The sequence below is a fragment of the Nocardia aurantia genome (assembly GCF_009604425.1).
GTDB classification, from domain to species: Bacteria; Actinomycetota; Actinomycetes; order Mycobacteriales; family Mycobacteriaceae; genus Nocardia; species Nocardia aurantia.
In genome coordinates, this window is record NZ_WEGI01000016.1 from 1 (window position 1) to 57,671 (window position 57,671).

47 protein-coding genes, 1 tRNA gene and 3 pseudogenes (1 of these 51 running past the window's edge) are annotated in these 57,671 nt (G+C 67.8%); 32 read left to right on the top strand and 19 right to left on the bottom strand.

The features are described 5' to 3' along the window. Nucleotides 1-84: 84 nt before the first annotated feature. Both NRB56_RS32580 and NRB56_RS40585 read right to left on the bottom strand, forming a co-directional pair. Nucleotides 85-441: a hypothetical protein gene (locus NRB56_RS32580; RefSeq protein ID WP_153348219.1), complete on the bottom strand. Its 357-nt coding sequence runs from the start codon at nt 439-441 to the stop codon at nt 85-87. Between the two features lie 200 nt (nt 442-641). Continuing rightward, nucleotides 642-884 carry a helix-turn-helix domain-containing protein gene (locus tag NRB56_RS40585; protein ID WP_406603558.1) on the bottom strand — a complete coding sequence of 81 codons (243 nt, stop codon included), beginning with the start codon at nt 882-884 and terminating at the stop codon, nt 642-644. A gap of 104 nt (nt 885-988) precedes the next feature. Here NRB56_RS40585 and NRB56_RS32590 point away from each other — a divergent pair, with 104 nt between their 5' ends. Further along, on the top strand, nt 989-1,621 hold the full coding sequence (locus NRB56_RS32590; protein ID WP_153348221.1) for a hypothetical protein: 633 nt from the start codon (nt 989-991) through the stop codon (nt 1,619-1,621). Between the two features lie 237 nt (nt 1,622-1,858). Here the strand turns inward: NRB56_RS32590 and NRB56_RS40590 are convergent, their stop codons facing one another. From NRB56_RS40590 to NRB56_RS32605, 3 genes and pseudogenes are all read right to left on the bottom strand, one after another. Further along, a complete protein-coding gene (locus NRB56_RS40590) occupies nt 1,859-2,137 on the bottom strand; it encodes a transposase (protein WP_194291076.1) in 279 nt (92 codons plus the stop codon). Continuing rightward, nucleotides 2,077-2,535: pseudogene (locus tag NRB56_RS32600) on the bottom strand (transposase); the annotation flags it as partial. The pseudogene NRB56_RS32600 and the gene NRB56_RS40590, both read right to left, overlap by 61 nt. Before the next feature lie 118 nt (nt 2,536-2,653). Then, nucleotides 2,654-2,806 (bottom strand): annotated as a pseudogene (locus NRB56_RS32605) (transposase); the annotation flags it as partial. Nucleotides 2,807-3,480: 674 nt separating this feature from the next. On the opposite strand from NRB56_RS32605, the gene NRB56_RS32610 reads away from it, so the two are divergent. Beyond that, nucleotides 3,481-3,729 carry a phage tail protein gene (locus NRB56_RS32610; protein ID WP_153348223.1) on the top strand — a complete coding sequence of 83 codons (249 nt, stop codon included), beginning with the start codon at nt 3,481-3,483 and terminating at the stop codon, nt 3,727-3,729. 104 nt (nt 3,730-3,833) lie between these two features. Here NRB56_RS32610 and NRB56_RS32615 read toward each other — a convergent pair. Then, a pseudogene (locus NRB56_RS32615) lies at nt 3,834-4,055 on the bottom strand (ATP-binding protein); the annotation flags it as partial. Between the two features lie 245 nt (nt 4,056-4,300). Here NRB56_RS32615 and NRB56_RS32620 point away from each other — a divergent pair. The 19 genes from NRB56_RS32620 (at nt 4,301) to NRB56_RS32710 (ending at nt 29,878) form a co-directional block, all read left to right on the top strand. Next, complete coding sequence (locus NRB56_RS32620) at nt 4,301-5,716, top strand: glycosyl hydrolase 53 family protein (protein WP_153348224.1); 1,416 nt, start codon at nt 4,301-4,303, stop codon at nt 5,714-5,716. A 116-nt stretch (nt 5,717-5,832) separates the two neighbouring features. Then, nucleotides 5,833-6,447 carry a TetR family transcriptional regulator gene (locus NRB56_RS32625; RefSeq protein ID WP_153348225.1) on the top strand — a complete coding sequence of 205 codons (615 nt, stop codon included), beginning with the start codon at nt 5,833-5,835 and terminating at the stop codon, nt 6,445-6,447. 148 nt (nt 6,448-6,595) lie between these two features. Next, nucleotides 6,596-7,402, top strand: a complete 807-nt coding sequence (locus tag NRB56_RS32630) for an SGNH/GDSL hydrolase family protein (RefSeq protein ID WP_194291078.1) — start codon at nt 6,596-6,598, stop codon at nt 7,400-7,402. A 32-nt stretch (nt 7,403-7,434) separates the two neighbouring features. Further along, entirely contained in the window at nt 7,435-9,096 is a 1,662-nt protein-coding gene (locus NRB56_RS32635) for a CocE/NonD family hydrolase (protein WP_194291079.1), read from the top strand. Between the two features lie 2 nt (nt 9,097-9,098). Then, the gene (locus NRB56_RS32640) at nt 9,099-10,376 is read left to right on the top strand and encodes an MFS transporter (protein WP_153348228.1); all 1,278 of its coding nucleotides are present in this window, start codon (nt 9,099-9,101) and stop codon (nt 10,374-10,376) included. Between the two features lie 81 nt (nt 10,377-10,457). Continuing rightward, entirely contained in the window at nt 10,458-11,639 is a 1,182-nt protein-coding gene (locus tag NRB56_RS32645; RefSeq protein WP_227838536.1) for an alpha/beta hydrolase, read from the top strand. A 209-nt stretch (nt 11,640-11,848) separates the two neighbouring features. Continuing rightward, nucleotides 11,849-12,130 (top strand): hypothetical protein, encoded by a 282-nt coding sequence (locus NRB56_RS32650; RefSeq protein ID WP_153348230.1) that lies wholly within the window; start codon nt 11,849-11,851, stop codon nt 12,128-12,130. A 70-nt stretch (nt 12,131-12,200) separates the two neighbouring features. Further along, complete coding sequence (locus NRB56_RS32655; RefSeq protein WP_227838530.1) at nt 12,201-13,112, top strand: SGNH/GDSL hydrolase family protein; 912 nt, start codon at nt 12,201-12,203, stop codon at nt 13,110-13,112. 211 nt (nt 13,113-13,323) lie between these two features. Beyond that, nucleotides 13,324-15,561, top strand: coding sequence for an alpha-L-rhamnosidase (locus NRB56_RS32660; protein ID WP_153348231.1), 2,238 nt, complete (start codon nt 13,324-13,326; stop codon nt 15,559-15,561). After that, on the top strand, nt 15,558-17,792 hold the full coding sequence (locus NRB56_RS32665) for a beta-glucosidase (protein WP_153348232.1): 2,235 nt from the start codon (nt 15,558-15,560) through the stop codon (nt 17,790-17,792). The genes NRB56_RS32660 and NRB56_RS32665 overlap by 4 nt, the downstream gene beginning before the upstream one ends. Before the next feature lie 150 nt (nt 17,793-17,942). Beyond that, nucleotides 17,943-18,653: a hypothetical protein gene (locus tag NRB56_RS32670; protein ID WP_153348233.1), complete on the top strand. Its 711-nt coding sequence runs from the start codon at nt 17,943-17,945 to the stop codon at nt 18,651-18,653. Nucleotides 18,654-18,666: 13 nt separating this feature from the next. Then, a complete protein-coding gene (locus NRB56_RS32675) occupies nt 18,667-19,404 on the top strand; it encodes a hypothetical protein (RefSeq protein WP_153348234.1) in 738 nt (245 codons plus the stop codon). A 129-nt stretch (nt 19,405-19,533) separates the two neighbouring features. Further along, complete coding sequence (locus NRB56_RS32680; protein WP_153348235.1) at nt 19,534-22,110, top strand: alpha-L-rhamnosidase; 2,577 nt, start codon at nt 19,534-19,536, stop codon at nt 22,108-22,110. Nucleotides 22,111-22,194: 84 nt separating this feature from the next. Beyond that, nucleotides 22,195-24,666 (top strand): glycoside hydrolase family 2 TIM barrel-domain containing protein, encoded by a 2,472-nt coding sequence (locus tag NRB56_RS32685; protein WP_319943865.1) that lies wholly within the window; start codon nt 22,195-22,197, stop codon nt 24,664-24,666. After that, a complete protein-coding gene (locus NRB56_RS32690) occupies nt 24,663-26,375 on the top strand; it encodes an IlvD/Edd family dehydratase (RefSeq protein WP_319943866.1) in 1,713 nt (570 codons plus the stop codon). Before NRB56_RS32685 ends, NRB56_RS32690 begins: the two co-directional genes overlap by 4 nt. A gap of 47 nt (nt 26,376-26,422) precedes the next feature. After that, complete coding sequence (locus tag NRB56_RS32695; RefSeq protein WP_319943867.1) at nt 26,423-27,328, top strand: SMP-30/gluconolactonase/LRE family protein; 906 nt, start codon at nt 26,423-26,425, stop codon at nt 27,326-27,328. Then, a complete protein-coding gene (locus NRB56_RS32700) occupies nt 27,325-28,185 on the top strand; it encodes a fumarylacetoacetate hydrolase family protein (protein ID WP_153348237.1) in 861 nt (286 codons plus the stop codon). The genes NRB56_RS32695 and NRB56_RS32700 overlap by 4 nt, the downstream gene beginning before the upstream one ends. An 8-nt stretch (nt 28,186-28,193) precedes the next feature. Then, nucleotides 28,194-29,207, top strand: a complete 1,014-nt coding sequence (locus NRB56_RS32705) for a zinc-dependent alcohol dehydrogenase (RefSeq protein WP_319943868.1) — start codon at nt 28,194-28,196, stop codon at nt 29,205-29,207. Then, nucleotides 29,204-29,878 carry an SDR family NAD(P)-dependent oxidoreductase gene (locus NRB56_RS32710; RefSeq protein ID WP_153348239.1) on the top strand — a complete coding sequence of 225 codons (675 nt, stop codon included), beginning with the start codon at nt 29,204-29,206 and terminating at the stop codon, nt 29,876-29,878. The genes NRB56_RS32705 and NRB56_RS32710 overlap by 4 nt, the downstream gene beginning before the upstream one ends. On the opposite strand, the gene NRB56_RS32715 is transcribed toward NRB56_RS32710, so the two are convergent. After that, nucleotides 29,872-30,534 (bottom strand): TetR/AcrR family transcriptional regulator, encoded by a 663-nt coding sequence (locus NRB56_RS32715; RefSeq protein WP_194291080.1) that lies wholly within the window; start codon nt 30,532-30,534, stop codon nt 29,872-29,874. The genes NRB56_RS32710 and NRB56_RS32715 overlap by 7 nt on opposite strands. Before the next feature lie 405 nt (nt 30,535-30,939). Between NRB56_RS32715 and NRB56_RS32725 the strand changes: the two genes are divergently transcribed. Then, nucleotides 30,940-32,976 carry a bifunctional aldolase/short-chain dehydrogenase gene (locus NRB56_RS32725; protein ID WP_153348241.1) on the top strand — a complete coding sequence of 679 codons (2,037 nt, stop codon included), beginning with the start codon at nt 30,940-30,942 and terminating at the stop codon, nt 32,974-32,976. A gap of 372 nt (nt 32,977-33,348) precedes the next feature. Here NRB56_RS32725 and NRB56_RS32730 read toward each other — a convergent pair whose 3' ends face one another. Next, on the bottom strand, nt 33,349-33,681 hold the full coding sequence (locus tag NRB56_RS32730; protein ID WP_153348242.1) for a hypothetical protein: 333 nt from the start codon (nt 33,679-33,681) through the stop codon (nt 33,349-33,351). Between the two features lie 18 nt (nt 33,682-33,699). Between NRB56_RS32730 and rhaI the strand changes: the two genes are divergently transcribed. From rhaI to NRB56_RS32745, 3 genes are read left to right on the top strand one after another with little or no spacing between them, the layout of a single operon-like run. Beyond that, a complete protein-coding gene (gene rhaI / locus NRB56_RS32735) occupies nt 33,700-34,866 on the top strand; it encodes an L-rhamnose isomerase (protein ID WP_153348243.1) in 1,167 nt (388 codons plus the stop codon). Nucleotide 34,867: 1 nt separating this feature from the next. Next, nucleotides 34,868-36,910 carry a bifunctional aldolase/short-chain dehydrogenase gene (locus NRB56_RS32740; protein WP_153348244.1) on the top strand — a complete coding sequence of 681 codons (2,043 nt, stop codon included), beginning with the start codon at nt 34,868-34,870 and terminating at the stop codon, nt 36,908-36,910. A gap of 7 nt (nt 36,911-36,917) precedes the next feature. Next, nucleotides 36,918-38,378, top strand: coding sequence for a rhamnulokinase (locus tag NRB56_RS32745; RefSeq protein ID WP_319943869.1), 1,461 nt, complete (start codon nt 36,918-36,920; stop codon nt 38,376-38,378). A gap of 802 nt (nt 38,379-39,180) precedes the next feature. Here NRB56_RS32745 and NRB56_RS32750 read toward each other — a convergent pair. Further along, on the bottom strand, nt 39,181-40,530 hold the full coding sequence (locus tag NRB56_RS32750; RefSeq protein WP_319943870.1) for an acetyl-CoA C-acetyltransferase: 1,350 nt from the start codon (nt 40,528-40,530) through the stop codon (nt 39,181-39,183). A 178-nt stretch (nt 40,531-40,708) separates the two neighbouring features. Here NRB56_RS32750 and NRB56_RS32755 point away from each other — a divergent pair, with 178 nt between their 5' ends. Both NRB56_RS32755 and NRB56_RS32760 read left to right on the top strand, forming a co-directional pair. Then, nucleotides 40,709-42,070: a 3-oxoacyl-ACP reductase gene (locus tag NRB56_RS32755; RefSeq protein WP_319943871.1), complete on the top strand. Its 1,362-nt coding sequence runs from the start codon at nt 40,709-40,711 to the stop codon at nt 42,068-42,070. After that, nucleotides 42,070-42,939, top strand: coding sequence for a MaoC family dehydratase (locus NRB56_RS32760; RefSeq protein WP_406603563.1), 870 nt, complete (start codon nt 42,070-42,072; stop codon nt 42,937-42,939). The genes NRB56_RS32755 and NRB56_RS32760 overlap by 1 nt, the downstream gene beginning before the upstream one ends. A gap of 121 nt (nt 42,940-43,060) precedes the next feature. Here the strand turns inward: NRB56_RS32760 and NRB56_RS32765 are convergent, their stop codons facing one another. The 6 genes from NRB56_RS32765 to NRB56_RS32790 all read right to left on the bottom strand — a co-directional run bounded on the left by NRB56_RS32765 (nt 43,061) and on the right by NRB56_RS32790 (nt 51,117). Then, the gene (locus NRB56_RS32765) at nt 43,061-43,660 is read right to left on the bottom strand and encodes a TetR/AcrR family transcriptional regulator (protein ID WP_153348247.1); all 600 of its coding nucleotides are present in this window, start codon (nt 43,658-43,660) and stop codon (nt 43,061-43,063) included. Between the two features lie 144 nt (nt 43,661-43,804). Continuing rightward, entirely contained in the window at nt 43,805-44,974 is a 1,170-nt protein-coding gene (locus tag NRB56_RS32770; RefSeq protein ID WP_153348248.1) for a glycoside hydrolase family 3 N-terminal domain-containing protein, read from the bottom strand. 113 nt (nt 44,975-45,087) lie between these two features. Then, entirely contained in the window at nt 45,088-46,284 is a 1,197-nt protein-coding gene (locus NRB56_RS32775; protein ID WP_319943872.1) for a damage-control phosphatase ARMT1 family protein, read from the bottom strand. 416 nt (nt 46,285-46,700) lie between these two features. After that, the gene (gnd, locus tag NRB56_RS32780; RefSeq protein WP_153348249.1) at nt 46,701-47,729 is read right to left on the bottom strand and encodes a phosphogluconate dehydrogenase (NAD(+)-dependent, decarboxylating); all 1,029 of its coding nucleotides are present in this window, start codon (nt 47,727-47,729) and stop codon (nt 46,701-46,703) included. A gap of 286 nt (nt 47,730-48,015) precedes the next feature. After that, nucleotides 48,016-49,098 carry a DUF4185 domain-containing protein gene (locus NRB56_RS32785; protein WP_153348250.1) on the bottom strand — a complete coding sequence of 361 codons (1,083 nt, stop codon included), beginning with the start codon at nt 49,096-49,098 and terminating at the stop codon, nt 48,016-48,018. Between the two features lie 186 nt (nt 49,099-49,284). After that, complete coding sequence (locus tag NRB56_RS32790) at nt 49,285-51,117, bottom strand: acyl-CoA dehydrogenase (protein WP_153348251.1); 1,833 nt, start codon at nt 51,115-51,117, stop codon at nt 49,285-49,287. A gap of 291 nt (nt 51,118-51,408) precedes the next feature. Between NRB56_RS32790 and NRB56_RS32795 the strand changes: the two genes are divergently transcribed. Then, entirely contained in the window at nt 51,409-52,014 is a 606-nt protein-coding gene (locus NRB56_RS32795) for an alpha/beta family hydrolase (RefSeq protein ID WP_153348252.1), read from the top strand. Nucleotides 52,015-52,833: 819 nt separating this feature from the next. Here the strand turns inward: NRB56_RS32795 and NRB56_RS32800 are convergent. The 3 genes from NRB56_RS32800 to NRB56_RS32810 form a co-directional block, all read right to left on the bottom strand. Then, nucleotides 52,834-53,478 (bottom strand): class I SAM-dependent methyltransferase, encoded by a 645-nt coding sequence (locus tag NRB56_RS32800; RefSeq protein ID WP_153348253.1) that lies wholly within the window; start codon nt 53,476-53,478, stop codon nt 52,834-52,836. Nucleotides 53,479-53,556: 78 nt separating this feature from the next. Continuing rightward, on the bottom strand, nt 53,557-54,630 hold the full coding sequence (locus NRB56_RS32805; protein WP_406603564.1) for a DUF4185 domain-containing protein: 1,074 nt from the start codon (nt 54,628-54,630) through the stop codon (nt 53,557-53,559). A 477-nt stretch (nt 54,631-55,107) separates the two neighbouring features. Continuing rightward, nucleotides 55,108-55,893, bottom strand: a complete 786-nt coding sequence (locus NRB56_RS32810; protein WP_319943874.1) for an alpha/beta fold hydrolase — start codon at nt 55,891-55,893, stop codon at nt 55,108-55,110. Between the two features lie 93 nt (nt 55,894-55,986). Between NRB56_RS32810 and NRB56_RS32815 the strand changes: the two genes are divergently transcribed. The 3 genes from NRB56_RS32815 to NRB56_RS32825 all read left to right on the top strand — a co-directional run bounded on the left by NRB56_RS32815 (nt 55,987) and on the right by NRB56_RS32825 (nt 56,963). After that, on the top strand, nt 55,987-56,226 hold the full coding sequence (locus NRB56_RS32815) for a hypothetical protein (protein WP_153348256.1): 240 nt from the start codon (nt 55,987-55,989) through the stop codon (nt 56,224-56,226). Next, nucleotides 56,213-56,509, top strand: a complete 297-nt coding sequence (locus NRB56_RS32820) for a hypothetical protein (RefSeq protein WP_319943875.1) — start codon at nt 56,213-56,215, stop codon at nt 56,507-56,509. Before NRB56_RS32815 ends, NRB56_RS32820 begins: the two co-directional genes overlap by 14 nt. A gap of 103 nt (nt 56,510-56,612) precedes the next feature. Next, nucleotides 56,613-56,963, top strand: coding sequence for a hypothetical protein (locus NRB56_RS32825; RefSeq protein WP_153348257.1), 351 nt, complete (start codon nt 56,613-56,615; stop codon nt 56,961-56,963). A 182-nt stretch (nt 56,964-57,145) separates the two neighbouring features. Here the strand turns inward: NRB56_RS32825 and NRB56_RS32830 are convergent. Next, nucleotides 57,146-57,216: transfer RNA gene (locus NRB56_RS32830), tRNA-Gly, on the bottom strand. A 133-nt stretch (nt 57,217-57,349) separates the two neighbouring features. Between NRB56_RS32830 and dcd the strand changes: the two genes are divergently transcribed. Beyond that, nucleotides 57,350-57,671, top strand: partial view of a dCTP deaminase gene (gene dcd / locus NRB56_RS32835; RefSeq protein WP_319943876.1) — the 5' portion only. The gene runs 254 nt beyond the window's last position; only the first 322 of its 576 coding nucleotides appear in the window; its start codon is at nt 57,350-57,352; its stop codon lies off the right edge, out of view.

Consider the following 57,671-nt stretch of genomic DNA (forward strand, 5'->3'; position numbering starts at 1 on the left):
CGCCCAGGGCCACAGCTCCCGGGTCGACACACGGTCAACCCCGCCGAAAGGGGTGGGGACTTTTACACGGCCACCAGCGGTGACCTACACGTGGCCACCAGCGGAGACTTTCTCATGGCCAGGGACAGCGTGGGTGTAGTTGCGGATGGTGATGCGGCGGGTGGTACGGCGGGAGGTCAGCCATTGTCGGCAGGCGTGGTCGACGGTGTCGGTGGTGAGGCGGCTGTAGCGGCCTTCGGCGATCTCGGTGGAGATGCGGCGGTATTCGCGTTGGGCGAGGGTGCGGGTGGGGTAGGTGAAGCGTTGGCGGTCACGGGTGCCATCGGGTTTGGTGCCGACATCGATCTGGAAGGTGTAGCTGACGGCACCGTTTCTCGCGGTGCGTTTGTCGATCGGCTCGGCCCGGCGGGATCTCGCCGTTTTCGACATCGACTCGGTCAACGGGCGTTCCTCCTGCTTGTGGACATCGCTTTTCTGCGTGAGCTAACGGGCACGGTGGGCGCGTACACCGGATGCTCGCCAGAAAATAGCGGTGGCTAATAGCGGTCGCTTCATCGGTGGCGAATTCGGACTACTTTTCCGGGGAATCAAGTTCCGGCCCCGGCTGGTTCAGAGATCGTCGTCGGTGCCGATATCCCTGGTTAATCTTCCCGGCCTCCGTCGGCGGAAAGAATTTGAAGTGACTGAAGCAGCCAGATCGACGGTATCCTCACGCGACCGCCGATTCTAATGGCGGGAATGTTGCCGGACTTGGCTGCTGCGTAGAGCGTGGACCGGCCGATTCCGAGTAGGTGAGCGGCCTCTGGGACCGAGACCGTGGGTTCGTTGAGGAGGCGATCCAGCGTGTTGTGGGTTGTCTTCATGAGTTCATGCTGCGCTTGCATGCACAGGTGTATCCATCGTCGCTAGTGTTGGGAAAATGGGAAGGAACGAATTCACCCCGCGTAACCCTCTGGAGGCCGTCCATCCCTCCGCAACACGAGGGGAAGTGACGTTCGTGGAGTTGTTGCCACCGGCTGTCGAGAGCGAGCTGCAACAGGATGCGAAGCGGAAAGGAGACGATTTCCTGCTGCGTCGCCTACCTGGTCATCGGGCGGTGGTGCAGCTGGCTGGGCTCCCGTTCCGGTTCGAAGTGCGTGTGATCGAAGAACCGGGCAAGCCGCCTCGGATCATGGAGCTTCGGATCTATTCTCCCCCGGGATTCGGAGATGTGGCGATTACCAACGCAGACCTGAAATCTGTCCCGCTGGCCCGCATCGCGGCGGCGGCTGGATCGGGCGTGCTGACATCGTTGAACGATGTGGCGACAATGCCGGAGCGACTCGCTGCCCCTGAACAGCACACTGCTGCAGCCAGATCGCCGCAGGCTCAGCCTCGTGGCCGAGGTCGGCCGCGCAAGTTGACTGATGAGTTCCTTCAGCGAATTGCAGAGTATGCCCGTGAGGGGCATCGGCGTGGTCAGCCGATTCCCCAGTACGTGGCAGCCTGTGTAGAGCCCGAACCGAGGCGGCAAGCCCGTCCGGACACTGTTCGCTGGTGGCTCGCGAAGGCACGTGAAGGGCGGTTTCTGACCCCGGGGGAGTTGACCCGACGACCCAGAATGGTGCTTCGGGAGCGTTGAACGCCATCGTTACCGGCGAGCACCGACATCCCGCTCTAGTCCTTCGGTGTGGTTTCTTCCTGTTAGCCTCGATTTTTCGCCGGGCTGTCGGCCCGGCCTGATCGGGTTCGGATTTGGTTTCGGTCGCTGATCAGCGACCGGTGGGCGTCGTGGGATCACCCGATCAGCGGGTGGCTGCCGGATTCCACGGGCCCGGAATGATGTTCGCTGGTTTCGGTTGGGTCGGGTTGGTGCTGGTCAGCCTGGTTGCAGGCGGTCGAGTGCGGTGAGTAGCAGGTTGGTGCCGGGGTGGTGCCGCGACAGGCGCAGGTGGGTCCGGCAGGCGTGGTGGACGATCCGGGCGGGGATCGAGAACAGGTACAGGCGTAGGGTTTTCGGTTCCCAGCGTCGTGCCCGGTCTTGGTGCAGGGCGAGGGTTTGCAGCCAGGCGGTCAGTTCCAGGGCGGTCCTCGCTGCGTGCTCGGCAGATCTATGACCAGTGGATCGGTAGCATCGATCGCGTGGTCGGGAGACCACTCGCCCGCGCGGCGCCAGGCCGCGGCCCGCGCCCTCGCGCGGGCAGATCTCAACGCCGACAACACCTTCGCGGCATCAGCGGCCAGGGTGGTGACCAGGCGTGACACCGTCGGGCCGGAGGCGACCGACCCGAACACGCCCGGTTCATTGCGCAACAGCGCGATATCGGCAGCGCAGTCACCACCGAGCGCGACCGCCATCGCCAGATCCAGCACGATCTTGCCCGGATCGTGCACGGCCAAGGGCGTGCGCCAGGGCGCCAATGCCTGCGATAACGCCTGATCGAGCCCTGTTTTCGCGGCCACCCGTGCCAGCGCGACCGCTCCGGCCTGCGCGACGACTCCCGTTCCGTTCCCGTCAACTTTCAGCGACGGGTACCACCGACTAGACTTCCTCACCTGAAAGGTGCTCCTCGATACTGCTGATTCAACCTTCGACAAGTCGAATCCTTGCAGTTCAGAGCACCTTTCGCCATTCCTGGACAGGCATCAGCTCAACCTGCATGAATGGCTGAGGTTAGTCGGGTCGGGTTGTGGCGGGGGCTGGGACGTTGAGGCCAAGGCGGTGGCGTTCGATCCATTCGCTGTGTTGTTCGGCCAGCACTGCGCCGACGAGGCGGATGATGGCTTGCCGGTCGAAGAAGATCCCGACGACGTCGGCGCGGCGCCGGGGCCACGCTCGCGGCGCTGCGCACTGAGGCTTGATCGACACCGAGACCATGCCCAGGATTCTCACCGACCCGCGCTGGCCGTACCGTTGTCTGCGCGGGCACCGGCGCAGCCACCCGCGACGAGGCCGAGCTCTGGCTCACCGAGCAGACCCGACTCCGCGGTGCAGGACGGCGGGCCGGCTTCGCCGGGTACAGGTCGACGTCCACCACCATCGTCGGTGGGCCGCTCCACGCTGGGGACTGGGCTGACCGGCAACCCCGCCTCGATCCACCTCGGCGCGGTGTTCGCCGAGCAGACCGAATGGGGTCGATTGCTGGTGTGTTCGCTAGTCACCCTCGCGATCGTCGGCGCGATGACCGTCCGCTCCACCAGCGGGCTGACCACCGGCAACCTCGGCTGGCGCGACATCGCGCTCAGGGCCCCGGTGTTCGTCGGCGCTGGGCACGCGCCTCGCCGGCCACTGACCCCCGACCCGGATAGGCACCCAGAGATTCTTCGGGGGTTGTCCGCGTGTCCGGACTTCGACGCTATCGGCCAGGTCCTCCGCCCGCGTGGAAACGCGGTGTGGACTTGCTTGCGGCCCATGGTGAAAAGGGTGCGGTAGAACGAACCTGCCGCCTGCGGCGGTAGTCCTGTTCGACAAAACCGTTGTACGAGAGGACGTATCAGGAGATGGAACCATTTCTCGGTCAGATCAGTGTGTTCCCCTATTCCTTCGCTCCGCAGGGATGGGCATGGTGTGAAGGCCAGGTCCTGCCGGTCGCTCAGAATCAAGCGCTGTTCAGTCTGCTCGGCTCCCAGTTCGGGGGTGACGGAACGAAGACGTTCGTGTTGCCGAACCTCAAGAAGCAGGACGACGCTCTCGGCGAAGGCCTGCGCTACGCGATCGCTATGGAAGGCACCTTCCCCAACCGGGACTGACCGTGCCGTCTCGTGAAGTGCTGCCACCGGGCGGCGCCATGGGGTTCCGACCTGGGATGGGTCGGTTTGCCGCGGTGGGGCTTCTGGCGTTGTCGGTTGGATTAGCCCTCGACGACGAGTCCGTAAGCCGCTGATTGCAGCCGGTCCATCGCCGATTGGGCCTGCGTCGGGTCGGCCATCCTGGTCAGGATCTCCGGGGGTTTGCGGTTGCTGGTGGTCACGGTGGAGGCTGTGCCGTGGCATTCGACGACCAGCTCGTAGAAGTCGCATGTTTCGACCGCCTCGAGCCGATGCAACGCCAGGTCATCGAGGATGAGCAGGTCGACGCCGGTCACCTCCAGGACTTCGACAACCGGACTGTGGCGGAGATGGGCTGGCACGGTGGCTCCGCCCACGAAGTGCGTACCTAGGCCGCCGACTTCGCCGCACTCGCCGCCGGCGGTGACTACCTGGTCAAAAGCCGCTTCTACGAGCCGATCCCGGCCCGGATCGCCGGTTGCGCCGTAGTGACGGCGGTGTCCGAAATGACGAGCATCGGCACTCCTGCAGGGACGCCGCTAAAATCATCCACATGGGTGTTTTTAACTTGGGTTCGCCGGCGTCGTCGCGCCGCGCGTCGTTTCCGGTGGTGCCTCGAACGCGATCGGTGGCCGACACACCGACTCACCCCGGCGGCGAAAGGCCGGCGGGCGCCGATCGCCGCAGCTTCCTGGGGATGGGGGCCGGTATCTTGCTCGCCGCCGCCGGCTCTGTCGGGTTCGGTACCACTGCCGCGCGCGCCGGTGATCCGGTGCCTGGAGGGGCGCCACCGTTCCGCCACGCCCTGTCGGTCTCACCCTTCACCGAGAAGGTGTTGTCGCAGACTGCGTTGAGCGACGCGACGATGTCCGCGCGGAGCCCATTGGACTTGCAACGCCTGTACAACGGGCACGGGGCCAATGAAGTGTATGCCCGCATCGCAACCAGAAGGTTCGTCGCGGACGGCGACACCGAATCCGGATTCGAACGCGGCCTGCAGCGTGCCGGTCTCGCGGCGCAACTGGGAATGCCGTTCAATCCGGAGCTCATGCTCAGCGCCATCTACGGCGACACCTTCACCTATCAGGTTCCCCCTGACTTCACGGACTACCCCGAGATCGCGGCCCAGCAGACCCGCCCCTGGACTTCTCTCCCACTCGAACAGATGGCCGACCTGATCGGCCAGTACGCCACCGCCGTCGCCGCGCAGATCGTCGGGACCGGCGCCCGGATCAGTTATTGGGACTTGGGTAACGAGGTCGACCACGGCATCGCGGGCGTCACCCCGCAACCGATCGTTGCTCCGGGTGGTGCCGCGCCGTACGCGCCGCCGGACGCCGTCGATCCCGAGATCGGCACGATGAGCATGGCCCGGTTGACCGCTATGCCGGAGACCGACCAGATCGCATGGTGCCAGCGGCATCTGTGGCCCTACACCGCTCGCCTCCTGGCTGCCGCGCGCGAAGGTGTCCGGAAGGTGATCCCCGACGCCCGGTTCAGTACCCATACCGCGCTGCCTCCCTCGAGCGATTTCGCGCTGGCATATTGGTCGTGTATGCGCGACAACGGCTATCTGCCCGATGTCATCGGCACGTCGTACTATCCCAACATCTTCTTTTCGGCGCCGATGGATCTGAACACCTTCCAGGAAACCTTCACGCGGGTGAGCACGGCATTCGATCGTAAGATCTTCATCGCCGAGTTCGCTGCGGCATATGGGCCCGGCTCCGCGTTTCCGACACCATCGCCGCCGTATCTCGAGACGGAAGCGGATCAGTACCGTTTCACGACCGACCTGGTCCGCTGGGGACTCGAATCCGGAGTTCTGCAAGGAATCCGCTGGTGGGCGCCCGACTATGTGACCAACCCGCAATGGGCGCCCGCATCATTGTTCCGGGCAGGTTCGAACGGCGTCGCCACCGCGACGCCCGCCATGGATGCGGTTGCGACGGCCCTCGTGGGACGGTGACACCGGGCCCGCCGATCGCCGCTGACCGGCGGGCCGCCGATTGGCGTCTCGCCGGTCGCCGCGTGCCTGCGGCCCGATGGTGAAGCCGCGCCGAACACGGACGTTAAAGTTGGCCGGTGGAAAAGAACGCTCGTGCGCGCGGTCCGCGCGGCGAATACGCCAAATCGGAGCGCCGTCGCGAGGAGATTGTGGACGCCGCGACTCAGGTGTTCTCGGAATCCGGGTTACGGGAAGGCACGCTGCGCGATATCGCCGAGCGTGTGGGCATGACCCACGCCGGAATGCGGCACCATTTTCCGACGAAGGCCGCGCTGTTGGCGGCGGTACTGCGCCGGCGCGACGAAATCTCCCTGGCGAAGGGCGCCGCCGCGCAGCCCCGGGGGGTGGAAATATTGCGGGAATGGGTGGACGCGACGCGCCGGCATGTCGCCCAACCCACCCTCATCGACCTCGAGGTGACGCTCGTGGCCGAGGCGACCGTTCCCGACCATCCCGCGTACGAATATTTCGTCGAAGCGTACGGGCGAGCGGAGGAGTTGCTGCAGCGCGCATTCGGTGAGATCCGAGCCGACGGGATCCTCGCGCCGGGGATCACCGTGACGCAGGCGGCCCGCGTCGCGTTGGCTGCCACGGTGGGGCTGCAACAGCTCTGGGTCTGGGATCGGGATCGCGACCTGGTGGGCGAACTCGAGTTCGCCATCGGTTCGCTGATCACGGTGCCGCTGGAGTAGCACACGCAGCCCGGCCGGGGTGCCCGGGGACCGCGTCGGTGGACGTGCGCGAGATGCGGCCAAAAACACCCAGCTGTGTGGTTTTGGGGATAGCATGGGCTCTCGTCGAAATGCTGTGCGTTTCACCGACGCCGACTTTGGAGCCACCATGCAACGTCGCTACCTGCGCTACCTCGTCGCCACCATCCCCCTGGTCGCGATATGCACTCTCGTCACCTGCCCCGCCGGTGCCGCGGATTCCCCCTACAACGCGCACACCGCCTACGCCGCGCTGGGTGATTCCTACTCCGCCGGGCTCGGCGGGGACGGGCCGACGGATACCAAGTGCGGCCGTAATGCCAACGGCTATCCCACTCTGTGGGCGCAAGCGCACGGCATCACGTCGTTCACCAACGCCACCTGCGGCGGAGCGGTCGGCCAGGATGTGCTGAATTCGCAGTTGTCCGGCCTCGGCCGGCTCACCGACGTCGTGACCATCACCGTCGGCGGCAACGATGTCGGTCTCGGCGATCAGGTGTCGTCCTGCCTGCAACGCAGCGACCAGGGATGCCGGGATCTCATCGACGAATTCGACACCGCCCTGCCCGGTCACATGGCCACGATCGACAAGGTTTACGCGGCGATCCGCGCAGCCGCGGGTCGGGCTGAGGTCTACGTGCTCGACTATCCCCATCTGTTCGAGCCCGACACTCCCTGTTCCGGGCCGCTGGTTCCCAGCCAGGTTCAGCGCCGGGCGCTCGCCGACGCAGTCGATGCACTCGACGACGCGATCGAGGCGCACGCGACGCGAGCCGGGTTCCATTTCGTCGAGGTTCGCGGCACCTTCGCCGGGCACGGCGTCTGTTCCGCCACGCCCTGGCTGCATCCCGCGGCGAGTCTGCCCGCGCCACTACACCCCACCACCGAGGGGTACCGCAGCGGCTACTTCGCCGCGCTCGAGGCGGTCACCGGATGATATCGACGGAGATATCGAAGCCTGTGCTGCCCATGTGGAGCCGTTTGCACGCGTGGCGTGCGGGTCTGCCGAAGCCCACGCCGTGGCGGATGCGGACCCTGCACATCCCGATGCGGGACGGCGTCCGGCTCGGCGCAGATCTGTATACCCCGGTCGCGCCGGCCAAAGGAGTGTTGCTCGTGGCCGGTCCGTACGGGCGCGGCCCCTTGTGGTCGGTCAGCCTTGCCCGCGCCTTCGCAGGTCAGAAGTACACCGTCCTGTTCGCCTCCACCCGGGGCACCGCTGACTCCGAGGGCGATCTGGATCCGATGCGGACCGACGCCCAGGACGGGCACGACATCGTGACGTGGATGCGAGAACAGCCGTGGTATCCGGGACGTTTCGGCACCATCGGAGGTTCCTACCTGGGTTATACCCAGTGGGCGCTGATGTCCGAACCACCCGCGGACCTCGCGGCCGCCGTCGTGACGATGGGCCCGCACGATTTCGTCCGCCACACGTGGGGTACAGGATCGTTCCGGTTCGACCTGGTCGGGTGGGGGGCCGACGTCGGCGTACCGGACGATCCGAATCCGGTACGCAGTATGCGGGCGCGGGCGGCGACGCGAAAGCAGGTCGATTCCGTCGTCGAAGCCGTGCCGGTCGCCCCCGCCGCCGTCGAATATTTCACCGGCCTCGGGCGCGCGTGGATGCTGCCCCGGCTGATCCACGACGACATCGACGATCCGTTCTACGCCCCGATGCGGCATGCGGACGCCCTCGAGCACAGCCGGGTACCGACGTTGCTGTTCGCAGGATGGCAGGACATTTTTCTCGCCCAGTCGATGCGCCAGTACGAACGTCTGCGGGAACGCGGCGTCGACGTCGCCCTTACTGTGGGTGACTGGGCCCATATCGACATCCTGTTGCGTGGCCAGCCAGTCATCGCGTCGGAAACGCTGGACTGGCTCGATGCGCACCTGGCGGGCCAGGGTCGGTCCAGCCGGCGTCGGCCGGTGCGAGTGGCGGTCGGCGGCAGCGGGCGTTGGCTGGAGGAGAGAGTGTGGCCCCCGGCCGGCGTGGCCACCACGACCTGGTACCTCCACGCCGACGGCGGCCTCGGTGAGCGGGTTCCGGCCCCCGATGCGGCTTCGCGGGCCTTCGTCTTCGACCCGGCACGGCCCACCCCGACGATCGGGGGCAACCTGATCAGCAAAGGCGGTCGCCGCGACGACTCCGCGTACGGCACGAGGAGAGACGTACTCGTGTACGACTCCGCCCCGCTGCGATCGGACCTGTGGCTCAGCGGTGTGCCGCGCGTATCGCTCGATCATGCCAGCGAACGCGGCGACGCCGACCTTTTCCTGCGCCTCAGCGACATCGACGAAAAAGGACGGTCACGCAATGTCACCGAGGCCTACCGGCGCGTCCGGGACGCCGGAACGGCCGACATCACGCTGAACGACATCGCGTACGTATTCCGTGCGGGGCACCGCGTTCGGCTCATCGTCGCCGGTGGCTCGTTCCCACAGTTCTCGCGCAACCCGGGCAGTGGAGAGAACCCGCTCGTGGCGGAGATTCTGCACCCGAACCGGCACGAGATCCGCCACCGCGGTGGCAGTTCGGTACTGCTGCTGCCGATCATGCCGCGTGAGCTCGTCGCCGGACTGCGCCCGTCCGCCTCTCGAGACCGCAGCCGAGAGGAACTCCGGTGACGATGTCCTCGGAAGACGTTTCGCCCAGCACGTTCATTACCGTCGCCGACGGTACCGACGATCCGCCCCCGTTGGTCCGGGGTTCGGTGAACCGGCTGCTCGTCTGGGTATTTCCCGCCAATCTTGTGCTTTTCCTGCTCTGGGGTTCGATACCCGGGCTGTTGCTCCCGCATCAGCTGGAACTGTTGGATCCGGCCCGCAAGGTCGCCGATCTCGGCATCGTGACCTCCGTCGGCGCCTTCGGCGCCATGGTGGTGGCTCCGATCATCGGCCAGATCTCGGACCGAACGCGTAGCCGGTACGGGCGCCGAGCGCCGTGGATCGTCGTCGGCGCGCTGGCGGGTACGCTGGCCGCGATCGGTCTGGCCTGCGCGCACGATCTGCTCGCGGTAGCGATCGCGTGGCCGCTGGTGCAGATCTTCTACAACATCGCGCAGGGGCCGCTGACGACGATCCTGCCCGACCGTATTCCGCGGCGCCGCCGGGGCGTGTTCGCGGCGGTCGCCGGAATCGGCGGTATGTCGGGGTCCCTGCTGGGATCGGTCGTCGGAGCGGTGATGTACGACAATCTCGCGGTCGGCTATGTCGTCTTTGCCGTCACCGCGCTGACGGTGCTGATCCTGTTCGTCGTGTTCAATCCCGACCACTCCAGCACCGATATGCGAATACAACCGTTCCGTATCGCGGATTTCCTCAATGCTTTCTGGGTGAACCCCGTCGCCCATCCCGATTTCTTCTGGGCCTTCCTCGGCCGGCTGCTGTTGTTCACCGGTTATTTCCTGATACAGGGATATCAGCTGTATCTGCTCTCCGACTATCTGCATCTGCCGAATCCCCAGAAAGCGGTCCCGGTGATCGGGTTCATCGCACTGGTCGGCATCATAATCAGCACCGTAATCTCCGGACCCGCCTCGGACCGGGTCGGCCGCCGCAAGCCGTTCGTCTTCTGTTCCTCGATTGTCATGGGCCTTGCGGCGATATTGCCCTGGGCCTGGCCGACCCTCACGTCCTGGTTCATCATGACGGGCATCCTGGGACTGGGTTTCGGCATGTACGCTGCGGTCGATCAGGCGCTCATGGCCGACGTGCTGCCCTCCGCGCAATCGTTCGGCAAGGATCTCGGCGTCATCAACATCGCGGCCACGCTGCCGCAAACCATCGCGCCCGCGATTGCCGGCGCGATCGTACTCACCTTCGGCTTCGCCGGGCTGTTTCCGTTCAGCATCGCACTGTCGTTGCTGGGCGCGGCCTCGGTCTGGGCGATCCGATCGGTCCGTTGACATGTATCGAACGATTTTCCGGGAGGTGCGGTGCTGCACACCATATCGACTGTCCTCGTAGGGATTCCGGCCGTGTTGCTGATGCTCGCGGTGGCCGGGCAGTACCTCCCCATCGTCGGTTTCTCGATCGTCGGAACCGCGATCTCCACGCGCATCTTCGGCGTGGCGCTCGTCGCGATTGCCCTGGCTGCCACGGCCACGGCGTTACTGCTCTGGTCGCCGTCGGCGGCCGGGACGACCGTCCTGGTCGCCGCGGTGGCGGCGGTGCTCGGCTCGGTGTCGAACGGTGTCCGGCAGCTGGCGACGGCCCGGCGCGCCGACGTGGCGGTGCGCATCGCACCGGCCGTCCGCAGGCCGCGGGTAGACACCACGCCGGATGCCGCCGAGGTCTATCTGCGGACGAGGGACGAAGAGCTGTCCCTGTCGATCTGGCGAGCCGTCGGCACCGGAGCACGGGCGCCGATCGTGGTGGTGGTGCACGGCGGCGGCTGGGTGAACGGCGATCGCGACAGCGGCGGGACGCCGGGGCATGCGCGCTGGCTCGCCGATCGCGGCTACCTCGTGGTGGCAGTCGACTACAGTCTGTCCAGCCCAGAGCGACATCTGTGGGACGTGCAGGAGGGCCAGATCGCCGAGGCGATCCGGTGGGTGGCCGGCTGCGCCGATCGGCTCGGCGGCGACCCGCGGCGGATAGCGCTGATCGGTGAATCCGCCGGCGGCAACCTGGTGCTCAATGTCGGATCCCGGATCGCGGCCGGACAGTGGGCGCTGTCGGTGGACGGGGAACCGGTGGTCATCAGGGCGATCAGCGCGTTGTACCCCGGTGTCGATCTGCGAACGATCTGGTACAGCCGGGACGTGGTCCTCGGCAAATGGCTACGCACGCTGCCCGAGCGGTATATCGGCGGATCACCCGACCGGTATCCCGCCCGCTACGACGCAGTCGATTCGTCGACCCACATCAGCGTCACGTCGCCGCCGACGTTGCTGGCCTTCGGAACCCTCGACCACCTCGTCGAGCCACGCACGGTGCGTACCTACGCGCGGCGACTGCGCGAGGCCGGGGTGGCGGTGCGGACATTGGAGATGCCGCACTCGGGCCACGGTTTCGACGAGGAGGGCTCGATCGGCTGTCAAATCTATCGTGAACTCACCCTGCGATGGCTTGCGGCTCATGCCGGTCCTTCCGAGCAGCCCGGTCCGCGGCACCGTACGCCCGACCTGGCCGATCCGCCGCCGGTCGACCGGGGGAGCACGTGCTGACAACGGGAATTCTCCCCGGGAGTCTGCCCGACGCCCGACAGTTGTTCGTGGCGATCTCCGGTCGCGCGACCGGCGAACCGTCCGCCCTGACGAGGCGGGCACGCGAACTCGCAGAACTGCATGCCGTACTGGTGGTATCTCGCGCGACGCCGGTGCAGTCGCGGTCGACGTCAGTTCCGCATCGCGACATCGCCACGGAGATCGGCCGGGTGGTGGACGCGATCGATGAATGGGCCGCAATCCACCTTCCGCGGGAACGGGGCGCGCCGATGCACACCCACTCGCTCGGCCAGGTATTCAGCCACGTCGCGCGGACCTATGTTCGCGCGTGGCGCACGATCTTGTACTCCGGCCGTGCCGATCTCGGTCATTCGGCATGGTCGCGGCTCGCCGAGGTGATCCAGGGCTATGCCACGCTACGCGGCGAAATACAGACCGGCCGAAGGCAATTGCCGCTGGGATGGCACGGGATACCGGATCGCGATGGCTGACGACCGCGACCAGCAGCCGATCGAGCGGCGCGCCGCGCCGCGGGAAATCCGAACAGAACAGGGTACCGTCATGATGAAAAGTGTTGCCGCACAGTGGCACAGCAGCCGAATCGGCGCCGCGCTCCTCGCCACCGGCCTGGGTGTGGGCGCGGTGTTGTCCGGCCCCGCCCCGCACTCGGCGGCGTCCGCCGATGACAAGGTGTATGTCGCCATGGGCGATTCGTTCGCGGCCGGGGCGGGTATCGCCCCGATCGTTTCCTCCGTACTGTGCAGCCGTTCCAGGATCGACTATGCCGGCCTGATCGCCCGGCAACTCGAGATCGGCACTTTCCGGGATGTGACGTGCGGCGGCGCCGAGGTCATCCATCTGACCACGCCCCAGGCCGGCCTCGGTGGCGAGACCGTGGCCCCGCAATACGACGCACTGGACGAAGCCACCACCCTGGTGACCGTCGGCATCGGGGGAAACGACATCGGATTGGAACGCCTGGCGCTCGACTGCTACAACGTCATGCGGGTGCCGGCCTATTCGTGCGCCGCCGCGAGCAGGGCCGACGGCCACGATGTCTACGCCGACAAGATCGCCGGATTCGGTGAGACGTACGCCCGGATAATCGCCGACATCCGGGAGCGATCGCCACGGGCCGAGATCGCCATGGTCGGATATCCCACCATTTTCCGTCCCGGCGGATGCCCCGACCAGGTGCCGATGCCGCCTGCCGACGCGGATTACATCGAGGCCCGCGTCGAGCAACTCGACACCGTCATGCGCGACGCGGCGAACGCCCACGGTGCCCGATATGTCGACCTCCTCGAATCGACACGGGGCCACGATATATGCGCGGCTCCGGACGACCAGTGGGTCAGCAAGCTGGTGCCCGACATAGCCGGCGAACCGCCGCTGCATCCGAACGCGGCGAGTCACGCCAATTCCGCGAAGCAGATCGTGAAAGCCCTCGCCGACATGTCCCCGCGGCAGTAGCGGGGCTCCCCGGTCCGGCTCGCATTCTCGACTCGCGAGCCATCGGGAAGAAGGCCGGCCAGGCCGACCGGCGCAATCCGCTGAAAATCATCCAATTGGGTGGTTTTGAAGTTATAGTACTGACCGGCAGCCGTGTGCCATGGCAGCCGCCGACAACAAGGACGGGAACCGATGATGTTCCGTACTGACCAGCCGCTCGCGGCCGGCGCGGATGCGTGACGGGATGCTGGACAACGCGCAGTTGCTGACCGCGGACGCCCCCGCTTTCGTCCTCAGCGCCACCATCGGAGTCGATCCCACCCGGCGCCTGGTGTCGGCGGTGCTGCGCGGTACGGCCCAGGGTGTGTTCGAGGCACGAATCGACGGACGCCCGGTCGGTGACGCGGTGCTGGCGCCGGGCTGGAGCGCCTACGAGTGGCGATTGCCCGTCGAGCACTATGATGTGCTGTCCCTCGTCCGCGACGGTGCGCATCTGGATGTGCTGGTCGGGAACGGCTGGTGGCGGGGCAAACTGGGCTTCGACGGGCTGGCGCTCGATTACGGCGACACGATCGGTTTCATCGGCGAGCTGGAACTGAGGTACGCGGACGGCCGGACCGAATACCTGGCCACCGGGCCCGAGTGGCGGGCTTGGACCGCGCAGATCTCCGACAACAGTCTCTACGATGGCGTGCGCATCGACGCCTCGGCGGTGTCCCGGCCACTGGCCGTCGCCGTCGGGCGAATCGACCGATCCGTACTCGTACCTCAGACCAAACCGCCCATCGAACGCCAGGAGGTCATCGCGCCGGTCGCCATCTGGGCCTCGCCGTCCGGCAAAACCCTGGTCGATTTCGGTCAGAATCTGGTCGGCTGGACCCGGCTGCGGGTAACCGGGGCCGCCGGCTGCGAGGTGGTGCTGCGGCACGCGGAGGTTCTCGAAGACGGCGAACTCGCGCTGCGCCCGTTGCGTGGTGCCCGAGCGACGGACAGCTACGTGCTCTCCGGTGGTCACGACATGTTCGAACCGACCTTCACCTTCCACGGTTTCCGCTACGTGGAGGTCGCCGGATTCCCCGGTGATCTCGGCCCGGATGCCATCGAGGCCGTCGTCGTTCATTCCCGGATGACGCGAACCGGTTTCTTCACCTGTTCGGACGAACGGGTGAATCGCCTCGTGGAGAATTCGGTGTGGGGTCAGAAGGGCAACTTCCTCGATGTGCCGACCGACTGCCCGCAACGCGACGAACGGCTGGGCTGGACAGGAGATATCGCCGTCTATGCGCCCAGCGCGTGTTTCCAGTTCGATTGCGCCGATCTGCTGCACAATTGGCTGCTCGACCTGCGCGCGGAAACGGCACACAGCGGCTATGTGCCGTTCGTGGTTCCCAATGTGCTGAAACTCGCCCCGCGCGAGGCCTTGGGGGCGCACGCCGCCATATTCGGCCCCACGGCCATCTGGGGAGACGCCGCCGTCTGGGTGCCCGAAGCGCTCTGGCGGGCCTACGGCGATCGACACCGGCTCGCCGCACACTATCCGGGCATCGTCGCGCACCTGGAGTCGATCCTGCCCCGGCTGTCGGAAACCGGTCTGTGGGACACCGGATTCCAATTCGGCGACTGGCTCGATCCCACCGCGCCACCCGAGCGTCCCCTCGCTGCCGCGGCCGACCCGGCGGTCATCGCCACCGCCTGCCTGTATCGCAGTGCGCGCTTCGCCGCGACCGCCGCCGGCGAATTGGGGCTCGAGCAGGATCAGCGCCGTTGGTCGGATCTGTCCACCCGGACTCGCGACGCCTTCCGCGACGCGTATGTCGGCGCGGACGGCCGGATCCGTTCCGACGCGCAGGCCGTTTACGCCCTCGCCATCCACTTCGGGTTGCTGGAGCCCGGGGAACGAAGGCTGGCCGGCGCCCGGCTCGCGCACCTGGTCGAGGAGGGGAACTTCCGGGTGGCCACCGGATTCGCGGGAACGCCGTACGTCGCCTGGGCCCTCACCGAAACCGGCCACACCGACACGGCGTATCGGCTGCTGCTCGAGGACGGCTTGCCGTCCTGGCTCTACCCGATCGGCATGGGCGCGACGACGATCTGGGAACGCTGGGACTCGCTGCTGCCCGACGGCCGGGTCAACCCGGGTGAGATGACCAGCTTCAACCACTACGCCCTGGGCGCGGTCGTCGACTGGCTTTACCAGTGTGTCGCGGGCATCCGGCCCGTCGCACCGGGTTACGCGCAGGTTCGGCTGGAGCCGGTGCCCGGACCCGGCCTCGACTGGGCGCGGGGCACGCTGCACACGCCGCACGGTGTCGTCGAATGCGGGTGGCGTCGCGGTGCCGGCGCCGGAATAACCGTGGAGTGCGTCGTGCCCGATGGCGTCGAGGCCGAGCTGGTCCTGCCGGACGGCGGACGGCACCGATTGCCGCCGGGCGCGCACACCCTGTCCGTCGAGAAGGAGTTCGCACGATGAGCGAGAATGGAAACCGGCCCGACACTATGTTCCCGCTGACGGTGGAGCAGAAGGCGGTGCTGCTGTCCGGCCGGGACGTGTGGTCGACGCATGCCATCGAGGATGCCGGGATCCGGGCGGTCCGGCTCTCGGACGGCCCGCACGGTCTGCGCATGCAGGAGGCGGGCGACAACTTCGGTTTGCTGCCGAGCCTGCCCTCGACCTGCTTTCCGCCAGCGGTCGCGCTGGGCGCGAGCTGGGATCCGGACATAGTCGCGACGGTGGGTGCGGCACTCGGACTCGAGGCCCGCGCGGCGGGCGTGGACATCGTCCTGGGCCCCGGTGTGAACATCAAGCGTTCGCCGCTGTGCGGACGCAACTTCGAATACCTGTCTGAGGACCCGCTCCTGTCGGGACGCCTCGGTGCGGCGTACGTGGACGGTCTGCAGAGCACCGGTGTCGGCGCCGCGGTGAAACATTTCGCGGCCAACAACCAGGAGACCGATCGCATGCGTGTCAGTGCCGACGTCGACGAGCGCACGCTACGCGAAATATATTTGCCCGCTTTCGAATACGTGGTGTCCCACGCGCGGCCGGCCATGGTCATGTGCGCCTACAACAAGATCAACGGCACGTACGCCTCCGAACACCGCCGGCTGCTCACCGATGTGCTGCGCGGCGACTGGGATTTCGGCGGCGCGGTCGTGTCCGATTGGGGAGCCGTGCACGATCCGGTCGCCGCGGTTCGGGCAGGCCTGGACCTGGAAATGCCGTCCACCAGCGGACGCAGCGCCCTGGCGCTGGTGGCGGCGGTGCAGGCCGGGCAACTCGACGAGGTGGAGTTGGACCGCGCCGTCGCGCGCGTGCTGGCCCTGGCACAATACGGCGGTCCGCCCGTTCCGGTGGACCACGACGCCCACCATCTGCTCGCCAGACGAGCTGCGGCGGCGTGTGTCGTGCTGCTGAAGAACGATGGCGTGTTGCCCCTGCCGCGTGCAGGGGAGGTCGTCGTCCTCGGCGAGTTCGCGCGGACCCCCCGATTCCAGGGTGGTGGCAGTTCCCACGTCAACGCCACGCGGGCGGAATCCTTCCTGGCGGCGGCAGCGGACTACGCGGCGGGCGCAGTTCCGTTCGCGCCCGGCTTCACCGTGGACGGCACCGGCGACGAGGTGGCGTTGCGCGACGAGGCCGTGGCACTCGCTCGCGAATGCGGGATCGCTGTCGTCTTCGCCGGTCTCGGCGAAGCGGAGGAATCCGAAGGATTCGACCGCGACACCCTCGACCTGCCGCCCGCCCAAGTCCGGCTGATCCGGGCGGTGAGCGCGGTTGCGCCGAAGACCGTGGTGGTGCTGTCGCACGGCGGTACGGTGTCGCTGGAAGGCTGGCACGACCAGGTGGACGCGATCGTCGACGGATTCCTCCTCGGACAGGGCGGGGGCGGCGCGCTGGCCGACGTCCTCTACGGAGCGGTCAATCCCTCCGGCAAATTGGCGGAATCCATTCCGCTGCGGATCGAGGACACTCCCGCCTTCGGGAACTTTCCCGGCGAGCTGGGGCATGTCGGCTACGGTGAGCGCCTGCTCGTCGGCTATCGCTCCTATGCGACCAAGGGTGTCGCGGTCCGATACCCGTTCGGGCACGGGCTCAGCTATACCCGCTTCGGCGTGCGCGAGCTGGACGTGACGGTCGTCGAGCAGGACCGGGTCCGCGTCCGGCTGACGGTCGACAACCTCGGCGATCGCGCCGGCGACCATGTGGTGCAGATCTATGTGGACGCGACCGGCCGCGGTCCGGTGCTGCGTCCCGCCCGTGAGCTCCGTGCTTTCACGAAAGTCCATGTGCCCGTGGGCGGTTCGGTACCGGTCGAGCTCACCTTGGATCGCCGGGCGTTCGCGTTCTGGGACATCGGCGTGGCCGACTGGGTCGTCACGCCCGGTGAGTACCGGGTGATCATCGGCCGCGACAGCCTGACCACGGAGCTCGAGCACGCCGTGACGCTTGCCGGTGACGCGTTGGTTCGCGCGCTCACGCTGAATTCCACGCTGCAGGAATGGGTCGACCACCCGGTCGTCGGGCCGGTGCTGGTGGACACCCTCGGGTCCGAGCTGCTCGCCGCGGCCGTACAGCCGGACAAGCTCCGCGTGATCGGTTCGGTGCCCATGCAGAAGGTCGTGAACATCATCGCCGGTGACGTGCCGGCAGGAGCGGTCGACTCGCTGATGGCGATGACGGTATCCCGATCCGCCGCCTGAACACGGCAGCGGCCATCACCCCGCCGCCGCTGCACCTACTTCGAAAGAAAGAGCTCGATGAGACAGCGTGACGCAGGACCGGACGGAATCGGTCCGATTCTTTTGAAGAACCGACCAGGCAACTCTTCGCACGAACTCGAGAAGAACGACATGAATATCTACCGATCAGCACTCGTCGCTGCGGCCACCTCGGCCATGATCGCGGCCGGAAGTCTTTCCGCGGCCGCGGCTCCCGCCGCCGAGCCCGTTTCCTACGATATGACGCTGGCCGACGGCTCGGTGGTGACCAGCCTGCAGCACGGCGTATTCGGCCCGGCCGACGCGACCGACGGTGTGCCGGTACGCGACAGCGCGGGGCAGGTTCTCACCACGCTGCCGACCACGGCCACCTTGGATGGACAGCGACTGCCGTTGCGGCCGCGAGTCTCCGCCGATAACCGGACCCTCACCTTGACACCGGACCTGAGCGCCTTCGACCGGAACGCCGCACAGCCGATCGCCTCGCCGGTGGAAAATCAGCTGGCCCTCAACGATCTGATCAACGCTGTCAACGTCTCGACCGCACTCGGCAGCCTGGTCGGCACCGCGGTGGGCGCCGTGGCCGGGCTCGGCATCGGATTCGTCGTCGCCGGGGCGAGTTGCGTGGTCATCAGTCTCGGCTGCGCCGTGGCCATCATGCCCACCATGGCCCTGGCGGCCGGTGTCGGCGGCATCGCCGGCCTGATCCTCGCCGGCGGCCCGGCCACGATAGGCGCGGCCTACCAGTACATCACCACCCTCACCGCCCCCGACGGCACCACCAAGTACGGCGGCCGGGACGGCCACGCGCCCGATCCGGCCCCGGCCGACGCGACGCGGTAGGAGTGACGACGACATGCACTACACCACAACAGGTCTCGCGACGCTGGTGGCCGCGATCACGATCACCGGTGCTCCGGCGCAGGCCCAGCCCGGCCCGGCGGGACAGGTCCGGGTTGCCCTCGACGGGCATTCGGTGATCCTCACCCTCGACAACACCCGATTCGCCCGCGCCGACGAGCAGGTGGCGGTGGTCGACGGCGCCGGCGCCACTGTCACGACGATCCCGACGGCGATCGAGGTGAATCAGCAGCGCTTCGCACTGAGCGACTCGATCTCCGGCGACGCGCGGACCCTGACCCTGACCCCGGATCTGCCGGCGATCACGGCCGCGCACCTCGTGCCCGTCGCCTCTCCGATGGAGGAGCAGCTCGCGATGGATCAGCTCGCTGCCGACCTGAATTCCGACACTTTCTCCGGACTGTTGCTCGGAGCGCTCGTCGGGAGCGTCGTCGGTCTCGGGCTGGGCCTGGCGTCGTGTCTGGTCACCGGACCCGCATGCCTGGCCGTGGTGCCGGCCGCCGCCTCGGCCTTCGCCACCGGTGGCGGCGTGGTGGGCACCCTGGTCGGTGGCGGTGCCGCGCTGGCCGGTTCCGGGTGGAAATACCTGCTCACCATCCAATCGCCACCCGGTCAGAGCCCCTACGCCGACCAGGATCGAGCACTGGGTTCCGGCGGCACCGGCGTGCCGGATGCCACTCCCCGGATACCGTCCGGTTTCGGCGCGGGCCTGTCGTCCGGCTCGTCCTCGTAGGGAGAGGCGCCGTTGCGGAGCGCACGGGGTCCCGTCACGGACCCCGTGCGTGGCCCGCCGGACGATGCCGCAACGGGGACACTGATCCGCCGGGACCGTGAGGCCCGGCCGACGCGAAGGAATGGGCTGATGCGGCTCGAGAATCTGAGAACCGCGCACCGCACGGATCCGGTCGGCATCGACCGGAACCCGGAGTTCTCGTGGCAGATGGTGAGCGCCGTACCGGGCACGATGCAGGTGTCGTATCGGATCGTCGTCGACGACGGCGAGTGCACCGTCTGGGATTCCGGCGTCGTGCCCGGCGAGCGGCAATCCTTCGCCGAATACGGCGGTTCGCCGCTGCGCAGCGCCACCGCGTATCGGTGGCGGGTGCACGTCGTGGACAACCACGGCCGGGCCGCTACGGCCGCCGCGGGATTCGAAACCGCCTTTCTCGGGGACGACTGGACCGGTCGCTGGGTGGAGAGCACGATCGCCCGGCCCGCCGCCGAGTCGGACTGGGGGCACGGCACCCAGCCGCCGGCCGTGGAATTCCGCCGGAGTTTTGTGATGCGCCCCGGGATTCGCCGGGCCCGGCTCTACGCGACGGCACTGGGCGTCTATCGGCCCACGCTCAACGGCGCCCGCCTCGACGACCGGGAACTGGCACCCGAATTCTCCGTCTATCGGCACCGGCTCTATTACCAGACATACGACGTTTCCGCCCAGCTGCGTACCGGAGACAACGAGCTTTCCCTGTACGTCGGTGACGGCTGGTACTTTTGCCCGGCGACCAGGCCGCTGGGGTACCAATCTCGTACCATGCCCGCGGTCCTGTACCAGCTCGAGATCCGGTACGAGGACGGCAGCGTGCAGACCGTCGGATCCGACGGCTCCGAAACCTGCCGGACCGGGCCGGTCCGATCCTCGGATCTGTTCTGGGGGGAACGATACGACGCCACTGCGGCCTTCGGGGAGGCACATCCCGTACGCGTGATCGACCTCGGCTACGGCAATCTCGTGGCGCAACCGCTGGACCCCATCCGGCCGGCACGACTACTGCCCGCCCGGTCGGTTTACACCGCACCCGGCGGCGACGTGATCGTCGATTTCGGGCAGATCATCGCGGGCCGGGTGCGTGCGCGTCTCGACGTCACGGCCGGTACCGAGGTCACGCTCGAGCATTTCGAGGCGACGACCGCCGACGGCGGATACTTCAATTCGACCTACGCCGGGCAGAAAGACGTCTACGTCTCGGACGGCACATCGCGAGAGTATGAGCCGCTGTTCACCTTTCACGGTTTCCGCTATATCCGGGTATCGGGACCGGCGGCGGTGCGCCCCGAGGACTTCACCGCAGTATTGCTGACGACGCCGAAACAGCGAACGGGCTCGTTCGAATGTTCGGATCCAGCGCTGAACCGCCTGCACGAGAACGTGCTGTGGTCGCAACGGAACAACATGATGTCGATTCCGACCGACTGCCCGACCCGGGAGAAAGCCGGATTCACCGGTGATATCCAGCTCTACACACCCGCGGCGTTCGCCAATGAGGACATGACTTCCTTCCTCACCGCCTGGTTACGCAATCTGGCGGTGGAACAGCGCGAGGACGGCGTCGTCCCGATCACGGTGCCGTTCACCGCGCCCTACGAACGACTGGCGCGCACCATGAGCGAGAAATTCGGAACGGCGGGCGTCACCGGTGTCGCGGGCTGGAGTGACGCCGCGGTGATCGTGCCCTGGGAGATGTACCGGGCCACCGGGGACACCGGCATACTCCGGGAGACCTTCGCGTCGATGGTGGCCTGGTGCGACGCGATCATCAGGACCGCACGCGACGAGCGCGGGCCGGGCGCCCTGCCGGAGGAGTTCGATCGCCACCTCTGGAACACCGGTTTCCATTTCGGGGAGTGGCTCATTCCCAGCCAGCGGCAGCGTGGCGGCGATTTCGAGATCTCCGCACTGTCCGCGGCCTATGTGGCGCCGTTCTTCGGTTATCGGTCCGTCAGCCTGCTCGCGGAGATCGCGGCGATTCTGGGCCGCGATCCGGAGCGGGAACATTACGCGACCGAGGCGGCGGCGATGCGCGACGCGATACACCGGGTTTTCATGACCGGCGACGAATTGCCCACCACGCTGATGGGTGGCTACGTGCTCGCCTTCGCCTTCGATCTGGTGCCCCCCGAGCGCCGGGAGCAGTACGCCGCCAAGGTCGTGGAACTGATCGAGGCCAACGACGGATTGCTCGACACCGGGTTCCTCACCACACCTCATCTGCTCGATGTCCTCGTCCGGATCGGGCGAGCGGATCTGGCGCTCGATCTGCTGTGGGAACACCGGATGCCGTCCTGGCTTTATCAGGTCGACCAGGGGGCGACCGCGATCTGGGAGAACTGGGACGCGGTCGCGCCGGACGGGACACCCGGGATATCCAGCTTCGATCACTACGCCTTCGGCTGCGTCGACGATTGGATCTGCCGCGAGATCGCCGGCATCCAGGCCGGCGCCCCGGGGTACAAGCACGTGATCATCGCGCCGCGCGTGGATGCCCGACTGGAGTGGTGCTCCCGATCTCTGCGAACCGAATTCGGCGAAATTTCGGTGCGCTGGACACGGGACGAACTCGAGGTGCTCGTGCCCTGTAACACCTCCGCCACGGTGCATTGGGGCGGGCAGCGGCACGAGGTGGGCAGTGGATGTCACCGTTTCCGATCCGGCGCGTAAGCCGTGTCCGGCACTTCCAATCGAGAAAGCCCAAATGTTCGTCTTCAGTGATGCTCGGTGCGTGCGCCGGGGAAGGAGGAATCGGTGGTGAACCGGCAGTCGTTCAACGACGGATGGCGCGTGGCAGCCGAACAGCACCTGTTCGCGGCCGTCGCCGCGCCGGCGCCGCAGGTCGAGGTCGTGCTGCCGCACGACGCGATGCGCGATCTGGCGCGCGACCCGCACAGTTCCAACGGCAGCAACTCCGGCTACTACCCCAGTGCCCACGTGGTCTACGAGAAATCGCTGATCGTTCCCCGCAGCTGGGCACAGCGCACGGTCGCACTCGAGTTCGAGGGCGTGTACCGCGACGCGATGGTCTACCTCAATGGCAATCTCGTGGCCCAACGCCCTAATGGGTACAGCCCCTTTCTCGCGCCGCTCGATCCGTACCTGGAATACGGCTCGGTGAATCACCTTCGCGTGGAGTCCCGGGCGCATCAGGACAGCCGCTGGTACACCGGCGTAGGCATCTATCGCAACGTATGGCTACTCGTCAGCGACCCGGTGCACATTCCCATCGATGGCGTCTCGATCACGACACCGGAGGTCGACGAGACCGTGGCGGCCGTCGCGGTCGCGGTGACCGTGCGCAACGAGACCCGTACCACCGAATCCGTCCGGATTCGTAGCATGTTGTACGCCCCGGACGGATCGATGGCCGCGCGGCAGTCGGCTCCGCTGACTGTGCTCGCCGGTGATACCGGCGTTGTGCGACTGCGGCACTGGCTCCGCGAACCCGAGATCTGGGACATCGACAATCCGTCACGGTATAGCCTGGAGTTGACTGTCACCGATGCGGACGGTGGCCTCCGCGACACCGACGAGTCCTGGTTCGGCATCCGGACCGTGCAGGTGGATCCCGGCCGCGGCCTGCGGTTGAACGGACGATCGGTGAAACTGCGCGGCGGATGTGTCCACCACGACAATGGCCCGCTCGGTGCCGCGGCCGTCGATCGGGCCGAGCATCGCAAGGCCGAGTTGATCAAGGCCGCCGGCTTCAACGCTGTCCGTAGCGCCCACAACGGGATGAGCCGCGCGTTCCTGGACGCCTGCGATCGAATCGGACTGCTGGTGATCAACGAGCTCACTGACGTCTGGACCAGCGGTAAGAGCTCGTACGACCTCTCGCTGACCTTCGCGGACTGGTGGGAGCGCGACCTGACGGCGCTGGTGCTGTCCAGTCGCAATCACCCCAGCGTGATCATGTATTCGATCGGCAACGAGATTCTGGAGATCGGACGCCCCGGCGCCGCGATCTGGGGACGGCGGCTGGCCGAGAAGGTACGTGTCCTGGACGCCACCCGGCCGGTCACCAATGCCGTCAACGGCCTCGTCGCCGTCCTCGACAGCGTCGTCACCGCGCGAGACCAGCGGGTGGCGTTCGATTTCAATACCGCGCTGTCGGCGGACGGATCCCGCGCGATCGGAGCATCGCCGGAGGTAACCCGCCTGACCGAGGAGGCGCATGCACAGGTCGACGTCGCCGGGATCAACTACGCCGAATCGCGCTACGACCTCGACGCCGAACTGTTCCCCGATCGGATCGTACTCGGAACCGAATCCTTTCCCGGCAGGCTGGACCGGATCTGGCCGCTGGTGCTGAAGCACCCTCAGGTTCTCGGCGACTTCGCGTGGACGGCCTGGGATCATCTCGGCGAGGCTGGGACCGGACGCGCCTACTACGACGACGATCCACTCCGGCCGGTGGGCTTGGCCTCGCCTTATCCGTGGCTGGTGTCGCACGCGGGCACCATCGACATCACCGGTGTGCGCCGCCCGATCTCGTATTGGCGGGAGATCGTCTGGGGACTGCGCGACGAACCCTACCTCGCCGTACACCGGCCGCAGGGGCACGGCCGCACCTTGCGGCGGAGCAGTTGGGCGTGGGATGACGTCCTCGCCAGCTGGGCCTGGGACATTCCGCCCGGTTCGCCGGTCATCGTCGACGTGTACGCCGATGCCGACGACGTGGAGCTCCTGCTGGACGGCGAGAGTCTGGGCGTCGCCACGGTGAACAGGACCGCCGGTGAGACCGTGCCCGCGTTCGCTGCCCGGTTCGAGGTGTTCTACGGTCCGGGTGAGCTCGTCGCCGTCGCCCGTCGCGGCGGCGCGGAGTTCGCGCGCAGTTCCCTGCGCAGTCCATGTGGTGTTCCCGAGCTGCACGCCCACGCCGAGCGAACCCGGATCATCGCATCGCCCGCCGATCTGGCCTACGTGCACCTCGAATTGCGCGATGACGCGGGCACGCTGTGTGTCGACCGGTCCGATCGTGTACGGGTCTCGATCGACGGTCCCGGCGTGCTCGCCGGGTTCGCCGGTGCGAAACCGGACGAAACCGCGGGTTTCGGCGGCGACGCCCACGACACCTTCGAAGGCAGGTTGCTGGCGATCGTCCGGCCGACCGGACCGGGGGACATTCGGGTACGGGCCACGGGCACGACGTCGGGAACCGTCGTGGTCACCGTCACCGCGGTCTCTCCGGGCGCCGATGCGAGGGAAGCGGTGACCGCGTGAATTCCGCGCTGCGCAGCGCCGGATGGTACAGCGGCGCCGATCGTAATGCGTACATCCATCGCGCCTGGATGCGGGGCCTTCCCGGCAATTTCCCCGATCGCCCGCACATTGCGATCGCAAATACGGCCTCCGATCTGACGCCGTGCAATGCCCACCTCACCGACATCGCTCAGGCGGTGAAGAACGGGGTTTACGAGGCCGGTGGTATCCCGCTGGAATTGCCGGTGGTGTCTCTGGGTGAGACGCAGATGCGGCCCACCGCGATGCTGTGGCGGAACATGGCCGCGATGGCGACGGAAGAGATGCTGCGCGCGAATCCCGTCGACGCGGCGGTCCTGCTGGGCGGCTGCGACAAAACCATTCCGGCGCTGCTCATGGCCGCGGCGTCAGTCGACCTCCCGGCGCTGGTCGTGCCGGGAGGTCCCATGCCGACGGGCTACTTCCAGGGCAGGCCCCTGGGTTGCGGTACCGATGTCTGGCGACTGAGCGAGGAGGTCCGGGCGGGCCGGCTCGCGCCGGAGCTGTTCCGCCGGTCGGAATCTGCCATGATCCGCGGGGCGGGGCACTGCAACACGATGGGCACGGCCTCGACCATGGCGCTGGTCGCTGAGGCGCTGGGCACCGTGGTGCCCGGCCTCGCGGGCACCCCCGCCGTCGATGCCCGCCTGCGGACGGTCGCGCACGACTGTGGTCGGCTCGCAGTCGAACTCGTGCGCGAGGGACGGACGCCGGGAACCATCCTGACCGAGGGCAGCTTCCACAACGCGATCGTCGCCCTCGCCGCGGTGGGTGGCTCCACCAACGCCGTGATCCATCTGCTGGCCATCGCCCGCCGACTGGGCATCGCTCTCACCCTCGACGACTTCGACCGCATCGGGGCCGATGTTCCGTTGCTGGTGGACCTGCTGCCCGCCGGCCGGTTCCTGATGGACGACCTGCACCGCGCCGGCGGTTTCCTCGCCGTATTGCGGGAGGTCCGCGACCTGCTCGATCCGGATGCGCTGACGGTCACCGGCCGCCCGCTGGTGACCTATCTGGACGACGCCCGGATCTGGGATCGCGAGGTGATCCGGCCCCGGAATCAGCCGCTGCGACCCCAGGCCGGTATCGCGGTGCTGCGCGGCTCGCTGGCACCAGACGGCGCGATCGTGAAACCGGCGGCGGCATCACCGCACCTGCTGAAACATCGCGGCCGCGCCGTCGTCTTCGCCAGCGTCGAAGATCTGCGTGCACGCATCGACGACCCCGGTCTGGATGCCGATGAGGACTCGGTCCTGGTGCTGCGCGGATGCGGTCCAAAAGGCTACCCGGGCATGCCGGAAGTGGCGAATATGCCGCTGCCACGCCGATTGCTCGAGCGTGGGGTGGGCGACATGGTGCGGATCTGCGACGGGCGGATGAGCGGCACGGCGTACGGCACTGTCGTGTTGCACGTGTCGCCGGAGGCGGCCGCCGGCGGGCCGCTGGCTCTGGTCCGCGACGGCGACTGGATCGTCATCGACGTCGGTGCGCGCCGATTGGATCTCGACGTGCCGGCGGACGAACTCGCCCGGCGCGTTGTCGACGCGGCGACGGTGGCCGGCTGGGCGAAGCCGCAGCGAGGCTGGGAACGGTTGTACGTCGACCATGTGCTGCAGGCGGACAGCGGCGCGGATCTGGACTTTCTCGTCGGATGTAGCGGTTCGGGCATTCTTCGGGAGTCGCATTGACCGGCAGTGGCGGCACAGCGCGCCGCCGTACCCCGGAAATGACGGCTGTGACCCGGTTCAGCGTCGTCGCCGCGACCGCGGGTACCGGCATTCTGCCGGAGGGGCCGTTCTGGGACACGCGGCGGAGGCGGTTGCTCTGGGTCGACATCCAGGCGGGCCTCGTCCACGAAGGACTGCTCGAACCCGACGGCTCGATCCTGCCTACCGGTAAGTCGCAATTTCCGGGCACGGTCGGCGCGGTAACCGTGTCGTGGGATGGTGACCTGGCTGTCGCTACCGCCGACTTCGTACTGCTGGTGGACGCGTCCGGTGACCGCCGGGTGTTCAACCGTGTGCTGGCGCCGCGCTCGGGCCGGCGTATCAACGATGCCGGCACCGATCCGGCGGGCCGGCTGTATCTCGGGACGCTCAGCCTGACCCACCCGTCCGAGTCCGAGGTGCTGGTGCGGATCGAGGACGACGGCGCGGTGACGGTCATCGACGACGACCTCACCCTGTCGAACGGGATCGCCTGGTCGCCCGCCGGCGACCGGATGTACAACGTCGACTCGCTACGCCACACCGTCTACGTCCGCGACTACGACCCGGCGACCGGGAATTGTGGTGGGCGCGAAATATTTCTGGATGGGCTCACCGGAATTCCCGACGGCATCTGCACCGATCGTGACGGCGCGGTATGGGCCGCCATGTGGGGGACCGGCCAGGCCCGGCGGTACACCCGGGACGGGGTGCTAGACGCCGTCGTCGACGTGCCCGTACCGCACGTGTCCAGCGTCGGGTTCGCCGGGCCGGATCTGGGCACGCTCGTCATCACCACCGCCCGGCAGGGCCTCACCACCACACAGCTGGCTCGGTACCCGGCCGCCGGCGCGCTGTTCACCGCTCACGTCGCGGTCCCCGGCGTTCCGGTCGCCGCGTGGCGGCGCCCGGCCCTCTGGAAAGGTAGAGAATGAGACTCATCCGACTCGGTGAACCAGGGCGCGAGCATCCGGCCGCGCTGGTCTCGGACACCGCGTACGTCGACCTGTCCGACATCGTCTCCGATTTCGACGAAGCGTTCTTCGCCGCCGGGCGACTCGAGGAAATCGACCGGATCGTCGCCCGGCGTCACGCTGACGGACAGGTCCGGCAACTCGGCTCGCAGCGGCTCGGCGCACCCATCGCCCGCCCGCACCAAATCATCTGCGTGGGATTGAACTACCGCGACCACGCGGCGGAGACCGGGCAGGCGGTTCCCGCGGAGCCGATCCTGTTCACCAAGTCCCCGAATACTCTGATCGGGCCGAACGACGAGGTGCGTATCCCCTGCGGCGCAACCAAGGTCGACTGGGAGGTCGAACTCGGCATCGTTATCGGCCGACGGGCGAGTTATCTGGACAGTCCCGAGGACGCTGTCGCGTACATTGCCGGCTGGGTGCTGGTGAACGACGTCAGTGAGCGCGCGTTCCAGATGGAACGTGGTGGTCAATGGCTCAAGGGCAAATCGGCGGAGACATTCAACCCCGCGGGTCCTTGGCTCGTGACCCGGGACGAAATCGCCGATGTGCTGAATCTGGGTCTCCGGCTCGAGGTCAACGGCGTCCGCAAGCAGAACGGGTGCACCGCCACCATGATCTTCGATCCATATGCGCTCGTGCACTACATCAGCCAATTCCTGGTGCTGGAGCCAGGTGACCTGATCAACACTGGGACGCCCCCGGGCGTGGGAATGGGCTTCTCGCCGCCGCAATGGCTGACGGCGGGCGATGTGATGGACGTGACCGGCGCCGGTCTCGGCCGACAGCGGCAGCTTGTGGTCGGCCCGCGGTGAGAGCCTACGTGATCACCGGACCCGGCACCGGGAGTGTCACCGAGGTCCCCGCCCCGCAGCCGAGGCCCGACGGAGTCGTCGTTGAGATCTCGAAGGTCGGTGTCTGCGGCACCGACATCGAGCTGTTCGACGGTTCGATGGCGTATCTGCACGATGGTAACGCCCGCTATCCGCTGATCATCGGGCACGAATGGGCCGGACGGGTCGTGGACGCAGGCGCTGAGGTGGACCCGTCGTGGGTCGGCCGCCGGGTGACCGGCGACACGATGCTCGGATGTGGTCAATGTGTGCGCTGTACCTCGGGTCGTGCGCATGTCTGCCGCACTCGGTACGAGGTCGGTGTACGCGGTGGATGGCCGGGCGCTCTCGCGGAACGACTGGCCCTCCCGGCCGGCGCGCTGTACGCCGTCCCCGACTCGATCGACGACGTCCGGGCCGCGATGATCGAACCCGCCGGCAACGCGTGGCGTGCTTTCGACGCGGGCGGTGTCGTCGCGGGCGAACGGCTGTTGATCCTCGGTCCTGGCACGATCGGACTGCTGTGCGCGATGTTCGCCCGCGCTGCGGGCGTCGAGGTCCACATGGCCGGCCGCGAGGGCCGCTCGCTGCGATTCGCGCGGACCCTGGGATTCGACGGCGTGTGGACCACCGACACATTGCCCGAACTCCCGTGGCACGGCGTCGTCGACGCCTCGAGCGCCGCGCACTTTCCCCGACTCGCGGTCGACCTCATCGAACCCGGGCGGCGGGTCGCGCTGGTGGGGCTCGCCGGCCTGCCCAGCACGATCGACACGCGCGACGTCGCCCTCAAGGACGTCACGCTCGCGGGAATCCTCGGCGGTTCAGCCGGACTGCGCCCGGCGATCGACGCATTCGCGAACGGGACTGTCGACCCCGGACCGCTCGTATCGTCGATCGTGCCGATGGAGGCGGCGACCGACATCCTCGCCGGTCGTCCGATACCGGGTGTGGGGTCCGGTCCCAAGACGGTGATCGATGTCGCACCGGGGAGCCGACGATGAGAACCGCGATCGTGAGCGGAGGCGCGAGCGGGCTCGGCGCGGCGGCCGCCGCTCGGCTGCGTGCCGTGGATATCCGGGTGGTGACCGTCGACCTCACGCCCAGCGCCGACGAGACGGTCGACGTCACCGACGAATCCGCGATAGCCGAACTCGTCGATCGTGTCGGGCCGGTGGACATCCTGGTGAACTCGGCGGGCGTCGTCGGGCCGAACGTTCCCCTGATGCACACCACCGCTGACGATTGGCGTCGCACATTCGAGGTCAATGTGATCGGCACCGTGGCGATGATGCGTTCGTTCGTCCCGGGCATGGTCGATCGCGGGTGGGGGCGGGTCGTCAATCTTGCCAGCATCGCAGGCAAGGAGGGCAATCCGAATCTGTCCGTGTACTCGGCCTCGAAGGCTGCGGTCATCGCGCTGACGAAATCCGCGGGCAAGGAACTCGCGAAGTCCGGCGTGCTGATCAACGCGATCGCGCCGGCGGTCATCGCGTCGCCGATGAATGCGGCGACCGCGCCGGAGGTGCTGGCTCACCTCACGGGACTCATCCCGATGCAGCGCATGGGGCGACCCGAGGAGGTCGCCGAGCTGATCGCCTGGCTCGTCTCCGATGCGGTCAGCTTCTCCACCGGTGCGGTGTACGACATCTCAGGCGGGCGGGCCGGCTATTGAACCGGTTTCGACGCCAGCGGGTCGCGGAGCAGAACGGTGAGCTGAGCCTGCAAGACCTCCGCGATATCGATCCGGCGATCACGCAGCCACAGTGCTTGCACGCCCTGCGTGCAGGCGAGCATCGCCCTTGCGGCGAGAGCGGGTTCGGTTCCGTCGCGCAGCTGGCCTCGGTCCCGCATGACGGCGAAGGCACGGTGGAGGATCTCCTCGCTTTTCGTGTACAGCCGCGCGAAGTGTCCGTGCGCCGGATGACCGGCGGACGATGCCTCGCCGGCGAGCGCGAATTCCAGCTCGATCAACGTCGGATTCTGGACGTTGTCTGCTACCGCCGCGATCCACGCGTGGACGACGTCGATTCCATCCAGTCGGACGCGGTTGGCCTTGGCCAGCGCTTCGTCTTCCCGCCAGCGCAGCACGGCTTGGAGCAGGTCGCTCTTGGTGGGAAAGTGATGCCGAATCCCCGGGTGGGTGATTCCGACTTTTTCCGCGACATCTCGCAGCGAGCCGTCCCGGAATCCGGACTTGGAGAACACCTCAATCGCGGCGAGCACGATGGCACGCCGTCGTTCCGCCGATTTCGCATACTTGCCGCGGCTGCCCCGGCGCACCGGGGGAGCGGCGGGGTCGCCGTCACTTCGTGGGTTGCCTTCCGTCACCACCCTATTGTCCCGAAAAGCAATGACGTCCGGCGCTCGGTCTCGCCCGGCGGCATTCATCGCTGTTCGTCACGAAATTGTCCTGTCCGCTATGGACAAACATCGCACAAGGAGTTGTGGTCATGGTCAAGTCCGGCACGCCGGTCCGAGAGGCGCTGCGGCGCCGGCGAACAGAGCTGCCGCCCTGGGCTTTCGGTAGTTCGGGGACTCGGTTCGAGGTGTTCGCGCAGCCGGGTGTGCCGCGAGATTCGTTCGGGAAGGTCGCTGATGCCGCCCGGGTGCACCGGGTATACCGGGGTGGCTTTGGTGGTGTTGCTGCACATCCCCCGTTCCGGGGCTCCGAATATCTGCACATAATGATCGACGAACGTATCGGCGGGACCGCAGCCGGCCGGGGAGCATGAGATGACCGACGACACCGTGCGCGAATTGATCGCGCGCAGCAACCGGCTCGGCGCGGACCCGCGCAACACCAACTACGCCGGCGGTAACACCTCCGCCGAGGGCACCGGTATCGACCCGGTCACCGGTGAATCGGTGGAACTGTTGTGGGTCAAGGGATCCGGCGGCGACCTGGGCACCCTCACCGAGGCGGGCCTGGCGGTGCTGCGCCGCGACCGGCTGAGGGCGCTGGCCGAGGTCTACCCTGGCGTGGACCGCGAGGACGAGATGGTCGCTGCGTTCGACTACTGCCTGCACGGCCGCGGTGGCGCGGCACCCAGTATCGATACCGCGATGCACGGCCTGGTCGAGGCCGCCCACGTCGACCATCTGCATCCGGATTCCGGAATCGCGCTGGCCACCTCGGCCGATGGCGAGAAACTCACCGAACAGTGCTTCGGCGCGCGGGTGGTGTGGGTGCCGTGGCGGCGCCCGGGATTCCAGCTGGGCCTGAACATCGCCGCGATCCGCCGGGAGAACCCCGAGGCCATCGGTTGCATTCTCGGCGGTCACGGCATCACCGCATGGGGGGACAGCTCCGCCGAATGCGAGGCCAACTCGCTCGAGATCATCCGCACCGCAACGGAATTCATCGAGGCCAACGGCCGTCCCGAACCCTTCGGACCGGCCGTGGATCGTTACACCGCGCTGCCTGCCGAGCAACGGCGCCGCCGCGCCGCCCAACTCGCGCCGGTGATCCGGGGTCTGGCCTCGACCGATCGGCGCCAGGTCGGCCACTTCGACGACAGCGATCCGGTGCTGGACTTCCTCGCCCACGCCGAACATCCCCGGCTGGCCACGCTGGGGACCTCCTGCCCGGATCACTTCCTGCGCACCAAGATTCGGCCCCTGGTACTCGACACCGCCGCCGACGCACCACTGGACGAGGTCGTGCTACGGCTGCGTGAACTGCATTTCGCCTATCGAGAGGATTACGCCGCCTATTACTACCGCCACGCCACCCCGGATTCCCCCGCCATGCGGGGTGCGGACCCCGCGATCGTACTGGTGCCCGGGATCGGAATGTTCAGCTTCGGCCGCGACAAGCAGACCGCCCGCGTGGCCGGTGAGTTCTACCTGAACGCGATCCGCGTGATGCGCGGCGCCGAAGCGATCTCCCGGTACACCCCCATCGACGAGGCGGAAAAGTTCCGCATCGAATACTGGCCGCTCGAGGAGGCCAAACTGGCCCGGATGCCGGAGCCGAAACCGCTGGCCACCCGAATCGCACTGATCGCCGGTGCCGGGTCCGGCATCGGACGGGCGATCGCCGCCCGCCTGGCCGCGGAGGGTGCCTGCGTGGTGATCGCCGACCGGGACGCAGAGGCCGCAGCCCGGGTCGCCGGCGAACTCGGTTCGACGGATGTCGCTGTGCCGGTCACGGTGGACGTGACCGACCCCGCGACCGTCCGGGCCGCCGTCGATGCCACCGTGCTGGCGTTCGGTGGCATCGACCTGGTGGTCAACAATGCCGGGCTGTCGATCTCGAAACCGTTGCTGGACACCACCGAGGACGATTGGGATCGCCAGCACTCGGTCACGGCCCGCGGCTCGTTCCTGGTCTCCCGTGAGGTTGCACGGGCCATGATCGCGCAGGATTTCGGCGGTGACATCGTCTACATCGTCAGCAAGAACGCCGTGTTCGCCGGGCCGAGCAATCTCGCCCACAGCGCCGCCAAAGCCGACCAGGCCCACCAGGTCCGGCTGCTGGCCACCGAACTCGGCACGTACGGCATCCGGGTCAACGGCGTCAATCCCGACGGCGTCGTCCGCGGATCCGGGCTCCCCGCCGGCGGCTGGAGGGCGCAACGGGCCGCGGTCTACGGCGTCGAGGAGCAGGACCTCGGCGCGTTCTACTCCCAGCGCACGCTTCTGAAACGACAAGTCCTGCCCGACCACGTCGCGGACGCGGTGTTTGTGCTCACCGCCGGTGCGCTATCCCGGACCACGGGCCTGCACGTTCCCGTCGACAGCGGGGTCGCCGCCGCCTTCCTGCGCTGACCGTCCGGGCCGTGGCACGCAGTCGATCGAGAGGGAAGTGTTTCTGCATTCCGCGCCCGACCTCACCGACGCTACCGAGCCGGTACGGGTCCACCGCCGCCGAACCCGTACCGGCAGCTACGCCGTTGACGTGGGGCGCCGGGAGTGGGCGAGGGCCGCGGCGAGATCAGTGCGGGAGGCACACCGGTTCGCCGGCCTGCCACTGCCGTTACCCGGCGGGCTGCACCGAAACATCGGCCGCCTGTTCGAGCGACCGGACGTAGGACATGCCGTCTCCAGACCGAACCACTCGGCCGGAATCTATTCTTGAGCAGTCGATTACGGGCTCCTCGATACCGACGGCCGCGTGCTCGGTCTGCCCTACCACTACCACTACCGGCGTACCGCACTACCCGCCGATCGACCACAATCCTCTACCGGCGCACCGATATTGCGAATCTGCACACCAACACCATTCATCAACTGCGCACCGAGCCCGCTCATCGGCTTGATGCGGCCAGGCATTGCTGCTCGTTCCGGATCTTCGCGGCTACTGGCAGACCGCGAGATCGGTGCCGAGCGTACCAATGCGTTGGCCGCGGGCGTCTGTGACGTGAACTCCCGAGTGAACCGCACGGTGATGTCCGGATCGGCACTGCCGACCTTCTGATCGTTGATTGACCACAGAAGGTCGGTGCGGTAGTTTCCTCGACTGAAACGTTTCATACGATGGTGGTGAGCGAAATGCCTGGTGAGAAGGACGTGTTGCCGGTGTTGCGGGAGCAGCGCATCGAGTTGCCGTCGTGGGCGTTCGGGAATTCGGGTACTCGGTTCAAGGTGTTCGCGCAGGCCGGTGTTCCGCGGGATCCGTTCGAGAAGATCGCCGATGCCGCGCAGGTGCATCGGTTCACCGGTGTGACGCCGACGGTGTCGCTGCACATCCCGTGGGATGCGGTCGACGATTACGGGAAGCTCGCCGAACATGCTGCGGAGCAGGGTGTTTCGATCGGGGTGATCAACTCCAACACCTTCCAGGACGACGACTACCGGCTGGGCAGTGTCTGTCATCCCGATCCGCGGGTGCGGCGCAAGGCGATCGATCATCTGCTGAGTTGTGTGGACGTGATGGACGCCACCGGTTCGGCGCATCTGAAGTTGTGGTTCGCCGACGGGCTGAACTATCCGGGCCAGGATGATCTGCGGGCCCGGCAGGACCGGCTGGCCGACGCGCTGGGTGAGGTGTATCGGCGGTTGGGGCCGGATCAGCGGATGCTGGTGGAGTACAAGCTGTTCGAGCCCGCGTTCTACGCCACCGACATCCCGGACTGGGGGACCGCCTACGCGCACTGCCGGATGCTGGGGGACAAGGCGTCGGTGGTGGTCGACACCGGGCACCATGCGGCTCATACGAATATCGAGTTCATCGTGGCGTTCCTGCTGTGGGAGCAGAAACTCGGTGCTTTCGACCTGAATTCGCGGTTCTACGCCGACGACGACCTGATGGCCGGGGCGGCCGATCCGTTCCAGCTGTTCCGGATCATGCACGAGATCGCGGGCGCCGGCGCGGTCACCCCCGACGGCGGGGTGCTGTTCATGCTCGACCAATGCCACAACATCGAGCCGAAGATCCAGGCGGAGATCCGCTCGGTGCTCAACGTGCAGGAGGCCACCGCGAAGGCGCTGCTGGTGGACCGGGAGGCGTTGCGGCAGGCCCAGTCGGAGGGAGATGTGCTGGGCGCCAACGCGATTCTGATGGACGCCTACAACACCGATGTGCGGCCGTTGCTGGCCCGGTTGCGGATCGAGACGGGCCTGGATCCGGATCCGATCGCCGCCTACCGGCGCTCGGGCTATCTGGAGAAAATCGTGGCAGAACGCGTCGGCGGTAGCGCCGCGGGCTGGGGAGCATGAGATGACCGACACGCACGACACCGTCCACGCGCTGCTGGACCGCAGCCACCGCCTGGGTGCGGATCCGCAAAACACCAACTACGCCGGCGGTAACACCTCCGCGCAGGGCACCGGCATCGACCCGGTCACCGGCGGTCCGGTGGAGTTGTTGTGGGTCAAGGGATCCGGCGGCGATCTGGGCACCCTCACCGCGGCCGGGTTGGCGGTGCTGCGCGTCGACCGGCTGCGGGCGCTGCCCGCGGTCTATCCCGGGGTGGACCGGGAGGACGAGATGGTCGCGGCGTTCGACTACTGCCTGCACGGCCGCGGTGGCGCCGCGCCCAGTATCGACACCGCGATGCACGGACTGGTCGAAGCCCCGCACGTCGATCATCTACACCCGGACGCGGGCATCGTCCTCGCGACCGCCGCCGAGGGCGAAGCGCTCACCAAGGAGTGCTTCGGCGACCGGGTGATATGGGTGCCGTGGCGGCGCCCGGGATTCCAACTCGGCCTCGACATCGCCGCGATCCAGCGCGACCATCCCGCGGCCATCGGCTGCATCCTCGGCGGGCACGGTATCACCGCCTGGGGTGCCACCTCCACCGAATGCGAAGCCAACTCACTCGACATCATCCGTACCGCAACACAATTCATCGAACGGCGAGGACGGGCCGAACCCTTCGGTGCCATCGTCGAGCGGTATCGGCCACTGCCGCCGGAGCAGCGCCGCGCCCGGGCGGCCGCCCTGGCCCCGGTGCTGCGGGGCCTGGCCGGCACCGACCAGCCGCAGATCGGGCACTTCACCGACGACGAGGGGGTCCTGGACTTCCTGTCCCGCGCCGAACATCCCCGGCTGGCCGCGCTGGGCACCTCGTGCCCGGATCATTTCCTGCGCACCAAGGTTCGCCCGCTGGTGCTCGACACCGACGCCGGCGCACCGATCGACGAGGTGATCGCCAGGGCTCGCGAACTGCACGCGGTCTACCGGGAGGACTACGCGGCCTACTACCGCCGCCACGCCACCGCCGAGTCCCCGGCCATGCGCGGCGCCGACCCGGCGATCGTGCTGGTGCCCGGCGTCGGCATGTTCAGCTTCGGCCGCGACAAGCAGACCGCCCGCGTCGCCGCCGAGTTCTATCTCAACGCCGTCAACGTGATGCGCGGCGCGGAGGCGATCTCCCGGTACGCCCCGATCGACGAGGCGGAGAAGTTCCGCATCGAGTACTGGCCCCTGGAGGAGGCGAAGCTGGCCCGGATGCCCGCGCCGAAACCGCTGGCGACCCGGATCGCGTTCGTCACCGGCGGCGGCTCCGGCATCGGCCGCGCCATCACGCTGCGGCTGGCCGCCGAAGGCGCCTGCGTAGTCGTCGCGGACCGGGACGCGGAAGCCGCCGTGCGGGTAGCCGCGGAGATCGGCGGCCCCGACACCGCGATCCCGGTCACCGTCGACGTCACCGATGCGGCAGCAGTCGCGGCAGCGGTTGACGCCGCTACCCTGGCCTTCGGCGGGGTCGATCTGGTGGTCAACAACGCGGGCCTGTCCATCTCCAAACCGCTACTGGAGACGACCGAAACCGATTGGGACATCCAGCATTCGGTGATGGCGCGCGGTTCGTTCTTGGTCGCCCGAGAAGCGGCCCGGGCCATGATCGCCCAGGGGCTCGGCGGGGACATCGTCTACATCGTCAGCAAGAACTCGGTGTTCGCGGGCCCCAACAACCTCGCCTACAGTGCTGCGAAAGCCGATCAGGCACATCAGGTCCGGCTGCTGGCCGCCGAGCTCGGTGAGCACGGTATCCGGGTCAACGGCGTCAATCCCGATGGCGTGGTGCGAGGTTCGGGCATCTTCGCCGGTGGCTGGGGCGCGCAGCGCGCCGCGGTGTACGGGGTCGAGGAGAAGGACCTCGGCGCGTTCTACGCCCAGCGCACCCTGTTGAAGCAGGAAGTGCTGCCCGAGCACATCGCCGGCGCGGTATTCGCGCTCACCGCAGGCGATCTCGGCCGGACCACCGGTATGCACATCCCTGTCGACAGCGGTGTCGCCGCGGCCTTCCTCCGTTGAGGCGCCGGTGAGCGACATCACACCGGCCGACGATCGGCGGGAGAACACCTTCGCCGCCGTCGATCTCGGGGCATCCAGCGGCCGGGTGCTGCGCGGCCGGATCACCACCGAGGAACTGACGGTGCACGAGGTGCACCGGTTCCCCAACCGCCCGCTGTCCCTGCCCGACGGCCTCTACTGGAACATCGGCGACCTCTACCAGCAGACGTGTACCGGCCTGGCCGCCGCCGGACCGGTACACAGCGCCGGAATCGACACCTGGGCAGTCGATTACGGTCTGCTCGACGCCGGCGGTACGCTGCTGGGCCTGCCCCGGCACTACCGGGACCCGCGCACCGAACAGCTGCCCCGCCTCCCGATCGGCGTGGAGGAGCTGTTCGCCCGCACCGGAATCGCCGATCAGCCCTTCAACACGGTGCACCAGCTCCGAGCCGAATCCCCGGAGCGTCTCGGTGCCGCACGACAGTTGCTGATGATCCCGGACCTGCTCGGCTACTGGCTCACCGGTGTGCCGGGCAGCGAACGCACCAATGCCTCGACCGCTGGCCTGTACGGTCTCGCCGGACGCGACTGGGACCGCGCCCTGATCGCCGAACTCGGCCTGCCCGCAACAATTTTCGGGGCGATCCACGATCCCGGCAGCATCGTGGGCACCGTCCGGCCGGAGGTGGGCGCCGACGTCGGCAGCCTCGTGCGGGTCGGCTCGCACGACACGGCGAGCGCGGTGGCCGCGGTCCCCGCGACCGGTGACTCGTTCGCCTACATCTCCTGCGGCACCTGGTCACTGGTCGGCATCGAGCGCCCTGAACCGCTGCTCACGGACGCCGCCCGCACCGCCGGTTTCACCAACGAGACCGGTGTCGCCGGATTCCGATATCTGCGCAACGTCATTGGCCTGTGGATCCTGCAGGAATGCCTGCGGGAATGGCCCGGGCTGGACGCCGCCGCGCTGGCCGCCGCCGCGGCGGAGCTGCCGCCGTTGCGCGCGGTCATCGATGTGGACGATCCGGCCTTCGCCGCACCCGGTACCCCCACGGATCCGATGCCGGCCCGGATCGCCGCGCGCTGTGACGGACCGGTACCCGGTACGCCCGCCGAATTCGCCCGCTGCGTCATCGACAGCCTCGCCCTCGGCCACGCGCGCGCGGTCGCCGACACAATACGCACCAGCGGCCACCCCGTGACCGTGGTGCACGTGGTCGGCGGTGGCGCCCGTAACGCGCTGCTGTGCCAGGCCACCGCCGACGCCTGCGGACTACCCGTCCTGGCAGGACCCGCTGAGGCGACCGCGCTCGGAAACCTGCTGAGCCAGGCCATCACCGCTGGAGTCCTGCCCGACTGGTCGGCCGCCCGCCGCTTGGTAGCCACGACCTACCGGCCACACCGATACGAACCCTCCGGCGATCCGGGTGGGGCCGAAGCAACATACCGATTCGGAGCACTTGACGATGGACGTGTCACCGGATGATATTCGCTCCGTATCGTCGGCTGTCCGTCAGGTGAACTGGCCGCCTGCGGGTCGGCTGTAGGCATCGGCATCGACGAAGAGTTCATGGGCAAGGTCCTGTTCCGGAGAATGGACATTCGGGGCGACGGCACTCATGTGCGAATGCCGACTCGTAGAGGCCAGATACGGATGAGCAAGCGTCCGGACGACGGCAAGCTTCAGCACCGTGCATCGCCCTGTTGGCCGATCCAGCGCCGAGAGCTGAATATCTCTCCACATCAGCACGCCAATTGACCGGTCGCGCGGGCGACGGGCAAGCAATGTCCAGCGGCAGCGCCGACATGGAACGCGGCAGGGATGTGAGGGGTGTGTAGGCGAGGGACCGGACCCAGCAGCGTGTTCGCTGCCACATGATGTGGCCCGCATGAGCCGCTGCGACCACGCTTCAGGCGTGACGCTTCAGGCGGATAGAGGGAAGGCGGCACAGCTCCAGACAGGAACACTTCCACAGCCGCTCTGAGTGAGTAGCCTGCCGTGACCGGTCGGCATCATGGCAGATTCCTCTCGACCAGTGTGCCGAAACAGGCGCAGAGCGTCGGATCTGTGCCGGTGGAAGCCATGTTTCGTCGGCAGGCAGTGTGCCAAGAGTGTGCCAAGACAGGTCGGATCGCTGGGACAAACCGGTACCCGCTGGACAGCGACCATGCTTTGACCTGGACCACCTGGATCAGCGGGACGATAGAGGCGGCACCCGGGCCCGTCGCCCCTGGACCCGGGTACCACCATCCTTTCTATCGTGTTTCCGGGCGGAAAGGTTTCTCGATCAGCGTTCCACGATCGCGACCACGCCCTGGCCGCCCGCCGCGCAGATCGAGATCAGGGCCCGTCCGGAGCCCTTCTCGGCCAGTTGCTTGGCGGCCTGGGCCACGATGCGACCGCCGGTGGCGGCGAACGGATGGCCCGCGGCTAGCGAGGAGCCGTTGACGTTGAGCTTGCTGCGGTCGATCGCGCCGAGGGCGCCGTCCAGGCCGAGCCGCTCCTTGCAGTACTGATCGGACTCCCACGCCTGCATGGTCGCCAGCACCACCGAGGCGAACGCCTCGTGGATCTCGTAGAAGTCGAAATCCTGCAGCGTGAGGCCGTTGCGGGCCAGCAGCCGCGGCACCGCGTACGTCGGCGCCATCAGCAGGCCGTCCGGCCCCCAGACGTAGTCGACCGCGGCGACCTCGCTGTCGACCAGATAGGCCAGCGGGGTCAGGTTGCGCGCGGCGGCCCATTCCTCGCTGCCGAGCAGCACCGCGGAGGCGCCGTCGGTGAGCGGGGTGGAGTTGCCCGCGGTCATGGTGGCGTCACCGGCCTTGACGCCGAACACCGGCTTCAGGGTGGCGAGCTTCTCCAGGGTGGAACCGGGGCGCAGATTGTCGTCCCGGGTGAGGCCCAGGAACGGGGTGACCAGGTCGTCGAAGAAGCCACGATCGTAGGCGGCGGCCATGTTGCGGTGCGACAGGTACGCCAGTTCGTCCTGCGCCTCGCGGCTGATGCCGAACTCCTTGGCCGTGATGGCCGCGTGCTCGCCCATCGACAGGCCGGTGCGCGGCTCGGCGTTGCGGGGGATCTCGATGCCGACCATGCTCGGCCGCAGCCGGCCGACCAGCTTCACGTAGTCGAGGTTGCGCCTGGCGCGATTCGCGTCGAGCATCCAGTCCCGCGCCGCCTCGCTGACGCCGATCGGCGCGTCCGAGGTGGTGTCGGTGCCGCCGCCGACGCCGGCCTCGATGCGGCCGAGCGCGATCGCGTCGCCGACCGTGACCACGGACTGCAATCCGGTGCCGCAGGCCAGTTGCAGGTCGTGGGCCGGGGTGTACGGCGACAACTCGCTGCCGAGCACGCTCTCCCGGATCAGGCCGTGCTCGCCGATCCGCTTGAGCACCGCGCCGCCGGTCACCATGCCCAGCCGTTCGCCCTGCAGGCCGAAGCGGGCCACCAGGCCGTTCAGGGCCGCGGTGAACATGTCCTGGTTGGAGGCGTGCGCGTACTTGCCGTCGGAGCGGGCGAACGGGATCCGGTTGCCGCCGAGGATCGCCACGGGCCGGGTCTGCCGGGTGTGCGAACCGGTGCCGGCGGCCGCCGTGCGGGCTTTGCTGGTGGAAGCCGTGCGGGCCTTGGTTGTCACTCGAGTCTCCACTGTCTCGTCGGAAGTGTCCGTGCTCGGGGCGGTCGTCGCGATCCGTGCCCCCACGCTGTCGGTTTACTTTAAACTTACTCCGGAGTAAGTTCATTGTCGACACCGGCCGTTTCGTCCGGCCGGCCACCGACATCGGCCCCGCGAAATCGAGGAAAAGGTAGGAACAGTGGCAGCGAGCAAGAGCAAGGGCGCCCCCAACCTCTACGGATCGTTCGTGCACTCGGCCCCCGGCGCGTTCCTGGCGAGCAAGCTGGGGCTGCCCAAGCCGGAGACCCTGCGCCGCTACCGGGCGGGCGAGCCGCCGCTGCCCGGCCCGGTGCTGCTCGGCGGTAAGGGCCGGGTCGCCGATGCGGTGCGAAACCTGTTGTCGGACTACACTTTCGTCGATTCGGTGACCCCGGGCGTCAAGTTCGGCGCGCTGGTGTTCGACGCCACCACGATCGGCTCGGTGGCCGAGCTGGAGCAGCTGTACACCTTCCATCAGCCGGCCATGCGCAGTCTCGCGCCCTCGGCCCGGGTGCTGGTCATCGGCACCACGCCGGAGCTGGCCGCGAGCGTCGAGGCGCAGATCGCGCAGCGCGCGCTGGAGGGCTTCACCCGCAGCGTCGGCAAGGAACTGCTGCGCGGCGCCACCGCCAACCTGGTCTACCTGCACCCCGAGGCCGCGGCGGCCGCGACGGGCCTGGCCTCCACGCTGCGCTTCGTGCTCTCGGCGAAGTCGGCGTTCGTCGATGGCCAGGTGTTCCGGGTCGGCCGCGAGGATTCCGCCGCGCCCGACATCGACTGGGAGCGGCCGCTTTCCGGCAAGGTGGCCGTGGTCACCGGCGCCGCGCGCGGCATCGGGGCCACCATCGCCGAGGTCTTCGCCCGCGACGGCGCGACCGTGATCGTGGCCGACATTCCCGCCGCCGGTGAGGCGCTGACGCAGACCGCCAACAAGGTCGGCGGCACCGCGCTCGCGCTCGACGTCACCGCGCCGGACGCCGCGGACCGCATCGCCGAATTCGCCACCGAGCGGTTCGGCGGCTTGGACATCATCGTGCACAACGCCGGCATCACCCGCGACAAGCTGCTCGCCAACATGGACGAGGGTCGCTGGAATTCCGTGCTGGAGGTGAATCTGGCCGCGCCGCACCGGATCACGGCGGGCCTGGTCGAGAAGGGCGCGCTGAAGTCCGGCGGCCGGGTCGTCGACGTCTCGTCGATCGCGGGCATCGCGGGCAACCGCGGCCAGACCAACTACGGCGCGTCCAAGGCCGGCGTCATCGGCATGGTGAACGCCGAGGCGCCGAAACTGGCCGAGCACGGCGTCACCATCAACGCCGTCGCGCCGGGTTTCATCGAGACCGCGATGACCGCCGCGATTCCGCTCGGCACCCGCGAGGCCGGCCGGTTGCTGTCCTCGCTGCTGCAGGGCGGGCAGACCGTCGACGTCGCCGAGACCATCGCCTACTTCGCCAGCCCGGCCTCGAACGCGGTGAGCGGCAACGTCGTTCGCGTCTGCGGCCAGGCCATGATCGGGGCATGATGAGTTCCGGCGACACCACGATCTCGCTGTCGGAACCGCCGAAGACCGGCAGCCTCTACCTGAAGGCGGCGCTCGGCGCGGTCCCGCTGCTGTCGTCGCGGAAGTCCGGGATCCCGGACCGCTCCGTCGAATTGTCCGGCGTGCGAGTCGATCCGGATCATCTGGCGGCCTACTGTCATGCCACCGGGTTGCGGTTCGGTGACTCGCTGCCGCTGACCTATCCGTTCGTGCTGACCTTCCCGCTGGTGATGTCGCTGGTGGTCGCGCGCGACTTCCCGTTCGCCGCGATCGGTGCCGTGCATTCGGAGAATGTCATCGAGCGCACCCGCGACATCTCGGTGAGCGAGCCGCTGGACATCCGCGCGCAGGTGGAGAATCTGCGGGAACATCCGCGCGGCCTGCTGGTCGACGCGGTGAGTGAGATCAGCGTCGGCCGCGAACGGGTGTGGCGGCAGGTGACCACCTTCCTGCACCAGCAGAAGACCTCGCTGTCGGGTGGTCCACGGCCGGAACCGAAGCCGGACGAGGTGCCCCCGCCGCCGCTGCGCACGCTGAAGGTGGATCAGGCGCTGATCCACCGCTACGCCGCGGCCTCCGGGGACCGCAACCCGATCCACATGTCGGGGCCGACCGCCCGGGCGTTCGGGTTCTCGCGTGCGATCGCGCACGGAATGTGGTCGGCGGCAGCCGTTCTCGGCGTGATCGAGGGCCGGGTCGCGGCCGCGAGCACCTATTCGGTGCGGTTCGGCAAGCCGATTCTGTTGCCCGCCACGGTGAACGCCTATGCCGAGCGCGCCGAGACCGGCTGGGATCTGTCGCTGAAGCACCCGAGGAAGGGTTATCCACATCTGACGGCTACGCTGCGCTGAGGCTTCGGCCCGCCGGGGGATCGCCCCGGCCGGCCGGAGTGAGCGGGCCGCACACCTTCCCGGCCGCCCGTCGGATCGCATGGGGGATCCGATGCGCCGCCGAAAAGGTGTGTGGCCCGCCCTATTCCGGCTTCTTGCGGCCGGCCAGACCGCGCCAGGCGAGATCGTCGAGCAGATCCACCGCGTCGGCGACGGCGACCTCACCACTGGCGATGCGGTCGGCGATGGCCTCGCCGGCGCCGATCACCGCCACCGACACGATGTCGAAATTGGTGCCCGGCTCCGCGTATTTCGCATTGGATTCCAGCAGTTTCGCGGTCAGTTCGATGACCCGTTCCCGGCTGTTGGCGATCTCGGAGGCGAACGGCTGCTGCCCCAGCGCCTGCCGATACAGCACCTGCCAGGACAGCCGATTCTGATCCACGTAGGACAGGAACGCCTCGAGTCCGGCCCGGAGTTGTTCGTGCGGGGTCAGCTTCGGATTGCCGGCGACCGCGACCGCCTCGATGAATCGGATGCTCTCCCGCTGGATGCAGGCCCGGAACAGCTCGTCCTTGGATCCGTAGTAGAGATACAGCATGGGCTTGGAGATCTTCGCCTCGGCGGCGATGGCGTCCATCGACGTGTCGTGATAGCCCTTGCGGGAGAACACCTCGACGGCGGCGTCCAGCATCTGCTGCTCACGAACCGCTCGGGGAAGCCGTTTCGTTCCGCCTGCCATTCACTCTCCTAGGACATGATCGAAACCCTTATCTTACTCCAGGGTAAGTTTTGTGTGCCGGGCTTTGCCGGACAGTCGCAGGCTTGTGATCATCCACCACAGTGGCGACTATCGGTCGATCGGGTCCTGGTGGCCGGATACGGCTCAGCAGTGCAGCGGAACGCCCTTGAACCGGGCCAGCCGCAGCACCGAGGCATCCACCTGCTCGGCGGGCAACTTGCCGGACCGGACCTCCTGCTCGAGGTGGTCCAGCACCTTCGACACCGCGTTCGTGCTGATCCACAGCGCGCTGTCGGCGCCGGCCTCCAGCGCCGTGGCCACGGCGTCCTCGATGTCCATCCGGTTGGTGATCGCGGCCATGCCGCTGAGGTCGTCGGTGAAGATCGGCCCCTCGAAGGGCGCCGCGCCGTAGCCCGTACCCTGTCGCAACAACGCCATCGCGCGGGGGCTGATACTCGCCGGGACGCCCGAATCGGTGAGGCCGGGCACGTCGAGGTGGCCGACCATGACACCGGCGCCGGAGCCGACCAGATTCCGGAACGGCACCAGATCGACCTGCTGCAACCGATCCAGCGGCGGCGTCTGCACCGCGCCCTTGTGCGAATCGCCGGAGCCGTGGCCGTGACCGGGGAAATGCTTCATCACCGCGCCGAGCCCGGCATCGTGCAGCGCCCGGATCATCGCGGCGGCGTAGGTGGTCACCACGTCCGGATCGGTGGAATAGGACCGGTCGCCGATGACGCTGTCGTCGGGCTGCTCGCTGACGTCGACGTCCGGTGCGAAATCGACGGTGATGCCCAGATCCCGCAGTGCCCGGGCCCGGGTCAGGGTGTCCTGGTAATAGTCGTCCGCGGACATGGTCTGCGCGGCCACCCGGGCCGAGGGCGCCTCCCCGATCAGATTGCCGACCCGCGAGACCCGGCCGCCCTCCTCGTCGATGGTCACCATCAGCGGCACCCGGGCCAGCGAGGTGACCTGGTCCATCTTCTTGTCGGCGACCATCGCCTGATCGGTCCACCCGCCGACGAAGATCCCGCCGACCTGCTCGGTGCGGACCACGGCCTGTGCGTCGGTCGTCCCGGTGACGCCGACGGTGAGCAGCTGTGCCAGCTTCTGCCGCTGCGTGAACTGGGCGAGATATCCTGCGGCGCAATCGGGTTGGGCCGTGGCCGGCGCGGCGTCGGCGGTGCCCGGCGCGGCCTGCGCACTGCTCGCGCTGCCGGTCGGCGTGGTCGCGGTACCGCTCTCGCCGTGCGAGCAGGCGCTCAGGCCCAGCGCGAGCACAGTGACCACGATCCCGGGAATTTTGCGCATAATTCCCGACCGTAGTCGGCCCGCGCGCGTCCGCCTACTGCGACACCCGTTCCGCACCGCGTGTCGGCCGGTAGCGGGTGCCGTGTCGGATATGCGCCACGGTTGCGCACACCTCAACGGGCGCACTGGATCAGGGCGTGTTCGCCGTTGCTGCGCCACGGCTGTCCGGTGGCGTCCAGCGCGGCGACCTGCCCGGCCGTCAGCCCGGTGATCACGTCCGATTTCAGGGTGCGCAGCGCCGCCACCGGCGTCGGGAAATACCCGGCCCGGTCGGCGAACGGCGTCGTCGGCGGCAGATACCGATCGCCGACCAGCCGCCGGTAGTTCAGATCGCCCTTGCACACGGTGAGCGCGGCACCGTCCAACGCGGCCCGGAGATCGTCCGGCATCTCGTCGAAACCAGCTGGGGCGCAGAAAAATTCGTGCGTCCGAGCCGACAGTGTGCCGGTGCTCAGCGCCTGCCACAGCCGATCCCCCAGTCGCCCCGCGGCGGTCCCCGCACCGGCCACCCGCAACCGCCGCAACGCCGCGAGCAGATCGGTCATGGTGGCGTCGGAAGTGAAGTACGGCTGCGGTTTCAGCCAGAGCGTCGCGGCCGCGACCCTCCCGGTGACCAGGAGATGGTCCAGCAGAGCGAGATCCGGCAGCAGCTCCCGGCCCGCGTTGTCGGCGATCAGATGCAGTCGCGCCGCCGGCGCCGCGTCCAGCGCCGCCCACAACTCCCGCCGATCGTCCACCAGCAACCCGCCCGAGCGCCCCCCGGACCCGGACACCAACTGAAACCCGAGATCGGCCTGATTACCCCAGAGCGCCGACATCGACAGGGCGTCCCGCTGCGCGGGTTCCGGCGCGGTGGCCAGCTCGTCCAGCGCGGCGAGTTCGCCCGCGACCTCGGCACTGCCGAGCTCCGCATCCTTGGTGGGCCCGAACGGGTCGACCCCCTGCCACACCCCGGCCCGGAAATACCCCACAGCCTCCAGCAACCGCCGATAGAAATAACTCTCCGCCCACAGGAACGGCAGCTCACCCCACTCCCGCCCCCACCACGGTTCACCCCACCGAGCCCATGATGTCGCATCGGCGGCCGTCGTCCGCAGCGGTGAGACGGTGCCGTGCAGCGTCTCGTCGAGCAGCTCACGCAATGCCGTCCGCTCCGCCTCGCCGTACGGATGCGCCCCGATGACCCGCTCGATCAGCTTGGGATGCCGATCGTGAAAAACACTGCGCGCGAAAGTATCCGGCGCCCCGGCGAGAATCACCGGTGCCGTGTCGTCACGCCGCTCGTCGGTCCCACTCCGGTGCTCACCCACCCGGCCGATCCTGCCGTATTACCTGCGTGGTGTTCGTTGCGGGCCGACGATCGGCCGACGAGGAACGAATTCGTCAGCGGCTTGTCGCGTCCGCGCGGCCCCGAACCGGTGCGGCACAAGCTGCGGCGGATCGCCGCGGTGGCACGTCGCACATCGCCGCGTACGCGAGCACGCGCTGCCTCGCCCGCTATGGCCCGCATCCCGCGCCGATCCGCAACCCCGCCCTGCCGGTCCCACAACACGCCCGCCCTGCCGGTCCCGCAACGCCGCGCCGTGCCGGTTGCACAACGCGCCCTGCAGGTCTTGCGCCCGCACGTGCCGTGCCGGTTCTGCACGCCGCGCCCTGCAGGTCTTGCGCCCGCACGCGCCCTGCCGGTCGTGCGGCGGACGGGTTCGGCAGGGCGCGGATGCGGCGGTTACTTGGAGGGCAGCTCGTTGTGGCCGCCGAAGGCCTTGCGCATGGCGGAGAGGACCTTGTCGGCGTACAGCGATTCGCCGCGGGAGGAGAAGCGCTGGTACAGGGCGGCGGACAGGACGGGGGCGGGGACGCCCTCGTCGACGGCGGCGTGGAGGGTCCAGCGGCCCTCGCCGGAGTCGGAGACGCGGCCGCTGAAGGATTCCAGCGAGGGATCGGCGTGCAGCGCCTCGGCGGTGAGGTCGAGCAGCCAGGACGCGACCACCGAGCCGCGGCGCCACACCTCCGTGACTTCCGGGACGTCGATGTCGTACCGGTAGTGCTCCGGATGCTCCATCGGAGTTTCCTCCGCGGAGTGCTCGTCGGTGAGGATCTTGCCGATGTTGGCCTTGTACAGGATGTTCATGCCCTCGGCGTAGGCCTGCATGGCGCCGTACTCGATGCCGTTGTGCACCATCTTGACGAAGTGGCCGGCGCCCGCGGGGCCGCAGTGCAGATAGCCCTGTTCGGCGGGGGAGGGGTCGCCGGTGCGGCCGGGGGTGCGCTCGGCGGCGTCGACGCCGGGGGCGATCGAGCGCAGCAGCGGTTCGAGGTGCCGGACGGTGTCGGCCTCGCCGCCGACCATCAGGCAGTAGCCGCGCTCCAGGCCCCACACGCCGCCGGAGGTGCCGATGTCCAGGTAGTGGATGCCCTTGGGCCGCAACTCCGCCGCGCGGCGGATGTCCTCGTGGTAGCGGCTGTTGCCACCGTCGATGATGATGTCGCCGGGCTCCAGCAGCTCCGCGACCTCGTCGATCACCGCACCGGTCGCGCCCGCGGGGATCATCACCCATACGATGCGTGGCTTCTCCAGCAGTCCGATGAACGCCGGATAGTCGGTCGCTCCCTGGAAGCTGTCGCCGAGCTCCCCCTTGAACTCCTCGATCTGGTCCTCGCGCCGGGCGTAGCCGACGGCGGTGTGCCCATCCTTCACGATGCGGCGCACGATGTTCGCGCCCATCCGGCCGAGCCCGATCATTCCCAGCTGCATAAACTTCTCATCTCCTCGAGTCGTCCGAGCTCCGGTCCGAGCTCACCGTGGCGGTCCGGCCCGCCGCCTGCCGCAACCCGCCTCGATTCTTCCTGGTCAGGTTCCTCGATTGCGCGCCGGTGTCCGATTGACCGGATGCAGCCGTCATAACCGTTTCGCGCACCGACATCTCACGCTCGGCACGGCGCCGTGTAACGGCTCGTCGTGGAGGCCCGATATTCAGATCGGTTCCGTGCGGTTGCCAGACCCCCGACCCGGCAACCGCACGGGCCTCGAGAACTCCGGCCTACAGCGGCGTTCGCATCAGCACCACGTTGTACTGATTGTGGATCGTGAGCAGGAAATACAGGTCGCGGCCCGTCTGATACGGGTAGATCATCGGCGCGTACTGGGTGGGCAGATCACGGGAGTCGATCAGCTGCCTCGGCTCGCTCCACGGACCCTCGGGGTTGGGCGCGGTGCGCAGCACGACCGAGTTCGATCCGTCGGTGGTCATCATGACGTACTGGTGCAGATAGTCGTTCCACTGCACGGACAATTCGGCCACGTCGCCGACGACGGGCGCGGCGACCTTGGCGTCGCCCGGCTTCCAGTCCTTGCCGTCCCAGTACTCGTAGGCGTCGATGTTCGCGACGTCGGCCTCCTTGGCCCGGGAGACGAACCCCGGATTACCGCGTCCGGCGGGGGTGCCGTAGCGGTAGACGTAGCCGCCGGCCTTCAGGAAGGCGTTCTGCTGGAATTTTTCGAAGCCGTCCTCGTTGGCGCGGCGGGTGGTGGGCAGTTGCGCCCAGGTCTGCCCGTCGTCGCCGGAGACCGCGAGGGTGGCGAAGTTGGTGGTCCAGTGCCCGTCGGCCTGCCATTCGTGCACCGACATCAGGCTCAGGTACTGCACGCCGTTCACCGAAACCCCGGCGGTCGGGATGAAGCTGACCTCGATGCCCGGGATCTTCGGGCTGGGCAGCGGATTGTCGACGAAGCTGGAGTAGTGGATGCCCGCGCCCGGATCGCCGGGCGCGCTGCGGAAGATCACGTTCGACCGCCAGGCCCACAGGCTGCCGGCGAGCAGGTTCGGCACGCCGAGTCCGGCCGTGTCGCCGTAGACGGTGAGCATCTGCCCGCGGCCGTCGTCCCACATGATGCCGAGGTCGGTGCCGATCACGTTGGACTGATCGGTGCGGTTCGGGCTGTTCATGCCGGTGGCCTGGTAGATCGCCTGGGTCGCGCCGCGCAGTTGCGGCAGGCCCATGGTGCCGTTGAGCACCGGGATGGGGTTGATGTCGTTGGGGTTGGCGTGTGCCGCGCCGAGGCCGGCCGCGAGGAATACGACCGCCGCGCTGACCCCCGCAAGTGCGGACAGTCGTCTGGTCATCAGTCAGCGCTCCTTCGTGTCGGCCGCCGGTTATTCTGCCTCTTCCGGGCTCGCGATGTGAGCCTTGCACAGGCGAATTTTTGCGCCCAGGTTACCCCAGTCACGGTTGCGAACCGATTGCCGGAGAACGACAGCGGCCCCGCCGCCGGAATCGGATTCCGTGGGCGGGGCCGGTGTCTGCCGAGGTCAGAACGCGGCTTCGTCGAGCTCCATGATGTCGTTGTCGAGGTTGGCCAGCACGCTGCGGATGGCGGTCAGCTCGGGCAGCTGATTGCGTGCGAAGAACTGTGCGACAGCGATTTTGCCGGTGTAGAAGTTCACATCCGCACCCGTTGCCCCGTTGTCGAGGGCCTTGATCGCGATCTCGGCCTGCTGCAACAACTGCCAGCCGATCAGCAGATCGCCGACCGAGAGCAGGAACCGCACCGAACCGAGGCCGACCTTGTACAGCTCGCTCGGCTCCTCGCCGGCGGCCAGCAGGTGGCCGGTCAGCGTGGCGGCCATCGCCTGCACATCCTCGAGCGCGGTGGCGAGCAGCTTGCGCTCGGCCTTCAGCCGGCCGTTGCCGCCCTCGCGGTCGATGAACTTCTGCACCTGACCGGCCACGTGGCCCAGGGCCACGCCGCGGTCGCGGGCGATCTTGCGGAAGAAGAAGTCCTGCGCCTGGATCGCGGTGGTGCCCTCGTACAGCGAGTCGATCTTCGAATCGCGGATGTACTGCTCGATCGGGTAGTCCTGCAGGAAGCCGGAACCGCCCAGGGTCTGCAGCGATTCGGTCAGGTACTGGTAGGCCCGCTCCGAGCCGACGCCCTTCACGATCGGGAGCAGCAGATCGTTGACCCGCGCGGCCAGTTCGGCGTCCGCGCCGGACACATGCTCGGCGACGACCACATCCTGATGTGCGGCGGTGTACAGGTACACCGCGCGCAGGCCCTCCGCGTACGCCTTCTGCATCGCCAGGCTGCGGCGCACGTCGGGGTGATGGGTGACGGTGACGCGCGGGGCGGTCTTGTCCGACATCTTGGTCAGGTCGGCGCCCTGCACCCGCTGCTTGGCGTAGTCCAGCGCGGTCAGGTAGCCGGTGGACAGCGTGCCGATGGCCTTGGTGCCCACCATCATCCGCGCATGCTCGATGACCTGGAACATCTGCGCGATGCCGTTGTGCACATCGCCGACCAGCCAGCCCTTGGCCGGGACGCCGTGCCCGCCGAAGGTGACCTCGCAGGTCGCGGAGACCTTCAGGCCCATCTTGTGCTCGACATTGGTGACGAAGACGCCGTTGCGCTCGCCCGTCTCGCCGGTCTCCGGATCGAAGTGGAACTTCGGCACGAAGAACAGCGACAGGCCCTTGGTGCCCGGACCGGCGCCCTCGGGGCGGGCCAGCACCAGATGCATGATGTTCGGGAACAGATCGGAGTCGGCGGAGGTGATGAACCGCTTGACGCCCTCGATGTGCCAGGAGCCGTCCTCCTGCTGGACGGCCTTGGTGCGGCCGGCGCCCACATCGGAGCCGGCGTCCGGCTCGGTGAGCACCATGGTGGCGCCCCAGCCCTGCTCGACCGCGAGCTTGGCCCACTGCTTCTGCTCGTCGGTGCCGTTGTCGTAGAAGATGTTCGCGAAGCCCGCGCCCGCGGCGTACATGAACGCGGCCGGCTGCGCGCCGAGGATCAGCTCCGCGATCGCCCAGTAGGCGCTGCGCGGGAACGGGATACCGCCGAGTTCCTCGTCGATGCCGAGCTTGTCCCAGCCGCCCTCGGACAGGGTGCGGTAGCTCTTCTTGAACGACTCCGGCAGCGTCACGCTGTGCGTCTCGGGGTCGAAGACCGGGGGGTTGCGATCGGCGTCGGCGAACGATTCACCGAGCGGGCCCTCGGCCAGCCGGCGTACCTCCGTCAGCATGTCCTTGACGGTCTCCGCGTCGAGATCGCCGAACGCGCCGGACTCGAGGATCGATCCCAGGCCGAGCACCTCGAAGAGGTTGAACTCCAGGTCCCGGACGTTGCTCTTGTAGTGACCCATTTTTGTTCTCTCCGTTGAGTTAGGTGCGGTCGGTTCTTCTGCCGTTCCCGCCCGTTGTCCACCGAATCCCTCGCTCGGCGATCTTCCTCTGTCGGTTGATCAGCGAGGTTGCTACCAGCGGGTAACTTACACCGTATATTACTCGCGGGTAACGCATCGATCCAGGTGTCTACCTGCGGATGTGATCCGGAAAACACTGTGATGTAGAACACGTTTTGCGGGTCGGTGACCCGTTGCCGCGGGCTCGCCGGGTGAATCGGCGGCTCGATCCGGGGGTGCCGCGGTTACCGTATGGCGGTGCGTTTCGAGACCAGTGCCGGGCCCGCCGAGATCGAGCTGGACGAGGTCGATCGGCCGCGGCTGTTGCTGTTGCTGACCCACGGCTCCGGGGGTGGGGTCGATGCGAAAGACCTTCTGGTGGTGCGGGATCGAGCAGTGGCGGTAGGTGCGGTGGTGGGGCGGGTGGCGCAGCCGTATCGGGTAGCCGGGCGGCGGGCGCCGGGTGCGGTGTCGAGGCAGGACGCGGCGTGGCTGGAGGTTGCCGCACAACTGCGGGAGCGATTTCCTGGTGTGCCGTTGGTTCAGGGCGGTCGGAGCAACGGGGCTCGGGTGGCCTGCCGGACGGCGGTCGCGGTGGGGGCAGTCGGGGTGCTCGCGCTGTCCTTCCCGTTGCATCCGCCCGGTAAGCCGGAGAAGTCTCGGCGGGACGAACTGGTGGCCGCCTCGGCTGCGGTCGATGTCGTGGTGATCAATGGGGAGCGTGACCCGTTCGGTATTCCGGAGGCCGGTGACGCTGCCGAGGTGAAAATCATTCCAGGTCAGCCACACTCCTTTCGCGCGGGCTTCGAACTGATCGGTGCCACGGTGGATCCGTGGTTGAGCCGTTGGGCTGCGTGACGGGCTGTATTTTTGGCCTCCGCTTCGCTCCGGCGGGTTCGCGGCCCCCAAGTCTCGATCCTTCCCTCCTCCGGCTCCTCCGCTTCGCTCCCCCGCCTCCGTCAGTCCAGGATCGAGACGGGCCGCGAACAGGAGTGTTGGGCCTGCGAATTGGTGACGGATGTGTTTTTGGCCTCCGCTTCGCTGCGGCGGGTTCGCGGCCCCTGAGTCTCGGTCCTTCCCTCCTCCGGTCAGTCGCTGCGCTCCCTCCCTCCGTCAGTCCAGGACCGAGCCGGGCCGCGAACAGGACTGTTGGGCCTGCGAATTGGTGACCGATGCGCAGGTGCACCCCGGTTCCCGGTGACCCGGTCACCGTTCCGCAGCCGCACGTACCCCTGTTGCCGGGGCCCGGTCACGATTCAGCAGCCGCAGGTACCCCCTTGCCGGGGTCCGGTCGCCCTCTCGCAGCCACACGTACCTCTGTCCCCGTGACCCGGTCAGCATTCCGCAGCCGTATGTACCCCGGTTCCCCGGGACTCGGTCACCATTTCCGCAGCCGTGTGTACTCCACTCCCCAGGACCCGGTCACCATTCCGCAGCCGTAACCCCGTTCCCCTGAATGCGGTCACCGATACGCAGGGGTAGCCCTCCTGTTCGCGGCCCGGTCCGATCCTGGACTGACGGAGGCGGGGGAGCGAAGCGGAGGAGCCGGAGGAGGGAAGGATCGGGCCCGCAGGGCCGCGAACCCGCCGGAGCGAAGCGGAGGCCAAAAAACACAGCCCGTCACCCCCAAGCAGGCCCAACACCGCATCGTGCCTCGCGCGCTACTGGAGCTGCGGGTCAGAGCGCGATTGTGCCGTGCTCGCCGGGTGCGATGCGGGTCATCAGCACCAGAGTGCCCTCACCCTCGTTCTGCCCGTGGGATATCCGTTCGGCCACCTGCACCCGGAGCCGACCGGCGACCGGGGCCAGGTCACGCAGGATGTCCTCGGGTGTGAACAGGATGCCCGGATCGTGGCCGGCCGCATCGTCGTGAGCCAGGACCAGCAGAATGCCGTCCGGGTTCAGCAGTTCGGTCGCGTAAAGCAGGACCGTGCGGCGCTGGGATGGCGACAGGGCCAGATCGGTCAGCAAAATCAAGTCGAAACGCCGGTCGGACAGCGCGCCGGGCTCGGTGACATCCGCGCAGTGCCAGTCGATCCGGCCGCGGGCCGCGCGGGACAGCCGGGCCGCCAGAGTGCGGCCCTTGTCGATTCCGGCCTGGGAGAAATCGACGGCGGTGACCAACCAGCCGTGCGTGGCCAGCCACAAAGTGTTCCGGCCCTCGCCGCAGCCGAGGTCCAGCGCCCGGGGTGGTTCGCCGGTGTGGGCCTGCGACAGCGATCGGTGCAGTGTGGTCGCGTGCTCGGTCACGACCGCGTCGGGCGGTGTGTCCCGGACCAACTCACTGCGCGTGTACCGCGCGTCCCAGCCGGCGGCGTCCATGATCACGAGTCTAGGGAGGCCGGAAACGCGCCGGGACCCCGGCTCGACAAGTGAGCCGGGGTCCCGGGGTCGCGATCTTCAGAGCGAGGTGCGCATCAGCACCACGTTGTACTGGTTGTGCACGGTCGTGAGGAAGTACAGGTCACGGCCGGTCTGGTACGGGAAGATCGACGGAGCGTAGGCGGTCGGCAATTCCCGGGTATCGATCAGAACCTCCGGATCGCTCCACGGGCCCTCCGGTGACGACGCCTTGCGCATCACCACCGAATTGAACGGGTCGGTGGTCAGCATGACGTACTGGCCGAGATAGTCGTTCCACATCACCGACAGTTCACCGACGTTCTCGGCGATCGGGGCGGCCGCGTCCACGTCGCCCTTCTTCCATTTACCGCCGTCCCAGTACTCGTATTCACCGAGATTGGCGATGTCCTCCTCGCGTACCCGGGAGATGTACGCCGGATTGTTACGGCCGGAACGGGTTCCGTACTCGTACACCCAGCCGCCGCTCTTGGTGAAGGCGTTCATCTGGAAGTTCGCGTTACCACCCTCGTTGGGGCGGTGGGTGAAACCGAGATCGGCCCAGGACTCCCCGTCGTCGCCGGAGGCGGCGAGGCCGGAGTAGTTGGTGGTCCACTGGCCGACGTCGTCCCAGGTCTTCACCGACATGAGACTCATGTACTGGACCCCGTTCACGGAAATGCCCGCCGTCGGGATGCGGCTGATCTCGATCAGCGGGATTTTCGGACTGGCGACCAGATCGCGGGCCTGGCCGAAGATGTCGTGGACGACGCTGTCGAAAAATATGCCGTTGTCCGGGTCCTGGTTGTGGCTGCGCACCAGAATGTTGCTGCGCCAGGACCAGAGGCTACCGGCCAGCAGATTGGGAAATCCGACGCCGGCGGTGTCGCCGAATGCGGTGAGCATTTCACCGTTTCCGTTGTCCCACATGATGCCGAGATCGGTGCCCAGCACATTGTAGTTCTGGGTGCTGTTGGGGCTCGCCATACCGGTCACCTGGAATACCGCCCGGGTGCGGCCCAGCAGATGCGGAAGGCCCGCGGTGCCGTTGAGCACCGGAATCGGGTTGATCGCGTTCGGGTTTGCGGCGGCAGGCGTGGTCGCGGTCAAGAGCAAGGCCGAGGCACCCGCCATCACGGACAGCAAGATGTTAGCGGTCTTGGTCAAAGTCGATGGGCCTTCCCGTTCGGTCGAGACGACACGGCCCTCCCCGAACGCACACAGTGCGGCCGTGCACAATCATTCGACTGGCTGGCAAATTGCAAGAAATGCTAACAGCGAACGGCGACAATTCGCGTCATTGTTTCGGGGACTCGGGGTGTTGCATGCGGAGCGAACGGACTCCGGCGGCGTGACGCCACCGAATCGGGAGAGCCTGCCGCGACCCGGTCGGCCGGTTTCTCCGTTGCCGATCCGGGATCGCGACCATACGGTGATGTGCGGTGTCCCGGGGCCGGCGGTCATCGTCGACAGCAGTGCACGATCGGCGCCGAACGGCGCGACAGTGTCGCTGCACCCGTCACTTCGGGAATCAGGCCGTGCTTGACCTCCATCACGGAAAAGTCCGAACCCGGTGGAGCGTAACGGATGTGCGTGACGGTTGCCAGAGGTTCATTCGGCGGGTGCGGCGGTCCGCTGCCGCAGCAGCAGGTCCGCGCAGCGCCGCGGGTCGTCGTAGAACGGCGTATGCCCGCTGCCCGGCAGGGTGACGTGCCGGGCGTGCGGCAGCCAGTCCCGGGCGCGGCGGCTCTGACTGGCGTACGTGAGCAGCAGGTCGCGGTCGCCCCAGGCGATCGTGACCGGAATGTGTTCCAGGCGGCCGCCGTCGCGCAGCCGGGCGGCGGGGAACGAGGCCAGCGCGGGGTCGAAACCGGGCGAGTCCAGTCCCCCTCGGGCGGTGGCGAGGGCGACGCCGGCGCCGACCGCCCACGGTTTCCCGAAGATCAGTCCGAGGAACGCGGTGCGCCCGGCGGCGGAGCCGAGGATCGCGGGCAGAAGTGGCCGCAGCCGCAGCCCCAGCGTCTTGGACATCCCCAACGAGCGCCGGCACCACCACACTCCGGGACTGGACCAGAATCCGATGGGCGAGTAGGCGGTGACCGAGCGGGCCCGGATGCGCGCGGCCAGATTCAGCGCGATTAGTCCGCCCATCGAATTACCCGCCAGATGCGGCCGATCCAGGCCCTGTTCGGTGAGGAAGGCCGCGAGCGCGTCGGTCAGATCGTCGACGGTGGTGTGCGGCAACGGATCCGAGCCGCCGAAGCCCGGGAGGTCCACGGCGATGACGTCGAACGATTCCGCCAGCACCGGCAACAGGGGCTCCCATACCTGCCACCGGCTGCCCACCCCGTGCACCAGCACCAGGGGTTCACCGCGGCCGACTCGATGGTGATGCACCCACCGTCTCCCCTCGCGAGCACTGCCGACCCGGTCACCGTAGCAGTAATTGACCATCCGCCAACAGCCGTTGGTGGCGGTACCATGGCTGATATGGCGACTCGGAAGGTGACGCTGTCCCTGGACGAGGCGGCCTGGTCGTACGCCGAGCAGGCCGCGGCTCGGGTAGGGATGTCGCCCTCGGCATGGATAGCCCGCGCGGCGCGCCGGGAGGCGGTGCGCTGTTGCGCCCCCGAGCCCGGTCCGGGCACACTCGACACCGCGGCCGGCACGGCCGCCACCGACGAAGCGGAATTCACTGCCGCAGAAGAGGATTTGCGTGCACAGGGGTGAACTGTGGACCTACAACCCACATGGTTCGACTCGCCGGCGCAACATCGTGCTCATCTCCAGTGACGGCATCAACGAATCCCCCCGCCCCTGGCTGATCGCCGCCGAGGTGCTGGACGAGGATCCCCAGGACATCCTGGCCGTCACCCTGCCCGGTCACGGCTGGATGCACGCCGGCAATCTCGGTCGCATCTATCGCGGCTGGCTGGCCGAGCGCCTGGGCGCCCTCGATCCCGATGTCGTCGAGCGGATCGATACCGCGCTGCGTGCCGCGATGGACCTGTGAATCTCCGGTCCGGCTGTTCTCCCGCGCCCGAATGGTGCAGGATCACCACGGCGGTTTCTCCGCCCGATTGCCCGATTCGTCATCGTCGGAAACGAGGAAACTGTTGAGGATTTCGCTGATCGCCGCCACATTCGTCGCGCTCCCGCTGCTGGCGGCCTGCGGCGGCGGTAACTCCGGGTCTTCGGACCAGAAGGCCGCCGCCCAGCCCACCATCACCCAGGCGGATCTGTCCAAGGCCCTGGTCGACAGCGGCCTGAAGGATCAGAAGCTGGCCGACTGCGCCGCGAAAGCCTATGTGGACCAGGGAATCTCGCAGGACGGCCTGCGCGCGATGACCAAGCCCGGCACCAATGCCCAAGCCTCCGACCCGGATTCGATGGGCCTGAGCAAGGACGACGCCGACAAGGCCCGTGCGGCAACGCAGAAGATCGTCACCGACTGCATCAGCAAGTAGCGCGACCGGGACAGCCGTCGCACGCCGGATCCCGGCGGACCGGACCGGGCGTGAAACGGCTCTCGCCGGCCGAATTCGATTCGGCCGGCGAGAGACGAGAATGAGGCCCGGATCCGGACGGCAAATTCGCGGAAGTGGAAGGCGGCGTGGCTGATTCGCGGCGAATGTATTTCGGATCGAAGAGCCGGTGACGGGAATCGAACCCGCACTCTCAGCTTGGGAAGCTGATGTTCTACCACTAAACTACACCGGCGGCTGGGTACCGGATCGGTACGAGACGCGTCGGCGACTCTACCAGACCGCGGGCGGGCCGAGGCAAGTCCGCCGGTAGGGCCCGAGGGCCACCCGGGGCAACCTGCGAATTCCCGGGCACTACGCTCGTCGGCGTGCTGCTTTCGGATCGTGACATTCGTGCCGAGCTGGCCAGTGGACGGCTCGGAGTGGAGCCGTTCGATGCGTTGCTGGTCCAGCCGTCGAGTATCGATGTGCGTTTGGACGGGCTGTTCCGGGTGTTCAACAACACTCGGTACACCCATATCGATCCGGCGCAGCGACAGGACGAGCTGACCACTCTGGTGCAGCCCGCGGCGGAAGAGCCGTTCGTCCTGCATCCGGGCGAGTTCGTGCTCGGGTCGACCCTCGAGGTGTGTTCGCTGCCGGACGATCTCGCCGGGCGGCTGGAGGGGAAATCGAGCCTCGGGCGGCTGG

What these genes read in the sequence shown, in the direction of transcription:
- NRB56_RS40585 (WP_406603558.1), bottom strand. Translation starts at nt 884, where the DNA reads ATGCAAGCGCAGCATGAACTCATGAAGACAACCCACAACACGCTGGAT.
- NRB56_RS32610 (WP_153348223.1), top strand. Translation starts at nt 3,481, where the DNA reads ATGGAACCATTTCTCGGTCAGATCAGTGTGTTCCCCTATTCCTTCGCT.
- NRB56_RS32620 (WP_153348224.1), top strand. Translation starts at nt 4,301, where the DNA reads ATGGGTGTTTTTAACTTGGGTTCGCCGGCGTCGTCGCGCCGCGCGTCG.
- NRB56_RS32630 (WP_194291078.1), top strand. Translation starts at nt 6,596, where the DNA reads ATGCAACGTCGCTACCTGCGCTACCTCGTCGCCACCATCCCCCTGGTC.
- NRB56_RS32635 (WP_194291079.1), top strand. Translation starts at nt 7,435, where the DNA reads ATGTGGAGCCGTTTGCACGCGTGGCGTGCGGGTCTGCCGAAGCCCACG.
- NRB56_RS32640 (WP_153348228.1), top strand. Translation starts at nt 9,099, where the DNA reads ATGTCCTCGGAAGACGTTTCGCCCAGCACGTTCATTACCGTCGCCGAC.
- NRB56_RS32645 (WP_227838536.1), top strand. Translation starts at nt 10,458, where the DNA reads ATGCTCGCGGTGGCCGGGCAGTACCTCCCCATCGTCGGTTTCTCGATC.
- NRB56_RS32655 (WP_227838530.1), top strand. Translation starts at nt 12,201, where the DNA reads ATGATGAAAAGTGTTGCCGCACAGTGGCACAGCAGCCGAATCGGCGCC.
- NRB56_RS32660 (WP_153348231.1), top strand. Translation starts at nt 13,324, where the DNA reads ATGCGTGACGGGATGCTGGACAACGCGCAGTTGCTGACCGCGGACGCC.
- NRB56_RS32665 (WP_153348232.1), top strand. Translation starts at nt 15,558, where the DNA reads ATGAGCGAGAATGGAAACCGGCCCGACACTATGTTCCCGCTGACGGTG.
- NRB56_RS32670 (WP_153348233.1), top strand. Translation starts at nt 17,943, where the DNA reads ATGAATATCTACCGATCAGCACTCGTCGCTGCGGCCACCTCGGCCATG.
- NRB56_RS32675 (WP_153348234.1), top strand. Translation starts at nt 18,667, where the DNA reads ATGCACTACACCACAACAGGTCTCGCGACGCTGGTGGCCGCGATCACG.
- NRB56_RS32680 (WP_153348235.1), top strand. Translation starts at nt 19,534, where the DNA reads ATGCGGCTCGAGAATCTGAGAACCGCGCACCGCACGGATCCGGTCGGC.
- NRB56_RS32700 (WP_153348237.1), top strand. Translation starts at nt 27,325, where the DNA reads ATGAGACTCATCCGACTCGGTGAACCAGGGCGCGAGCATCCGGCCGCG.
- NRB56_RS32710 (WP_153348239.1), top strand. Translation starts at nt 29,204, where the DNA reads ATGAGAACCGCGATCGTGAGCGGAGGCGCGAGCGGGCTCGGCGCGGCG.
- NRB56_RS32725 (WP_153348241.1), top strand. Translation starts at nt 30,940, where the DNA reads ATGACCGACGACACCGTGCGCGAATTGATCGCGCGCAGCAACCGGCTC.
- NRB56_RS32730 (WP_153348242.1), bottom strand. Translation starts at nt 33,681, where the DNA reads ATGAAACGTTTCAGTCGAGGAAACTACCGCACCGACCTTCTGTGGTCA.
- rhaI (WP_153348243.1), top strand. Translation starts at nt 33,700, where the DNA reads ATGCCTGGTGAGAAGGACGTGTTGCCGGTGTTGCGGGAGCAGCGCATC.
- NRB56_RS32740 (WP_153348244.1), top strand. Translation starts at nt 34,868, where the DNA reads ATGACCGACACGCACGACACCGTCCACGCGCTGCTGGACCGCAGCCAC.
- NRB56_RS32760 (WP_406603563.1), top strand. Translation starts at nt 42,070, where the DNA reads ATGAGTTCCGGCGACACCACGATCTCGCTGTCGGAACCGCCGAAGACC.
- NRB56_RS32765 (WP_153348247.1), bottom strand. Translation starts at nt 43,660, where the DNA reads ATGGCAGGCGGAACGAAACGGCTTCCCCGAGCGGTTCGTGAGCAGCAG.
- NRB56_RS32770 (WP_153348248.1), bottom strand. Translation starts at nt 44,974, where the DNA reads ATGCGCAAAATTCCCGGGATCGTGGTCACTGTGCTCGCGCTGGGCCTG.
- gnd (WP_153348249.1), bottom strand. Translation starts at nt 47,729, where the DNA reads ATGCAGCTGGGAATGATCGGGCTCGGCCGGATGGGCGCGAACATCGTG.
- NRB56_RS32785 (WP_153348250.1), bottom strand. Translation starts at nt 49,098, where the DNA reads ATGACCAGACGACTGTCCGCACTTGCGGGGGTCAGCGCGGCGGTCGTA.
- NRB56_RS32790 (WP_153348251.1), bottom strand. Translation starts at nt 51,117, where the DNA reads ATGGGTCACTACAAGAGCAACGTCCGGGACCTGGAGTTCAACCTCTTC.
- NRB56_RS32795 (WP_153348252.1), top strand. Translation starts at nt 51,409, where the DNA reads ATGGCGGTGCGTTTCGAGACCAGTGCCGGGCCCGCCGAGATCGAGCTG.
- NRB56_RS32800 (WP_153348253.1), bottom strand. Translation starts at nt 53,478, where the DNA reads ATGGACGCCGCCGGCTGGGACGCGCGGTACACGCGCAGTGAGTTGGTC.
- NRB56_RS32805 (WP_406603564.1), bottom strand. Translation starts at nt 54,630, where the DNA reads ATGGCGGGTGCCTCGGCCTTGCTCTTGACCGCGACCACGCCTGCCGCC.
- NRB56_RS32815 (WP_153348256.1), top strand. Translation starts at nt 55,987, where the DNA reads ATGGCGACTCGGAAGGTGACGCTGTCCCTGGACGAGGCGGCCTGGTCG.